The organism is Streptomyces polyrhachis, assembly GCF_042663125.1.
Lineage (GTDB): Bacteria > Actinomycetota > Actinomycetes > Streptomycetales > Streptomycetaceae > Streptomyces > Streptomyces polyrhachii.
The window spans coordinates 1-44,824 of record NZ_JBHSZO010000043.1; the positions used below are offsets into that span (position 1 = coordinate 1).

General features: G+C 72.3%; 43 protein-coding genes and 1 pseudogene. 32 read left to right on the top strand and 12 right to left on the bottom strand.

What is annotated here, in order from left to right; translation table 11 throughout:
• On the bottom strand, positions 1 to 923 hold a 923-nt coding region (locus ACFQLX_RS22115; protein WP_386417788.1), incomplete at its 3' end, for a PucR family transcriptional regulator ligand-binding domain-containing protein.
• Between the two features lie 244 nt (positions 924 to 1,167).
• Here ACFQLX_RS22115 and ACFQLX_RS22120 point away from each other — a divergent pair.
• The 5 genes from ACFQLX_RS22120 to ACFQLX_RS22140 all read left to right on the top strand — a co-directional run bounded on the left by ACFQLX_RS22120 (position 1,168) and on the right by ACFQLX_RS22140 (position 6,979).
• Positions 1,168 to 2,061, top strand: coding sequence for an FAD binding domain-containing protein (locus ACFQLX_RS22120; protein WP_386417790.1), 894 nt, complete (start codon positions 1,168 to 1,170; stop codon positions 2,059 to 2,061).
• Positions 2,061 to 2,621 (top strand): (2Fe-2S)-binding protein, encoded by a 561-nt coding sequence (locus ACFQLX_RS22125; protein WP_386417792.1) that lies wholly within the window; start codon positions 2,061 to 2,063, stop codon positions 2,619 to 2,621. The genes ACFQLX_RS22120 and ACFQLX_RS22125 overlap by 1 nt, the downstream gene beginning before the upstream one ends.
• Positions 2,618 to 5,062 (top strand): xanthine dehydrogenase family protein molybdopterin-binding subunit, encoded by a 2,445-nt coding sequence (locus tag ACFQLX_RS22130; protein ID WP_386417793.1) that lies wholly within the window; start codon positions 2,618 to 2,620, stop codon positions 5,060 to 5,062. Before ACFQLX_RS22125 ends, ACFQLX_RS22130 begins: the two co-directional genes overlap by 4 nt.
• Before the next feature lie 4 nt (positions 5,063 to 5,066).
• Positions 5,067 to 6,185, top strand: a complete 1,119-nt coding sequence (locus ACFQLX_RS22135) for an XdhC family protein (RefSeq protein WP_386417795.1) — start codon at positions 5,067 to 5,069, stop codon at positions 6,183 to 6,185.
• A 302-nt stretch (positions 6,186 to 6,487) separates the two neighbouring features.
• The gene (locus tag ACFQLX_RS22140; protein WP_386417797.1) at positions 6,488 to 6,979 is read left to right on the top strand and encodes a transglycosylase SLT domain-containing protein; all 492 of its coding nucleotides are present in this window, start codon (positions 6,488 to 6,490) and stop codon (positions 6,977 to 6,979) included.
• Between the two features lie 98 nt (positions 6,980 to 7,077).
• Here the strand turns inward: ACFQLX_RS22140 and ACFQLX_RS22145 are convergent, their stop codons facing one another.
• Complete coding sequence (locus ACFQLX_RS22145) at positions 7,078 to 7,806, bottom strand: hypothetical protein (protein WP_386417798.1); 729 nt, start codon at positions 7,804 to 7,806, stop codon at positions 7,078 to 7,080.
• Positions 7,807 to 8,016: 210 nt separating this feature from the next.
• Here ACFQLX_RS22145 and uraD point away from each other — a divergent pair, with 210 nt between their 5' ends.
• The 4 genes from uraD to ACFQLX_RS22165 all read left to right on the top strand — a co-directional run bounded on the left by uraD (position 8,017) and on the right by ACFQLX_RS22165 (position 11,322).
• A complete protein-coding gene (uraD, locus tag ACFQLX_RS22150; RefSeq protein WP_386417800.1) occupies positions 8,017 to 8,577 on the top strand; it encodes a 2-oxo-4-hydroxy-4-carboxy-5-ureidoimidazoline decarboxylase in 561 nt (186 codons plus the stop codon).
• The gene (gene uraH / locus ACFQLX_RS22155; protein ID WP_386417801.1) at positions 8,574 to 8,948 is read left to right on the top strand and encodes a hydroxyisourate hydrolase; all 375 of its coding nucleotides are present in this window, start codon (positions 8,574 to 8,576) and stop codon (positions 8,946 to 8,948) included. The genes uraD and uraH overlap by 4 nt, the downstream gene beginning before the upstream one ends.
• A gap of 8 nt (positions 8,949 to 8,956) precedes the next feature.
• A complete protein-coding gene (gene pucL, locus ACFQLX_RS22160; protein WP_386417802.1) occupies positions 8,957 to 9,868 on the top strand; it encodes a factor-independent urate hydroxylase in 912 nt (303 codons plus the stop codon).
• Between the two features lie 74 nt (positions 9,869 to 9,942).
• Positions 9,943 to 11,322 (top strand): 8-oxoguanine deaminase, encoded by a 1,380-nt coding sequence (locus tag ACFQLX_RS22165; protein WP_386417804.1) that lies wholly within the window; start codon positions 9,943 to 9,945, stop codon positions 11,320 to 11,322.
• Positions 11,323 to 11,394: 72 nt separating this feature from the next.
• Here the strand turns inward: ACFQLX_RS22165 and ACFQLX_RS22170 are convergent, their stop codons facing one another.
• Positions 11,395 to 11,778: a hypothetical protein gene (locus tag ACFQLX_RS22170; RefSeq protein WP_386417806.1), complete on the bottom strand. Its 384-nt coding sequence runs from the start codon at positions 11,776 to 11,778 to the stop codon at positions 11,395 to 11,397.
• Between the two features lie 160 nt (positions 11,779 to 11,938).
• Between ACFQLX_RS22170 and ACFQLX_RS22175 the strand changes: the two genes are divergently transcribed.
• Positions 11,939 to 12,925: a hydroxyacid dehydrogenase gene (locus ACFQLX_RS22175; RefSeq protein WP_386417854.1), complete on the top strand. Its 987-nt coding sequence runs from the start codon at positions 11,939 to 11,941 to the stop codon at positions 12,923 to 12,925.
• 44 nt (positions 12,926 to 12,969) lie between these two features.
• Here the strand turns inward: ACFQLX_RS22175 and aceB are convergent, their stop codons facing one another.
• A complete protein-coding gene (gene aceB / locus ACFQLX_RS22180) occupies positions 12,970 to 14,604 on the bottom strand; it encodes a malate synthase A (protein WP_386417807.1) in 1,635 nt (544 codons plus the stop codon).
• 124 nt (positions 14,605 to 14,728) lie between these two features.
• The gene (locus tag ACFQLX_RS22185) at positions 14,729 to 15,364 is read right to left on the bottom strand and encodes a nucleotidyltransferase family protein (RefSeq protein WP_386417809.1); all 636 of its coding nucleotides are present in this window, start codon (positions 15,362 to 15,364) and stop codon (positions 14,729 to 14,731) included.
• Between the two features lie 204 nt (positions 15,365 to 15,568).
• Here ACFQLX_RS22185 and ACFQLX_RS22190 point away from each other — a divergent pair, with 204 nt between their 5' ends.
• The 13 genes from ACFQLX_RS22190 (at position 15,569) to ACFQLX_RS22250 (ending at position 27,333) form a co-directional block, all read left to right on the top strand.
• On the top strand, positions 15,569 to 15,898 hold the full coding sequence (locus tag ACFQLX_RS22190) for a DUF5955 family protein (RefSeq protein ID WP_386417810.1): 330 nt from the start codon (positions 15,569 to 15,571) through the stop codon (positions 15,896 to 15,898).
• 82 nt (positions 15,899 to 15,980) lie between these two features.
• Entirely contained in the window at positions 15,981 to 16,379 is a 399-nt protein-coding gene (locus ACFQLX_RS22195; RefSeq protein ID WP_386417812.1) for a nuclear transport factor 2 family protein, read from the top strand.
• Between the two features lie 20 nt (positions 16,380 to 16,399).
• Complete coding sequence (gene allB, locus ACFQLX_RS22200; protein ID WP_386417814.1) at positions 16,400 to 17,734, top strand: allantoinase AllB; 1,335 nt, start codon at positions 16,400 to 16,402, stop codon at positions 17,732 to 17,734.
• A 42-nt stretch (positions 17,735 to 17,776) separates the two neighbouring features.
• Complete coding sequence (gene alc / locus ACFQLX_RS22205; RefSeq protein ID WP_386417815.1) at positions 17,777 to 18,898, top strand: allantoicase; 1,122 nt, start codon at positions 17,777 to 17,779, stop codon at positions 18,896 to 18,898.
• 199 nt (positions 18,899 to 19,097) lie between these two features.
• Complete coding sequence (locus tag ACFQLX_RS22210; RefSeq protein ID WP_386417816.1) at positions 19,098 to 20,021, top strand: SGNH/GDSL hydrolase family protein; 924 nt, start codon at positions 19,098 to 19,100, stop codon at positions 20,019 to 20,021.
• Positions 20,022 to 20,274: 253 nt separating this feature from the next.
• Complete coding sequence (locus ACFQLX_RS22215) at positions 20,275 to 21,264, top strand: substrate-binding domain-containing protein (RefSeq protein WP_386417817.1); 990 nt, start codon at positions 20,275 to 20,277, stop codon at positions 21,262 to 21,264.
• A 282-nt stretch (positions 21,265 to 21,546) separates the two neighbouring features.
• Entirely contained in the window at positions 21,547 to 22,584 is a 1,038-nt protein-coding gene (locus ACFQLX_RS22220; RefSeq protein ID WP_386417819.1) for an ABC transporter permease, read from the top strand.
• Positions 22,581 to 23,447, top strand: coding sequence for an ATP-binding cassette domain-containing protein (locus ACFQLX_RS22225; RefSeq protein ID WP_386417820.1), 867 nt, complete (start codon positions 22,581 to 22,583; stop codon positions 23,445 to 23,447). Before ACFQLX_RS22220 ends, ACFQLX_RS22225 begins: the two co-directional genes overlap by 4 nt.
• 57 nt (positions 23,448 to 23,504) lie before the next feature.
• Positions 23,505 to 24,662 (top strand): ROK family glucokinase, encoded by a 1,158-nt coding sequence (locus ACFQLX_RS22230; protein ID WP_386417822.1) that lies wholly within the window; start codon positions 23,505 to 23,507, stop codon positions 24,660 to 24,662.
• The gene (locus tag ACFQLX_RS22235) at positions 24,659 to 25,240 is read left to right on the top strand and encodes a hypothetical protein (protein ID WP_386417824.1); all 582 of its coding nucleotides are present in this window, start codon (positions 24,659 to 24,661) and stop codon (positions 25,238 to 25,240) included. Before ACFQLX_RS22230 ends, ACFQLX_RS22235 begins: the two co-directional genes overlap by 4 nt.
• 28 nt (positions 25,241 to 25,268) lie before the next feature.
• On the top strand, positions 25,269 to 25,913 hold the full coding sequence (locus tag ACFQLX_RS22240; protein ID WP_386417826.1) for an MBL fold metallo-hydrolase: 645 nt from the start codon (positions 25,269 to 25,271) through the stop codon (positions 25,911 to 25,913).
• 68 nt (positions 25,914 to 25,981) lie between these two features.
• Positions 25,982 to 26,791, top strand: a complete 810-nt coding sequence (locus ACFQLX_RS22245; protein WP_386417828.1) for an exodeoxyribonuclease III — start codon at positions 25,982 to 25,984, stop codon at positions 26,789 to 26,791.
• A gap of 101 nt (positions 26,792 to 26,892) precedes the next feature.
• On the top strand, positions 26,893 to 27,333 hold the full coding sequence (locus tag ACFQLX_RS22250; protein ID WP_386417830.1) for a DUF6278 family protein: 441 nt from the start codon (positions 26,893 to 26,895) through the stop codon (positions 27,331 to 27,333).
• A gap of 48 nt (positions 27,334 to 27,381) precedes the next feature.
• Here ACFQLX_RS22250 and ACFQLX_RS22255 read toward each other — a convergent pair whose 3' ends face one another.
• Complete coding sequence (locus ACFQLX_RS22255) at positions 27,382 to 28,128, bottom strand: GntR family transcriptional regulator (RefSeq protein WP_386417832.1); 747 nt, start codon at positions 28,126 to 28,128, stop codon at positions 27,382 to 27,384.
• Between the two features lie 256 nt (positions 28,129 to 28,384).
• A complete protein-coding gene (locus ACFQLX_RS22260) occupies positions 28,385 to 29,116 on the bottom strand; it encodes a hypothetical protein (RefSeq protein WP_386417833.1) in 732 nt (243 codons plus the stop codon).
• 234 nt (positions 29,117 to 29,350) lie between these two features.
• On the opposite strand from ACFQLX_RS22260, the gene ACFQLX_RS22265 reads away from it, so the two are divergent.
• The 9 genes and pseudogenes from ACFQLX_RS22265 to ACFQLX_RS22305 all read left to right on the top strand — a co-directional run bounded on the left by ACFQLX_RS22265 (position 29,351) and on the right by ACFQLX_RS22305 (position 38,730).
• On the top strand, positions 29,351 to 30,193 hold the full coding sequence (locus ACFQLX_RS22265) for a nitrilase-related carbon-nitrogen hydrolase (protein ID WP_386417835.1): 843 nt from the start codon (positions 29,351 to 29,353) through the stop codon (positions 30,191 to 30,193).
• Positions 30,190 to 31,470 carry an aspartate aminotransferase family protein gene (locus ACFQLX_RS22270; RefSeq protein WP_386417836.1) on the top strand — a complete coding sequence of 427 codons (1,281 nt, stop codon included), beginning with the start codon at positions 30,190 to 30,192 and terminating at the stop codon, positions 31,468 to 31,470. The genes ACFQLX_RS22265 and ACFQLX_RS22270 overlap by 4 nt, the downstream gene beginning before the upstream one ends.
• Before the next feature lie 347 nt (positions 31,471 to 31,817).
• The gene (locus ACFQLX_RS22275; protein ID WP_386417837.1) at positions 31,818 to 34,079 is read left to right on the top strand and encodes a sensor histidine kinase; all 2,262 of its coding nucleotides are present in this window, start codon (positions 31,818 to 31,820) and stop codon (positions 34,077 to 34,079) included.
• Positions 34,076 to 34,519: a roadblock/LC7 domain-containing protein gene (locus ACFQLX_RS22280; RefSeq protein WP_386417838.1), complete on the top strand. Its 444-nt coding sequence runs from the start codon at positions 34,076 to 34,078 to the stop codon at positions 34,517 to 34,519. The genes ACFQLX_RS22275 and ACFQLX_RS22280 overlap by 4 nt, the downstream gene beginning before the upstream one ends.
• 44 nt (positions 34,520 to 34,563) lie before the next feature.
• On the top strand, positions 34,564 to 34,884 hold the full coding sequence (locus ACFQLX_RS22285; RefSeq protein ID WP_386417840.1) for a DUF742 domain-containing protein: 321 nt from the start codon (positions 34,564 to 34,566) through the stop codon (positions 34,882 to 34,884).
• Positions 34,871 to 35,491: a GTP-binding protein gene (locus tag ACFQLX_RS22290; protein WP_386417842.1), complete on the top strand. Its 621-nt coding sequence runs from the start codon at positions 34,871 to 34,873 to the stop codon at positions 35,489 to 35,491. The genes ACFQLX_RS22285 and ACFQLX_RS22290 overlap by 14 nt, the downstream gene beginning before the upstream one ends.
• A gap of 157 nt (positions 35,492 to 35,648) precedes the next feature.
• Positions 35,649 to 36,131 (top strand): annotated as a pseudogene (locus tag ACFQLX_RS22295) (amidohydrolase family protein); the annotation flags it as partial.
• 145 nt (positions 36,132 to 36,276) lie between these two features.
• The gene (gene hydA, locus ACFQLX_RS22300; RefSeq protein ID WP_386417844.1) at positions 36,277 to 37,668 is read left to right on the top strand and encodes a dihydropyrimidinase; all 1,392 of its coding nucleotides are present in this window, start codon (positions 36,277 to 36,279) and stop codon (positions 37,666 to 37,668) included.
• Positions 37,669 to 37,713: 45 nt separating this feature from the next.
• Positions 37,714 to 38,730, top strand: a complete 1,017-nt coding sequence (locus tag ACFQLX_RS22305; protein ID WP_386417846.1) for a TIGR03842 family LLM class F420-dependent oxidoreductase — start codon at positions 37,714 to 37,716, stop codon at positions 38,728 to 38,730.
• A gap of 458 nt (positions 38,731 to 39,188) precedes the next feature.
• Here the strand turns inward: ACFQLX_RS22305 and ACFQLX_RS22310 are convergent, their stop codons facing one another.
• The 5 genes from ACFQLX_RS22310 to ACFQLX_RS22330 form a co-directional block, all read right to left on the bottom strand.
• On the bottom strand, positions 39,189 to 39,803 hold the full coding sequence (locus ACFQLX_RS22310; RefSeq protein ID WP_386417848.1) for a hypothetical protein: 615 nt from the start codon (positions 39,801 to 39,803) through the stop codon (positions 39,189 to 39,191).
• Between the two features lie 74 nt (positions 39,804 to 39,877).
• Positions 39,878 to 41,902, bottom strand: coding sequence for a hypothetical protein (locus ACFQLX_RS22315; RefSeq protein ID WP_386417850.1), 2,025 nt, complete (start codon positions 41,900 to 41,902; stop codon positions 39,878 to 39,880).
• Positions 41,903 to 42,210: 308 nt separating this feature from the next.
• On the bottom strand, positions 42,211 to 42,963 hold the full coding sequence (locus tag ACFQLX_RS22320) for a hypothetical protein (protein WP_386417855.1): 753 nt from the start codon (positions 42,961 to 42,963) through the stop codon (positions 42,211 to 42,213).
• 202 nt (positions 42,964 to 43,165) lie between these two features.
• Positions 43,166 to 43,825, bottom strand: coding sequence for a Crp/Fnr family transcriptional regulator (locus ACFQLX_RS22325; RefSeq protein WP_386417851.1), 660 nt, complete (start codon positions 43,823 to 43,825; stop codon positions 43,166 to 43,168).
• Positions 43,826 to 43,865: 40 nt separating this feature from the next.
• Entirely contained in the window at positions 43,866 to 44,309 is a 444-nt protein-coding gene (locus ACFQLX_RS22330) for a Pycsar system effector family protein (protein WP_386417853.1), read from the bottom strand.
• Positions 44,310 to 44,824 lie beyond the last annotated feature (515 nt).

The following is a 44,824-nucleotide window of genomic DNA, read 5'->3' on the forward strand; positions in this document are numbered from 1 at the left end:
ACGGGCGCCGCGTCCCGCAGCCGGGCGGCGGCGTCGGCCGGCGGCGCGCCCGCCTGCACCAGCTCCAGCACCTCCTGCGCCAGCCGGCGCCGCACCCCGCGCCCCGCCTCCCGGCGTTCGCGCTCCACGGCGATCAGCTGCGTCACCCCCCGCAGCAGGTCGAGGCGCTCCTCCGGCCACTCGGCGGCGTCCGCCTCCACCGCCAGCACCCAGTCCGCGAGGTGCCCGGCGGTACGGGCGGCGGCGTTGTCGTCGCGGACGGGGAAGAGCGAGAACACCGCCCCGCCGACCGTCGTGCGGTACGGGCGGCCGCTCCCGGCCCGCCCCTCCCGGACGGCACCGAGGTGCTCGCCGGCCAGCCGGGCCCGTACCCGGGCGGGCAACTCCCCCTCGCCGCCCGCGACCTGGCGTCCGGTGGGGGAGAGGACCCAGGCCCGCAGGTCCAGATCGGAGCCGAGCAGGTCGAGCACCGCCTCCGGGCCGCCGCCCGCCGGCCCCGCGGACATCAGCCGCCGGTGCCGGTCGACCACGGCGGCCAGGTCCCCGGCGCGCTCGCCGCTGACCTGCCGTACGACGTGCTCGGTGATCGCGGCGAAGGCGACCCGCTCGTCCACCGCGAAGAGCGGCAGCCGGTGCTGGGCGCAGGCCGCCACCAGGTCGTCCGGGATGCCCGCCAACTCCGCCTCCCCGGCGGCCAGGGCGGCGACCCCGGCGGCGGCGAGGATGCGGACGAACGGCTCGGAGTCCTGCGGGCCGTGCCGCCAGGCCAGACCGGTGAGCACCAGCTCGCCGCCGCTCAGATAGCGGCCGGGGTCGCGCAGGTCGGTCGTCATCACGCCGCGCACCGGGCGGTCCAGCTCCGCCGCCCCGCCCAGCAGGCGCAGACCGAGGGAGTCCGTCTCCAGCAGCGCGCGCAGCCTCATGATCTTGCCTGCCGTTCCTGTTGCGGTGGTCGTCCGGGGTCGTGCGGGACGGAAGCACTCCGCCTTTCGTTCGAATCTACAAGGCGGCACCCGTGACCAGCCAATCGCTTCGGGGCATCGGTGACTGTCCCCGCCCGCCCCGGGCCGGTCTACTGGGCGCACCCAAGACGTGCTCGGGCGCCAGGTCGATATGCCGGAGCGACAAGCTGACAGAACGAGAAGTCGACACGTCGAGAGGAACACGATGGAGTTCCTGCGCCCCGCCACCTGGCGGGAGGCGCTCGCCGCGAAGGCCGAGCACCCGGAGGCGGTGCCCCTCGCGGGCGGCACCGATGTGATGGTCGAGATCAACTTCGACCACCGCCGCCCCACGCACCTGCTGGACCTCACCCGCATCGGTGAGCTGTACGAGTGGGAGGAGGACGGGGGCGCCATCCGGCTCGGCGCCTCCGTCCCGTACACCCGTGTCATGGAGGAGCTGCGCGGCCCCCTCCCCGCGCTCGCCCTCGCCGCGCACACCGTCGCCTCCCCGCAGATCCGCAACCGGGGCTGCGTCGGCGGCAACCTCGGCACCGCCTCCCCAGCCGGCGACGCGCACCCGGCGCTGCTGGCGGCCGGCGCGGAGGTGGAGGCGGAGTCGGTGCGCGGGGTGCGCCGGATCCCGATCGACGACTTCTACACCGGCGTGAAGCGCAACGCCCTCGCGCCGGACGAGCTGATCCGGGCCGTGCACGTGCGCGGGGCGGACGGCCCGCAGCAGTTCGCCAAGGTCGGCACGCGCAACGCCATGGTCATCGCGGTCTGCGCCTTCTCGATCGCCCTGCACCCCGCCACCCGCACGGTCCGCACCGGCATCGGCTCCGCCGCGCCCACTCCCGTACGGGCCAAGGCGGCGGAGGAGTTCCTCGCGGCCGTGCTGGCGGAGGAGGGATCGTGGGACGGCGGCGGGGCGCTACCGCCGTCCGCCGTACGGGAGTTCGGCGGGCTGTGCGCCGCCGCCTGCAACCCGATCGACGACGTACGCGGCAGCGCGGCCTACCGCCGCCACGCGATCGGCGTGCTGGCCCGGCGCACTCTCGGCTGGACCTGGGAGTCGTACCTCGGTGGATCCGTCCAACCCGGTGAAGGAGCCGCGTGATGCGCGTGACATTCACGGTCAACGGCCGCGAGCAGCGGGCCGACGACGTCTGGGAGGGCGAGAGCCTGCTCTACGTCCTGCGCGAGCGCCTCGGCTTCCCCGGCGCGAAGAACGCCTGCGAGCAGGGCGAGTGCGGTTCGTGCACGGTCCGCCTCGACGGGGTGCCGGTCTGCGCCTGCCTGGTCGCGGCGGGGCAGGTGGAGGGCCGCGAGGTGCTGACCGTCGAGGGACTGCCGGCCTACGCCGGCCACCGCGCGGCGGAGCACCCGGGCGCGGCCTGCGGGGGGCGGGGCTGCGGCCCGTGCGGGGAGCGGCCGGCCGGGGAGCGCCAACTCGCCCCCGTCCAGCAGGCGTTCCTCGACGCCGGCGCCGTCCAGTGCGGATTCTGCACGCCGGGGCTGCTGGTCGCCGCCGACGAACTCCTGGAGCGCGACCCCGCGCCGACGGACGCCGACATCCGCGAGGCGCTCTCCGGCAACCTCTGCCGCTGCACCGGCTACGAGACGATCATGAACGCGGTCCGGCTCGCGGCGGCCCGCCAGCGGGAGGCACGGGGATGAGCGAAGGCACCGGGACGACGAGCACCCCGACCCGTACGGCAGGAGACGACACGCGCCGCGCCTCCGGCGGCATCGGCGAGTCCGCCGACCGCCCCGACGGCACGCTGAAGGTCACCGGCGAGTTCGCGTACTCCTCCGACCTCTGGCACGAGGACATGCTCTGGGGCCACACCCTGCGCAGCCCGCACGCCCACGCCGAGCTCGTCTCGATCGACATCTCCCGCGCCCTCGCCCAGCCCGGCGTCCACGCCGTCCTCACGTACGAGGACCTGCCGGCCGAAGTGACCCACTACGGACTGGAGTTCAAGGACACCCCCGCCCTCGCCCACGGCGTCGTCCGCCACCACGGCGAGCCCGTCGCCCTGGTCGCCGCCGACCATCCGGAGACCGCCCGGCGCGCGGCGGCGAAGATCCGCGTCGAGTACCGCGAACTCCCCCTCGTCACCGACGAGTCCACCGCCACCGCCCCGGGCGCGCCCGTCCTGCACCCGGGCCGCACCGACCACCACGCCGCCCACGTCCCGCACCCCAACATCGTCCACCGCCAGCCCGTCGTGCGCGGCGACGTGGCGCGGGCGGCCCGCGAGGCGGCCCATATCGTCACCGGGGACTACGAGTTCGCCATGCAGGACCAGGCGTTCCTGGGCCCTGAGTCCGGCCTCGCGATCCCCGCCGAGGACGGCGGCGTCGACCTGTACGTGGCCACCCAGTGGCTGCACTCCGACCTCTGGCAGATCGCCCCCGTGCTCGGCCTGCCCCCCGGGAAGGTGCGGATGACGCTCTCCGGCGTCGGCGGCGCCTTCGGCGGCCGCGAGGACCTGTCGATGCAGATCCACGCCTGCCTGCTCGCCCTGCGCACCGGCCGCCCGGTGAAGATGGTCTACGACCGCTTCGAGTCCTTCTTCGGCCACGTCCACCGCCACCCGGCCCGCCTGCACTACGAGCACGGCGCCACCGCCGACGGCCGCCTCACCCACATGAGGTGCCGGATCGTCCTGGACGGCGGCGCCTACGCCTCCTCCACCCCGGCCGTCGTCGGCAACGCCGCCTCGCTCGCCGCCGGCCCGTACGTCATCGAGCACGTCGACATCGAGGCCCTCGGCCTCTACACCAACAACCCGCCCTGCGGCGCCATGCGCGGCTTCGGCGCCGTCCAGGCCTGCTTCGCCTACGAGTCGCAGATGGACAAACTGGCGGCGGCGGTCGGCATGGACCCGGTGGAGTTCCGCCGGCGCAACGCCATGTCCCAGGGCGCCGTCATGCCCACCGGCCAGGTGGTCGACTCGCCCGCGCCGGTCGCGGAGCTGCTGCGCCGCGTCAAGGCGCTGCCCCTGCCGCCCGAGCGCCCCTGGGAGGGCGCGGACGGCGCGGCGGACGTACGGGAGCTGCCGGGCGGGCTGTCCAACACCACGCACGGCGAGGACGTGGTGCGCGGGGTCGGCTACGCGGTCGGCATCAAGAACGTCGGCTTCTCCGAGGGCTTCGACGACTACTCCACCGCCCGGGTGCGCCTGGAGGCCGTGGGCGGCGAGGCGGTGGCCACCGTGCACACCGCGATGGCCGAGGTCGGCCAGGGCGGCGTCACCGTGCAGGCGCAGATCGCCCGCAGCGAGCTGGGCGTGCGCCGGGTCGTCCTGCAGCCCGCCGACACCCGCGTCGGCTCGGCGGGCTCCACCTCCGCCTCCCGGCAGACCTATATGACGGGCGGCGCGGTCCGCGACGCCTGCGCGGCCGTACGCGAGGAGGTGCTGGCCGCCGGACGCCGCGAGCGCGGCACGTACCACCCGGCCTGGGAGAGTGCGGAGCTGCTGCTGGAGGACGGCAAGGTGGTCACCGACGGCGGCGAGGTGCTGGCGGACCTCGCCGGGCTGCTGGAGCTGACGGGGCCCGTCGAGGTCGAGCTGGAGTTCCGCCACCGGCCCACCGAGCCCTTCGGCCGGCGCGACGGGCAGGGGCAGGGGCACGTGCAGTACTCCTTCGCGGCGCACCGCGCGGTGGTCGAGGTCGACACCGCCCTCGGCCTGGTGAAGGTCGTCGAGCTGGCCTGCGCCCAGGACGTCGGCAGGGCGCTCAACCCGCTCGCCGTCGTCGGCCAGATCCAGGGCGGTACGACCCAGGGGCTCGGCATCGCGGTGATGGAGGAGATCGTGGTCGACCCGGCCACCGCCCGGGTGCGCAACCCCTCCTTCACCGACTACCTCATCCCCACCATCCTCGACACCCCGCCCATCCCCGTGGACGTCCTGGAGCTGGCCGATCCGCACGCCCCGTACGGGCTGCGCGGCATGGGCGAGGCGCCGACGCTCTCCTCCACCCCGGCCGTGGTCGCCGCGATCCGGCAGGCGACGGGGCTGGCGCTGACCCGGGTGCCGGTGCGGCCGGAGGCGCTGACGGGGACGGGCGCGGGAGCTGAGCCGGTCTCGCAGCAGGGGAAGGACTGACACCGTGCTGGACCTCGCCGCCGGACTGGCCGGCTGGATCGCCCAGGGCCGCGACTTCGCGGTGGCCACCGTGACCGCCGTCGACGGCTCCGCGCCCCGCGGCCCCGGCGCCGCGCTGGCCGTGGATGCCGACGGCACCGCACTGGGCAGCGTCTCGGGCGGCTGCGTGGAGGCCGAGGTCTACGAGCTGTGCCGCACGGCGCTGGCGAGCGGCGCCGGCGCCCGCGCGAGCTTCGGCTACTCCGACGAGGACGCCTTCGCCGTCGGCCTGAGCTGCGGCGGCGTGCTCGACGTCCTCGTCACGCCCGTGCGGGCCCAGGACCCGGTGCGCCCGCTGGCCGCCACCGCCCTGCGCGCCGCCGCCCAGGAGCGGGCGGCGGCGCTGGTACGGGTCGTGGCGGGCCCGGCGGAGCTGCTGGAGGCGGCGCTGCTCGTACGCCCCGACGGCTCGTACGAGGGGAGCCTGGGCGGCGAACCCGGGCTGGAGCGGGCGGTCGCGGGGGAGGCGCGGGCGCTGCTGGCGGCGGGGCGCACGGCGCTGGTGGAGCTGGGCGCGGACGGCGGCCGCTGCGGGCAGCCGGTGCGGGTGCTGGTGGAGGTCAGCGGACCGCCGCCCCGCATGATCGTCTTCGGGGCGGTGGACTTCGCGGACGCGCTGGTGCGGATGGGCCGCTTCCTCGGCTACCGGGTGACCGTCTGCGACGCACGTCCCGTCTTCGCCACCCCGCAGCGCTTCCCCGAGGCGGACGAGGTGGTGGTGGCCTGGCCGCACGAGTACCTCGCCGGCACGGCCGTGGACGCGCGCACGGTGCTGTGCGTGCTCACGCACGACGCGAAGTTCGACGTACCGCTGCTGGAGCTGGCGCTGCGGCTGCCGGTCGCCTACGTGGGCGCGCTGGGCTCGCGCCGTACCCACGAGGACCGCGGGCGCCGCCTGCGCGAGCGGGGCGTCACGGACGCGGAGCTGGCCCGGCTGCGCTCTCCGATCGGCCTGGACCTGGGCGCGCGCACCCCGCAGGAGGTGGCGGTGTCGATCGCGGCGGAACTGGTGGCCGCCCGCCACGGCGGCACGGGCGCGCCGCTGACGGGGGCGGTCGGGCCGATCCATCGCGAACAGGTATGAAATGTCCGTTTTGATCTATATCTGAGTTTGGGTGGAGTTCGGGACCTTTGGCGCCTGTGACCCAGGCCATATCGGCTTCCTCACATACGAAGCGCCATCGTTGGATGAATACCCCATTGCGTGTCAGGCGGGGGCGAAGCGCCGTATCGCTGACTAAGCACCGTAGTAGGAAGGAGCGTGCATTTCGGATTTTCGTGGGTTAAACATTCTCAAGTCGCTTCCGCACCTCCGGGCAACCGGGGGTGCTTTCGCTCAGGGACAGGCGGAGGGCGACCCCCATGCCCCCGAGGACAGGAACACCCATGCCCGGCACCTCCATCCGCAAGCGCATCGCCACCGCAGCCGCCCTCGCCGGCGCGACCGCCGCCCTGTGCGTGCCGCTCGCGACGAGCGCGCAGGCCGCGACCCCGCAGGCGGCCCCGCAGGCCGCCACCCCGCAGGCCGGCACCCCGAACTACGTCCCGGCCGGCGTCACCGCGCAGCTGGACGGCTGGATCGACGAGGCGCTCGCCGTGATGAAGCGGCACGGCATCCCCGGCTCGTACTGGGGCATCTACCGCAACATCATGCGTGAGTCCTCCGGCAACCCGAACGCCATCAACAACTGGGACATCAACGCCCGCAACGGCATCCCCTCGCAGGGCCTGCTCCAGGTGATCCCGCCGACCTTCAACGCCTACCACGTGGCCGGCACCCCGAAGGTCATCACCCACCCGGTCTCCAACATCGTCGCCGCGTGCAACTACGCCGCCGACCGCTACGGCTCGATCGACAACGTCTTCAGCGCGTACTGACATCCCGCGGGCTGCGTGCCCGCGCCGTCCGCCGCGTTCCGCACCCTCCGGCAGTCCGCCGGGGGGTGCGAGGCGTTCGGGCCGGCCGGCACGCGGGGTCAGCTCGCGGGGGAGCCCCTGCGGATCAGCTCGTCCGCCGGGTCGTTCACCGGCTGCGGGGTGCCCGTCAGGTCCATCACGTACAGGGGGATGGACAGCTCGTCCGCGCGGACGCGGGCGTCGCGGGCGTAGCCGGCGAGGGAGAAGAAGACCGCGATGGCCGACTGGTTGAGGCCGTTGAGCCAGAGGCACTCGATCTCCCGCAGCGGCGTCGGGGAGGTCGTCGGGTCCACGTGCGCCAGCACGCCGTTGCCGCGGATGTCCACACCCGAGGCCGGGCGGTCGTCGGCCTGCTTGATATCGCCGTAGCCCAGCCACTTCAGGTACTGCGCCGCCGCCGTCACCGCGTCGCGCGCGGTCCGTATCGTCACGGGGCGGAAAGGCGCGCGGTGTACGGGCGGGGTCGGCGGCGCGGGCGCGACCGGCGCGGTGGGGCCCTCGTCGGCGGACGCGTCCTGCGGCCCCTGCTGCGGAGCCACCGGCATCCGCAGCACCGTGCCGCACACGCAGGCCAGCTCCGGCTGCGGCCACTCGTCGGACCGGGCGCAGGAAGGGCAGGGGACCGTCACCCAGGAGCCGCGCCAGGTGCGGTGGCGCAGCTCCACCGGCATCCCCCCGCGCACCAGCGGCAGCGTCAGCGGCGCGCCGCAGGCGCAGGGGAACGTCGGCGGGGTGAAGGAGTGCTCGCGGCGGCAGACGGGGCAGTGCACCGGCACGCTCTCGGCCATGGATCAGCTCCCGGGGAACTGGTGGAGTCGGGCGCCAATTATCACGCCGAGCGTAGCCGTACCGCTACACAAGGTCCGTGCTGGGGGCGGGAATTGGACGACATCAGGCCACTCGCACCGCATCCGCCCACCCGACCCCGCCCGGTACGGTCCGCCGCGCCGCCGGGGCGGACCGTTGACGTGATCCGTACCCGAACCTAGCGTTCCCCCGTGACGTCCAGTGCTCCGCCGGGGCTCGCCCGGCTCAACCGCCTCGACCCCGCCGCGGCCGCCGGGCTGCTGCGCGGGGTCTGCGCCGCCGCCGACTGGAGCGCGGCGGTCGCGGCCGGGCTGCCGTACCGCGACACCGGGGCGCTCCTCGCCGCGGGCGACGCCGCCACCGCCGCCCTCAGCGAGTCCGGCCTCGACGCGGCGATGGCCGGCCACCCGCAGATCGGCCGCCCCGCGCCCGGTGAGAGCGCCTCCGCCCGCGAGCAGGCCGGGATGGCGGGGGCGCCCGAGGCGCTGCGGGCGCGGATGCTGGAGCTGAACCTGCGCTACCAGGAGCGCTTCGGCCACGTCTTCCTCGTCTGCGCCACCGGGCTGAGCGCCGCGCAGCTGCTCGCCGCGATCGAGGAGCGCCTCGGCAACACGCCGGAGGTCGAACGCGCGATCGTGCGCACGGAGCTGGGCAGGATCAACCGCATCAGGCTGGGGCGGCTGGCTGAGTCGGCGGATCCCGCAGATCCCGCAGAGCCCGCAGAGCCCGCAGAGGGAGACGCGAGCGGATGAACGCACGACCGCAGCCCCCGGCCGGACACAGCGGCGTCTCCACCCACATCCTCGACACCAGCGCCGGCCGCCCCGCCGCCGGTGTCCCCGTCACCCTCTCCGCCGCTGCGGACGGCCGCTGGGAGACCGTCGGCTCCGCCCGTACCGACGCGGACGGCCGGTGCGCCGGGCTCCCGCAGCCGCCGGCCGGGACGACACACGTCCGCCTCGTCTTCGACACGGGACCGTATCTCCAGAGTGATCGACTTCCCGCCGGGGAGCGCGCGTTCTTCCCGGAGGTGACCGTCGCCTTCGCCGTCGAACCGGGCGAGCACTACCACGTACCCCTGCTGCTCAACCCGTTCGGATACTCCGTCTACCGAGGGAGCTGACAGCCGTCGTGACCGCCTCGCCCCGCCCCTTCCTGCTGGGCCCCAACCAGTACGGCAAGGCCGAGATCCGCGTCCTGAAGACCACCCGCGACGGCGCCACCCACCACGTCCGCGACCTCAACGTCTCCGTCGCCCTCGCCGGCGACATGGACGCCGTGCACTACGACGGCTCCAACGCCGGCGTGCTGCCCACCGACACCGCCAAGAACACGGTCTTCGCCTTCGCCCGGCGCCACGGCATCGAGTCGCCCGAGCGCTTCGGCATCGAGCTGGCCCGCCACTTCACCACCACCCAGGACTCCCTGCACCGCGCCCGTATCCGGATCGAGGAGTACGCCTGGGAGCGCACCGGCGACACGGGCCACTCCTTCGTACGCGCCGGCCGGGAGACCCGCCTCGCCCAGGTCACCTGCGAGGGCGGGGACGTCGAGGTGCTCAGCGGTCTGACGGGGATGACCGTCATGAACACCACCGACTCGGAGTTCACCGGCTACGTCAAGGACGCCTACACCACGCTGCCCGAGGACCGCGACCGCATCCTCGCCACCGCCGTCACCGCCTGGTGGCGCCACCGCGAGACCAACGGCGCCGCACCCGGGCCCGGTTGGGACGACTCCTACATGGCCGCACGCACGCACCTGCTGGACGCCTTCGCCGGGACCTACTCCCTGTCCCTGCAGCAGACGCTCTACCGGATGGGCGCGCACGTCCTCGAACTCGGCGACGGGATCGACGAGATCCGCCTCTCCCTCCCCAACAAGCACCACTTCCGCCTCGACCTCACCCCCTTCGACCTGAGCAACGAGGCCGCCGAGGGCGCGGTCTACTTCGCCGCCGACCGCCCGTACGGACTCATCGAGGCCACCGTGCTGCGCGCGGGCGCCGCGGCGCTGATCCCGGCCGACCTGGCCAACCTCTGACCGCGCGCCCCCGTCGGCGCGACCCCTCCCGCCACCCCCTCCCGCGGACCCAACGAAGGGCGAGGAAGCAGCACATGAGCGACGCACCCGGCCGCACCGTCATCGAGAACTGCGCCATCGCGACCGTCGACGCGCACGGCACCGAGTACGCCCGCGGCCATCTCGTCCTGGCCGGCGACCGGATCGAGTCCCTCGGCGCGGGCGCGGCCCCCGAGGGGCTGGCGGGCGTGGTGCGCCGTATCGACGCCGAGGGGCACCTCGCCACCCCGGGGCTGGTCAACACCCACCACCACTTCTACCAGTTCCTCACCCGGGGCCTGGCCACCGACCACAACCTCTTCGACTGGCTGACCGCCCTCTACCCCACCTGGGCGCGCATCGACGAGGCCATGTGCCGGGCGGGCGCGCTGGGTTCGCTGGCGATGATGGCGCGCGGCGGCTGCACCACCGCGATGGACCACCACTACATCCACCCCCGCGGCGCCGGCGACCTCTCCGGCGCGATCATCCAGGCGGCCCGGGAGACCGGCGTGCGCTTCACGCTCGCGCGCGGCTCCATGGACCGGGGCGAGTCCGACGGCGGGCTGCCGCCCGACTTCGCGGTGGAGAGCCTGGAGGGGGCCCTCGCCGCCACCGAGGAGACCGTCGACCGCCACCACGACGCCTCCTTCGGCGCGATGACGCAGATCGCCGTCGCGCCCTGCTCGCCGTTCTCCGTCTCCACCGAACTCCTCACCCAGAGCGCCGAGTTGGCCCGTCGCAAGGGTGTGCGCATGCACACCCACGGCTCGGAGACGGTCGAGGAGGAGACGTGGTGCCGGGAGCTGTTCGGCATGGGCCCCACCGACTACTTCGAGTCCACCGGCTGGCTCGGCGCCGACGTCTGGATGGCGCACTGCGTCCACATGAACGACGCCGACCTCGCCGCCTTCGCCCGCACCGGCACGGGCGTCGCCCACTGCCCCTCCTCCAACGCCCGCCTCGCCGCCGGGATCGCCCGCGTCCCCGACATGCTGGCCGCCGGGATCCCCGTCGGCCTGGGCGTGGACGGCACCGCCTCCAACGAAGCCGGCGAGCTGCACACCGAGTTGCGGGGCGCCGTGCTCGTCAACCGCCTCGGCCCGCACCGCGAGGCTGCGCTCACCGCCCGCCAGGCGCTGCGCCTGGGCACGTACGGCGGCGCCCAGGTCCTGGGCCGCGCGGCGGAGATCGGCTCACTGGAGCCCGGCAAACTGGCCGACCTGGTGCTCTGGCGGCTCGACACCCTCGCCCACGCCTCGATCGCCGACCCGGTGGCCGCCCTGGTCCTGGGCGCCCCGGCCCCGGTCACCGCCTCCTTCGTCGGCGGCCGGCAGCTCGTGGCGGACGGCCGCCTGACGACGGTGGACGAGGACGAGATCGCCGCCTCGACCCGCAGCGAGGCGAGGCGGCTGGCGGAGATCGCGGGGGAGTAGGCACTCCTCAGACCCGCTGCTCCGTGCCGTCCGGGAAGCGTACGACCACCTCCGCGCCCTCCTCGCGTACCGCTATCCCTCGGGCAACTCCCTTGCTGCACGGCCCAGTCCGACCAGCACCGCATGCACCGTCGTGCCGCCGGGATGGGCGGTGCGCACGATGTACGGCGTGGCGCAGTGGCGGCCGAAGGCGTTGGCGCCGGTCCAGCGGACCACCGCCGCCGCCTCGTCCCAGCCGTACAGGCCGGCCAGCGTGCTCGCCAGCCCGTCCGACTCCGCGCCCGAGGCGCTCGCCCGGCCGGGCGGCCGGTACTGCGCGAAGCCCGGCGAGGCGTACGGCGCCAGCGCGTCGAGCAGCCGGCCGGCGGCGGCCTCCCCGTGCGCCCTCGTCCAGCCGGTGTACGGCGACAACGTGCGGTCAGCAGGCGGCGGCTCGATCGCACCTCCATCCGGCAAGCGCTTGCTGCCTGCGGGCGAAAGCGCGGTACGATCTGCCGCCGACCCCTCCCGGGCGGGCGCGCCGGGCCGGGAGGACCCACCGTCGAAGGGCAGCGCCGTGAACGGGACCCCCGCACCGGAGCACACCACCCCCCGGCGCCCCCGCGCCGTCCTGGCCATGGCGGCGCAGACCCGCGACGCGCTGCGCGCCGAGGGCGCCCTGGACCGCCTCGCCGAGGCCGCCGACCTCGACCCGGACCTCCTCGTCGAGGACTTCGGCTCCCTGGCGCCCCACGCGGCCGGCGAACTGGCCGCCGCGGAGGTCCTCCTCACCCACTGGGGCGCCCCGCCCCTCACCCCGGCGGCCCTGGCGACGATGCCCCGGCTGCGGGCGGTCGTGCACGCGGCCGGCTCCGTCAAGCACCACGTCACCGACGCCGTCTGGGCGCGCGGCATCGCCGTCTCCAGCGCCGCTGCCGCGAACGCCCTGCCCGTCGCGGAGTACACCGTCGCCGCGATCCTCTTCTCCGGCAAACGCGTCCTGGACAGCGCCCGCGCCTACACCGCCCACCGCGCGGCCTTCCCGCTGCTGCCCTTCCACGCCGGCGGCGGCAACTACCGCCGCACCGTCGGCGTCGTCGCCGCCTCGCACATCGGACGCCGGGTGCTGGAACTGCTGCGCCCGTACGACCTGCGCCTCCTGGTCCACGACCCCTATCTGGACGAGGCCGGGGCGAAGGAGCTGGGCGCCGAGTGGGCGGAGCTGGACGAACTCGCCCGCCGCAGCGACGTGGTGACGATCCACGCCCCCCAACTCCCCGAGACCCGCCACCTGTTCGACGCCCGCCGCCTCGCCCTGCTGCCGGACGGCGCCACGCTGGTCAACACCGCGCGCGGCTCGCTGGTCGACACCGAGGCACTCACCGCCGAGCTGCTGAGCGGCCGCATCAGCGCCGTCCTGGACGTCACGGAACCGGACGTCCCCCCGGCCGACTCCCCGCTCTACGACCTGCCCAACGTCCTCCTCACCCCGCACATCGCCGGCTCCCTCGGCAACGAACTGCTGCGGATGGCCGACCTGGCCGCCGAGGAGATCACCCGCTACGCCCGCGGCCTGCCCTTCCACCACGCGGTCGACGCGGCGGACCTGATCCGCAGTGCCTGACGGCGACCCCCGCCCCACCCGCCAGCTCCCGTATCCCGGCCGCCTCAGTCCCGCAGCTCCTCATAGGCCGGCAGCGTCAGGAAGTCCACGTACTCCTTGTCCAGCGCCACCCGCAGCAGCAGATCGTGCGCGTCCTGCCAGCGCCCCGCCGCGAACGCCTCCACACCCGACTCGGCGCGCGCCGCGTCCAACTCCTCGGCGGCCAGTCGGCGCACCAGCTCCGCCGTCACCGTCTCGCCGCTGTCCAGCACCACCCCCGCATTGATCCACTGCCAGATCTGCGAGCGGGAGATCTCCGCCGTCGCCGCGTCCTCCATCAGATTGAAGATCGCCACCGCGCCCAGCCCCCGCAGCCACGCCTCGATGTAGCGGATACCGACCGCGACGGCGTTGCGCAGCCCCTCGTACGTCGGGCTCGCGTCGAGGGAGTCGACGGCGATCAGCTCGGCCGCCGTGACCGAGACATCCTCACGCAGCCGGTCCTTCTGGTGGGGGCGCTCACCCAGCACCGCGTCGAAGGACTCCAGCGCGATGGGCACCAGGTCCGGATGCGCGACCCAGGAGCCGTCGAAGCCGTCGGCCGCCTCCCGGTCCTTGTCGGCGCGCACCTTCTCGAAGGCGGTCTTGTTGACCTCGGCATCGCGGCGCGAGGGGATGAAGGCCGCCATCCCGCCGATCGCGTGGGCGCCGCGCTTGTGGCAGGTGCGCACCAGCAGCTCGGTGTACGCGCGCATGAACGGCGCCGTCATCGTCACCGCGTTGCGGTCGGGCAGCACGAACCGCTCCCCGCCGTCCCGGAAGTTCTTCACGATCGAGAACAGGTAGTCCCACCGCCCCGCGTTCAACCCGGAGGCGTGCTCGCGCAGTTCGTAGAGGATCTCCTCCATCTCGTACGCGGCGGTGATCGTCTCGATCAGCACCGTCGCACGGATGGTGCCCCGCTCGATGCCCAGGCGCTCCTGGGCGAAGACGAAGACGTCGTTCCACAGCCGAGCCTCGCGGTGCGACTCCGTCTTGGGCAGGTAGAAGTACGGACCCCGGCCCAGCTCCAGCAGCCGGCGCGCGTTGTGGAAGAAGTACAGCCCGAAGTCCACCAGCGCGCCCGGGACCGGCCGCCCGTCCACCGTGAGGTGCCGCTCGTCCAGATGCCAGCCGCGCGGGCGCACCACGACCGTCGCCAGCTCCCCGGCCGGCTTCAGCGCGTAACCCTTGCCGGAGCGGGGGTCGGTGAAGTCGATGCGGCGCTCGAAGGCATCGATGAGATTGAGCTGCCCGCCGACGACGTTGTGCCAGGTCGGCGCGGAGGCGTCCTCGAAGTCCGCGAGCCAGACCCGGGCACCGGAGTTGAGGGCGTTGACCGTCATCCTGCGGTCGGTGGGCCCGGTGATCTCCACCCGGCGGTCCTGCAGCGCCTCCGGCGCCGGGGCGACCCGCCAGCTGTCGTCCGCGCGGACGGCGGCCGTCTCCGGCAGGAAGTCCAGCGTGCCGGTACGGGCGATGTCGGCCCGGCGCTCGGCCCGGCGCACCAGCAGCTCGTCGCGGCACGGGGTGAAGCGGCGGTGCAGCTCGGCGAGGAAGGCCAGCGCCTCCTCGGTCAGCACCTCCTCCTGGCGGTCGACGGGCGGCGCCGCGACGACGGCGCCCGGCCCCGGCGGCGGGGTCGGAGATGCTGCGGACATGGCTGTCACTCCCTTGGCTGCGGGCACGGTGCGCCCGATGCGAAGGACAGTAGTTTTCCGCCCAGGCGACAGCAACGCCCTGTGGATAACGCGCGGCGAGCGTGCGCCAACGGTGTGCCAGGGGCTAACCGCCGTAGTCGCGGTCCAGCAGACGCAGGTCGGCCGGGGTGTCGATATCGGCCGGGTCCGCCACGTCGCCGCACTCCACCAGCGTCAGTTCACCCGTGTGCTCCCGCAGATACGCGCGCGCCCCCCGATCCCCGCGCGCGGAGTCGGCGACGCCGGCCCAGTGGCGCCGCCCCAGCAGCACCGGATGGCCGCGCTCCCCGCCGTAGGCGGCCGCGGCCAGCTCCGTGCCGTCGCGCCCGCAGTGCGTGACCAGCCGGGCCACCGCCCGCGCCCCGATCCCCGGCTGGTCGACGAGCAGGACGACGACCGCCGCGGCGTCCGTACCGGCCAGCGAGTCGAGCCCCGCGCGCAGGGACGAGCCCATCCCCTGCGCCCAGTCCCGGTGGGCGACCACCCGGCAGCCGTCAAGGCGCGTACGGGCGTACACCTCTTCGAGGTCCGCCCCCAGCACCACGTGCACGGGATCGCAGCCGGCGGCCCGCAGCGCCTCCGCCGCCCGCTCGACCAGCGGCCGCCCGCCCGCGCTGAGCAGCGCCTTCGCCCGGCCCCCGAGGCGCCGCCCACCGCCGGCGGCGAGCAGCAGCCCCGCGACACGCCTGGCCGGTGTGATCGTTCCGATTGGCGGATTCATCTGAATATCCCGAGGTCTGTGGCGAGTCGTGCACAAGTGGCGTTAACTGATCCGCGGTTCGCCGTGTCCGACCAACACGGGCGGCCAACGGCTGGAGTGTTGTCGGCTGGCGCAAGGGGGACGTCGATGGGCAAGCATGCTATGGGCGCGATGTCGAGGAAGGGCGCACCGAGGAAGGGCGCACCAGGGGAGGGTGCCTACGTCGTGGAAGAGGGACTGGCGCGGGCCGCCGAGGCCCTGCGTGTCGAGACTCTGCGGGTGGAGGCGCTGCGGACGGCCGTCTCGCGCCTGAGCCGCGAGCTGGCCGGGCATCCGGCGCAGTTGAGCGACCGCTCGGTCGCCGAGGACGCCCTCGCGGAGCTGGCCGCGATGGCGCAGTCCGGGGCGCCGGAGGTCGTGCGGCTGCGGCGCGCGCTGCTCGCGGTGGCCGGCGCGGTGGGCTCCGTCAGCGCCCTGGCCCCCTCGGTCGGCGAATTACGCAAGGCTGTCGACCTCTTCGGCGGCGAGATCCCCGGTCCGCGGGGCGGGGACTAGGGCCCGTCCAGGGCCTGTCCAGGGCCTGCTCTGAGGCTGCCGCGGCCTTCCGCCGCCCGGGAGGGGGTGCTACGTTCGCCCGATGTCCAAGATCGAGATAGACCGGCTGACCGCTGACTTCTTCGGCGCGTTCGACAACCGGGACGGCAAGGCCGCCGACGTGGCGCGGATCCGCCGGCTCATGCTGCCCACGGGTGTCATCGTGTGCGTGAGTCCGACGTTCGCCGCCTACACGGTGGAGGAGTTCATCGGGCCCCGCGAGCGGCTGCTGGCCGAGGGCCGGCTGGTCGGCTTCTCCGAGTGGGAGACCTCCGAGCGCACCGAGATCGCCGGCGACATCGCCTCCCGGTTCGGTGAGTACCGCAAGTCCGGGATCCTGGACGGCGAGCCGCTCGAGGGCGGCGGCGGCAAGACGATCCAGTTCGTCCGCACCCCGGAGGGCTGGCGCATCTCCGCCTTCGCCTGGTACGACCACCCCTGACCCCCTCCGGAAGGCGTGCGATGCCGCCCCTCGACCTGGCCCTGCGCTCGCGCCGCGCCCTCACCCCCGAGGGCGAGCGCCCCGCCGTCGTCACGGTCGCCGGCGGCCGCATCGAGGCCGTGCTGTCGTACGACGCGGTGCTCCCGCCCGGCGTCCCCGTCGAGGACGTGGGCGAACAGGCGCTGCTCCCCGGCCTGGTGGACACCCACGTCCACGTCAACGACCCCGGTCGCAGCCAGTGGGAGGGCTTCGCCACCGCCACCCGCGCCGCGGCGGCCGGCGGGATCACGACGATCGTCGACATGCCGCTCAACAGCCTGCCCCCCACCACCACCCCCGCCGCACTGGACGTCAAACGCGACACCGCCCGCCCCCGGGTGCACACCGACACCGGCTTCTGGGGCGGCGCGATCCCCGGCAACCTCGACGACCTCGCCCCCCTGCACGAAGCCGGGGTGCTGGGCTTCAAGTGCTTCCTCTCCCCGTCGGGCGTCGAGGAGTTCCCCCACCTGACCGGCCGGGACCTGGCGGCGGCCGTCGCCACCGCCGCCCGGCTCGGCGCGCTGCTCGTCGTCCACGCCGAGGACCCGGCCGTGCTCGACGCCGCCCCCCAGCGCCCCGGCGCCCGTTACGCCGACTTCCTCGCCTCGCGCCCCCACGAGGCGGAGGTCAGGGCCGTCGAGCGGCTGACCGCCCTGGCCGCGCGATACGGCGCCCGCGTGCACGTCCTGCACCTCTCCTCCGCCGCGGCGCTCGCCCCCGTGGCGGCGGCGAAGGCGGCCGGGGTCCAGGTCACCGCCGAGAGCTGCCCGCACTTCCTCACCCTGACCGCCGAGGAAGTCCCCGACGGGGCCAGCGAGTTCAAGTGCTGCCCACCGATCCGCGAGGCCGCCAACCAGGACGCGCTCTGGGCCGCCCTCCTGGACGGCACCCTCGACTGCGTGGTCTCCGACCACTCCCCGTCCACCGCCGACCTCAAGACCCCCGACTTCGCCGCCGCCTGGGGCGGCATCTCCTCCCTCCAACTCGGCCTCCCGGCGGTCTGGACCGAGGCCCGGCGCCGGGGCGTGCCCCTGGAGCGGGTGGCCCGCTGGATGTCCACCGCCCCCGCCGCACTGGCCGGCCTCCCCGCCAAGGGCGCCCTCGCCCCCGGCCGCGACGCCGACTTCGCCGTCCTGGCCCCCGAGGAGACCTTCACCGTCGACGCGGCACGCCTCCACCACCGCAACCCCGTCACCGCCTACGCGGGCCGCACCCTGTACGGAGTCGTCACCTCGACCTGGCTGCGCGGCGTCCGCATCGCCGACCGCGGCGCCTGCGGCGCACCGCGCGGCCGGCTCCTGCGCCGCGGCTGAGAAGCGTCCGCCCCACGACCGCGCCCCCGAAAGGCAGCACGCATGACGGAGATCCCCCGCTTCACCGGCGACGCCGCCCCGTACACCGGCGGGGACCCCTACGCGGACTACCGCACCGCCGACCTCCCCTTCACCCACCACCCGGACCTCGCCGACCGGCGCCTGGGCGCCGCCGTCATCGCCGCCAACGACGAGTTCTTCGCCCCCCGCGAGAGCCTCCTCACCCCCGCCCCTGCCCACTTCGACCCCGAACTCTTCGGCCCCAAGGGCAAGATCATGGACGGCTGGGAGACCCGCCGCCGCCGCGGCGCCTCCGCCACCGGGCCCCATCCCGCCGACGGCGACCACGACTGGGCGCTGATCCGCCTCGGCGCGCCCGGCGTCATCCGCGGACTCGTCGTGGACACCGCGCACTTCCGGGGCAACTACGGCAAGTACGCCTCGGTGGAAGCCACGTCACTCCCCGCCACCCCGTCCGCACAGGAGCTGCTCGCCCCCTCCGTCCGCTGGACGACCCTCGTCGCGCGCACCGAGCTCGGCGGCCACGCGGCCCACGGCTTCGCGGTCTCCCGGCCCCGCCGCTTCACCCACCTGCGGCTGCGCCAGTACCCGGACGGCGGCATCGCACGGCTGCGGGCGTACGGGCAGGTGGTCCCGGACCCGGACTGGCTGGCCGCGCTGGGCACCTTCGACCTGGTGGCCCTGGAGCACGGCGGCCGGGTCGAGGACGCCTCCGACCGCTTCTACTCCCCGCCGGCCAACACCCTGCGCCCCGGCCCCGCGCGCGGCATGGACGAGTGCTGGGAGACCCGCCGCCGCCGCGACCACGGCCACGACTGGATCCGCTACACCCTCACCGCGCAGGCGCGCATCCGCGCGGTGGAGATCGACACCACCTGCCTGAAGGGCAACGCGGCCGGCTGGGCGGCGCTCTCGGTCACGGACGAGGTCGGCGAGGACGCGACCTGGACGCAGCTCCTGCCCCCCGTCCGCCTCCAGCCCGACAGCGGCCACCGCTTCGTCCTGGCCGCCCCGGCGACCGCCCGCCGCGCCCGACTGGACATCCTCCCCGACGGCGGCATCGCCCGCCTGCGCCTGCACGGCAGCCTCACCCAGGCCGGCACGGACGAACTGACCGCCCGGTACGCGCAGTCCACCGGCTGAGGGAAACCCCGGGGCAATGCTCCGGCGCCCCCTTCCGTACGCATCGAACTGAGCGCCGCCCGCGTGCCGCGTACCCCCGCGGCCACCGCTTTCGACAGAGCGGACGATTGTGTCGAGCAGACGGATTGACACCGCGCCCCGGCGCCCTGAATGTACTCAGCAATCAACGAGAGCCGCGGGGCGGGGACTGGAGACGCACGTGTCCGAATACAGAGGCATCACCACAGGCGGGGGCAGCGGGCCGGAGCGCAGAGGACGGCGCGCCGCAGTGACCGCGCTCGCCGCCGCCGGAGCCGCCGGGCTGGTCCTGGCCGCCACCGCCGCGCCCGCCCAGGCCGCGCCCGCCGAGCACTACGTCGCCCTCGGCGACTCCTACACCTCCGGCCCCGGCATCCCCACCCAGGTCGACCCGGCCTGCGGGCGCTCCGACCGCAACTACCCCTCCGTCACGGCCGCGCGGCTGAACGTCGCCGACTTCAAGGACGCCAGCTGCGGCGGCGCGGTGACCGCCCACATGTGGCAGGCGCAGGGCGCCAACCCGCCCCAGCTCGACGCGCTCGCCAAGCGGACCACCCTGGTCACCCTCGGCATCAGCGGCAACGACATCGGCTTCGGCGAGATCATCGGCACCTGCACGCTGCTGAGCTTCACCGACCCCACCGGCAACCCCTGCGAGCGCCGCTACCACGCGAGCGGCACCGACGAGCTGGCCGCCCGCATCGACCAGGTCTCCGCCCGGGTCGACACGGTGCTCGACGCGATCCACGAACGCGCCCCGCGCGCCCGCGTCCTGCTCGTCGGCTACCCGGTCATCGCGCCCGACGACGGCGTGGGCTGCCGCCCCTCGGTGCAGTTCGCCGACGGCGACTTCGCCTACGTCCGCGACACCGAGAAGCGCCTCAACGCCATGCTGGGCCAGGTCGCCGCCGCCAACCGCGCCCAGTACGTCGACACCTACACCCCGACCGTCGGCCACGACGTCTGCAAGCCCCCCGCGGACCGCTGGGTCGAGCCGCTGACCCCCGCCAGCCCCGCCGCGCCCTTCCACCCCAACGAGCGCGGCGAGGCCGCGATGGCCGAGGCGGTCCTGACGCAGCTCGCCGCCCCGGGCCGCGGACGCTGAGGCGGTCGGGGCCGAGCTGGGGCCGATGGAGCCGATCGTCGACCTGGGGAGATCCGCGAGGAGTTCCGCCGCGACCCGTACCCCTGGCCCTCCGGGTCCGCCCACCCCGCGCGACGGCCGCCCACCCCGCCCGGCCCATAATGTTATGACCATGGCATTGACGCGGCATGAGCTTCCGGTTACATACTCCGATCAGCCGCACCAAGCGGCCGCGTAACGAAGAAGGCGGGGAAAGATCATGGCGTACGGCCGGATGGCTCGTACCACGGCACTGCTCGCGACGGCCGCTCTCGCGGGGGCCGCGCTGGCCGGCTGCAGCTCCTCCGGGGGCAAGGGGTCGGAGGACAAGGCCGAGGAGACCGGCGGCGGCAAGGCGAACACCGCCCGGATGACCATCGCGATGGTCACGCACTCGGGTCAGGGCGACACCTTCTGGGACATCGTCAAGAACGGCGCCGAGGTGGCGGCCGGCAAGGACAACGTCAAGCTCCTCTACACCAACGACGACAAGGCCGACGGCCAGGCGCAGCTCGTGGAGCAGGCCGTCAACCAGAAGGTCGACGGCATCATCGTCACCCTCGCCAAGCCCGACGCCATGAAGGCCGCCGTGGAGAAGGCCGTCGCCGCGGGCATCCCGGTGATGACGATCAACTCCGGCAGCCAGTTCTCCAAGGAGTTCGGCGCCCTCGCCCACTTCGGCCAGGAGGAGTCCGTGGCCGGCGAGGCGGTCGGCGAGCAGCTCAACGAGGACGGCCGCAAGAAGGCGATCTGCCTCATCCACGAGCAGGGCAACGTCTCCCTTGAGGAGCGCTGCGCCGGCGTGAAGAAGACCTTCAAGGGCGAGGTGGAGAACGTCCAGGTCGAGGGCACCAACCGGCCCGGCGTCGAGGCCGCCGTCGAGGCGAAGCTCACAGCCGCCAAGGACACCGACGCCATCGTCGCCCTCAACGCCGACATCGCCTCCGCCGCCGCCAAGGCCAAGGAGGGCGCCGGCAGCGAGGCCGAGATCGCCACCTTCGACCTCAACAGCGACGTGGTGGCGCGCCTGGCCTCCGACGAGGTCGCCTTCGCCGTCGACCAGCAGCCCTACCTCCAGGGCTACCTGGCCGTCGACGGACTGTGGCTCCACAAGCAGAACCTCAACGTGATCGGCGGTGGACGCCCGGTGCTCACCGGCCCGGCGATCGTCACCGGCGACGACGCCGAGGCGCTGAAGAAGTTCACGGACCGCGCCACCCGGTAGGAAGACCCGGACAGACCCGGTGAAAAGTCGCTACCGCCCGGTAATTCATACTGGTGCGGTCGGCGCGTCCCGGCGCCGGAGTGCTCACCGCCAGGGGAGCGTCCCGGCGCCGGAGTGCGGGAGGCGGGGTCGTACGGACCCCGCCTCCCGCGCGCTCGCACGGCACCGGAGAGCACTGAGCAAGGGAAGAGCGACTGTGGCACGGCGAGGCGCACGGGCTGGGGCGACCAGGATGACCAGGGTGGCGAGGGCGACGAGAGCACGGAGCGAGGCGGGCGGGCGATGAGCACCACACTCACCAAAGCGGCGGGGGACGAGCGGCTCGTCCACCGCCCACTCGCCGGCCGCCTGCTGAGCCGGCCCGAGCTGGGCTCGGTGATCGGCGCGATAGCCGTCCTGGTGTTCTTCTCCGCCACCGCGGACAGCTTCCTCTCCAGCATGGACACCGTCCTGTACGCGGCGTCCACCATCGGCATCATGGCGGTCCCCGTCGCGCTGCTGATGATCGGCGGCGAGTTCGACCTCTCCGCCGGCGTGCTCGTCACCGCCTCCGCGCTGGTGTCGTCGATGGTCTCGTACCAGCTGACCGCCAACGTCTGGACCGGCGTGCTGGTCTCGCTGCTGGTCACCCTGGCCATCGGCTTCTTCAACGGCTACCTGCTGGTCCGTACCGGACTGCCCAGCTTCATCGTCACGCTGGGCACCTTCCTGATGCTGCAGGGCGCCAACGTCGGCGTCACCAAACTCGTCGATGACACCGTCTCCACCAAGTCGATCACCGACATGCAGGGCTTCTCCTCCGCCCGCAGCGTCTTCGCCTCCACCCTCGGCATCGGCTCCTGGGACCTGAAGGTGACGATCCTGTGGTGGATCGGCCTGGTCGCCCTCGCCACCTGGATCCTGCTGCGCACCCGCGCCGGCAACTGGATCCTCGCCGTCGGCGGCGGCGAGGACGCGGCCCGCGCGGTCGGCGTCCCCGTCCACCGCACCAAGATCGGCCTCTACCTCGGCGTCGCCGTCGGCGCCTGGATCTCCGGGCAGCACCTGCTCTTCTCCTTCGGCGTCATCCAGTCCGGCGAGGGCCGCGGCCTGGAGCTGCACTACATCGCGGCGGCCGTGATCGGCGGCTGCCTGCTCACCGGCGGCTACGGCTCGGCGGTCGGCGCCGCCGTCGGCGCGATGATCTTCGGGATGACCAAGCAGGGCATCGTCTACGCCCAGTGGGACGCCGACTGGTTCTGGTTCTTCCTCGGGGCGATGCTGCTGCTCGCCACGCTGCTCAACGCCTGGGTCCGAAAGCGTGCGGAGGCCGCCAAATGACGTCTCGTCCCACGCCTGCCGCGGCAGGCGCCGCCACCGCACAGCCCGCGCCGCTGGCCGAACTGCGCGGCATCAGCAAGTTCTACGGCAGCATCCGCGCCCTGGAGGGCGTCTCGCTGCGCGTGGACGCCGGCCAGGTCACCTGCGTACTGGGCGACAACGGAGCCGGCAAGTCCACCCTCATCAAGATCATCGCCGGGCTGCACCGGCACGACGCCGGCGACCTCCTCATCGAGGGCGAGCCCACCCGCCTGGCCTCCCCCCGCGACGCCCTGGCCCGCGGCATCGCCACCGTCTACCAGGACCTGGCGGTCGTCCCCCTGATGCCGGTCTGGCGGAACTTCTTCCTCGGCTCCGAGCCCACGAAGGGCGCCGGCCCGCTGCGCCGCATGGACGTCGGCCTCATGCGCGCCACCACCCACCGCGAACTGCTGCGCATGGGCATCGACCTGCGCGACGTGGACCAGCCCATCGGCACCCTCTCCGGCGGCGAACGCCAGTGCGTCGCCATCGCCCGCGCGATGTACTTCGGCGCGAAGGTCCTCGTCCTGGACGAGCCCACGGCGGCCCTCGGCGTCAAGCAGTCCGGGGTGGTGCTGAAGTACGTGGCCGCCGCCCGCGACGCGGGCCTGGGCGTCGTCCTCATCACCCACAACCCGCACCACGCCTACCTCGTCGGCGACCGGTTCGTGCTGCTCAAGCGCGGCGTCATGGCCGGCAGCCACGCCCGCTCCGAGATCGCCCTGGACGACCTCATCCGCGACATGGCCGGCGGCGGCGAACTGGAGCAGCTCTCCCACGAGCTGGAACGCATCCCGCCGACCGAGGCCCCGGCCGTCCCCGCGGCCCGCACCGAGGGCTGACCCGGAACACGCCCTGACGGACGTCGGCCCCCCTCCCGTAAGGCAGAATCACCCCCGATGACCGCGAACAGCGAAAGAGTCCCCGCCGCCGGACCCCTGAGCGGACCCCTGGGCGGCGGGGCCGCAGCCCGTTCGATCGTGCTGCGCAGTGTCAGCAGCCGCGAGCGCCGCTCGCACCTCACCGCGCCCCGGGTGCCCACCGTCGGCATCGACATCGGCGGCACCAAGGTCGCCGCCGGGGTCGTGGACGCCGACGGCAACATCCTGGAGCGGCTGCGGGCCGAGACCCCCGACAAGTCCAAGAGCCCCAAGGTCGTCGAGGACACCATCGTCGAGCTGGTCCTGGACCTCTCCGAGCGCCACGACGTGCACGCCGTCGGCGTCGGCGCGGCCGGCTGGGTCGACGCCAACCGCTCCCGCGTGCTGTTCGCCCCGCACCTGTCCTGGCGCGACGAGCCGCTGCGCGACGCGCTCTCCTCCCGGCTGCGGGTGCCGGTGATGGTCGACAACGACGCCAACACCGCCGCCTGGGCGGAGTGGCGCTTCGGCGCCGGCCGCGGCGAGGACTACCTCGTCATGATCACGCTGGGTACGGGCATCGGCGGCGCCATCCTGGAGGACGGCCAGGTCAAGCGCGGCAAGTTCGGGGTGGCCGGCGAGTTCGGCCACATGCAGGTCGTCCCCGGCGGACACCGCTGCCCCTGCGGCAACCGGGGCTGCTGGGAGCAGTACAGCTCCGGCAACGCCCTGGTGCGCGAGGCCCGCGAGCTGGCCGCCGCCGAGTCGCCCGTCGCGTACGGGATCATCGACCGCGTCCAGGGCCGCATCCCCGACATCACCGGCCCCCTCGTCACCGAGCTGGCCCGCGAGGGCGACGCGATGTGCGTCGAACTGCTGGGGGACATCGGCCAGTGGCTGGGCGTGGGCCTGGCCAACCTGGCCGCCGCCCTGGACCCCGGCTGCTTCGTCATCGGCGGCGGCGTCAGCTCCGCCGACGACCTGCTCATCGGCCCCGCCCGCGACGCCTTCCGCCGCAGCCTCACCGGCCGCGGCTACCGGCCGGAGGCCCGTATCGTCAAGGCGCAGCTCGGCAACGACGCCGGACTGGTCGGCGCCGCCGACCTCGCCCGGCTGGTGGCGCGCCGCTTCCGCCGCACCAACCGGCGCCGCGTGGAGCGCTACGAGCGCTTCGCCCAGGTGGTGGGCAAGCAGTGACCCGGCCGACCACCCCCCGCCCGCGCCGCCCGCACGACGACACCCTCCCGCCCCCGCAGCCGCCCCGCCGGCTGCCCAGCGGCTGGAAGGGCGGCGCGATCATCGCCCTGCTGGTCCTCGTGCCGCTGGCCTACCTGGGCATCTCCCTCCTGCAGAGCCGCGAGGCCGGCCGCGACAAGGAGCAGCGCGCGGAGGCGACCGAGCTGACCCCCGGCTGGCCGAGCCGGCTGCAGCGGCGCATCTACGACGTCAAGCCGCCGATGAACGTCGATCCCATCGCGTTCTACGAGACCAACTCCTGGGAGACCAGCAGCCTGTACGTCGAGTTCACGACGGACGCCGCCGGCCTCACCGCCTTCATGAAGTGGTCCGACGGCGACCGCTCGGACCTGGTCGAGGGCTACAACCCGATCACCCGCAAGCAGGCCGCGGCCGTCGGCTGGGACTTCGGCGACGGCTCGGGCTGGTGGGGCTGGAAACGCGACCGCCCCGGAGCGGAACCGGACCTGGCGGTCGCGGTGGACCTGAGCGACCCGACCCGGCCCGAGGTGCGCACGGTGTCGACGACGGACCTCTGAACGGGATCCCTGAGGGAAGCGGAGTCTGATGAAGCTCACGAAGAAGGGCCACGCCTGCGTCCGCCTGGAGAAGGCGGGCCGCGTCCTCGTCGTGGACCCGGGCGGCTTCTCGGAGCCGGACGCGGCGGCCGGCGCGGACGCGCTGCTCGTCACGCACGAGCACCCCGACCACTTCGACGAGGGGCGGCTGCGCGCCGCCCTGGACGCCGACGGGGCCTGCGAGCTGTGGACGCTGCGCAGCGTCGCCGAGCGGCTCGCCGCCGCCTACCCGGGGCGCGTCCACACCGTCGGCCACGGTGACACCTTCACCGCCGCCGGCTGGGAGGTGGAGGTGCACGGCGAACTGCACGCCGTCATCCACCCCGACATCCCGCGCGTCACCAACGTCGGCTACGTGCTGGACGGTTCGGTCTTCCACCCCGGCGACGCGCTCACCCTCCCCGGCCGCCCGGTCGAGACGCTGCTGCTGCCCGTGCACGCCCCGTGGAACAAGCTGGCCGAGGTCATCGACTACGTTCGCGAGGTGGCCCCCGCCCGGGCCGTCGACATCCACAACGCGCTGCTATCGGACGTGGCCCCGCTGGTCTACGACCGCATGCTCGGCCCCGCGGGCCCGGGGATCGGGGGAGCGGAGCACATCCGGCTGGCGGCGGGGGAGAGCCTCGCGCTCTGAGGGGCTGTTGCCGAACCCCCGTCCGGCGCCGCCCCGGGGTTGTCACAGGCCCGCGATAGGTTGGCCGCATGGCTCTCCGTATCGCGACGTGGAACGTCAACTCGATCAACTCCCGGCTGGACCGCATCACCGGCTGGCTGCGGTCGGCGGCGCCCGACGTCGTCTGCCTGCAGGAGCTGAAGTGCACCGAAGAGGCGTTCCCCGCCGAGCGGCTGCGTGAGCTGGGGTACGAGGCGGCGGTCGCCGCCGACGGCCGGTGGAACGGCGTGGCGGTGCTCTCCAGACTCGGCGTCCAGGACGTGGCCACCCGGCTGCCCGGTCAGCCGCCGTACGAGGGGGTGGTCGAGCCCCGCGCCGTCGCGGCGACCTGCGGCCCGCTCCGCGTCTGGTCGCTCTACGTGCCCAACGGCCGCGAGCTGGGCCACCCGCACTACGCGTACAAGCTGGAGTGGCTGCGGGCCCTGCGCGCCGCCGTCGCCCAGGACGCCGTGGGCGAGCGGCCCTTCGCCGTCCTGGGCGACTTCAACATCGCGCCCAAGGACGAGGACGTCTGGGACATCGCCCGCTTCGAGGGCGCGACGCACGTCTCCGAGCCCGAGCGCGCTGAGCTGGCCGAGCTGCTGAAGACCGGCCTGACGGAGGCGTACCCCCGGGCGCTGAAGTACGACATCCCCTTCACCTTCTGGGACTACCGGATGCTGGGCTTCCCGAAGAACAAGGGCATGCGCATCGACCACGTCTACGGCAACGCCCCCTTCACGGCCGCCGTCAGCGACGCCTACGTGGACCGCGACGCCCGCCGCCCCGGCAAGAAGGACCAGCCCGCGTCGCTGGCACCCTCCGACCACGCGCCGGTGGTGGTCGACCTGGACCTCTGATCCTGTGCGCGGCCCCCCGGGATACCACGTCGGGGAAGCCCCCCGGTCCGCTTTGCGCGTGCCTGTAGCCTGCCGGTCGGTCCGGGTGCGACGGTAGGGAAATGAACATCCCCTTCCTGGACAACTGGCGCAAGAAGCACGGTCCGGCGCGCGGAACGGCCGTGCTCTCCGCCGGCCCCCAGGACGCGGCCGGGATCGCCGGACTGCTCGCCGAGTGCGATCTGCTGCGCGCCCAGGCCGAGGGGCACGGCGTCGAACTCGACGACACCGCCGCCTCGTTGGAGGCGCTGGACCAGCTGCTGCCGCGCTGGCGCGACGACCCGGAGGTGACGCCCTGGCTCGGCAACGACGCCGGCCTCTACCTCGGCACGGTGGTCGTGCGCACGGTGCCGGGCGCCCGCTGGGTCCTCTGGCCGAACGGCCACCCGACGGTGGAGCTGCGCTCCGGCCGGGAGATCGACGTGGTGGAGACGGGCCACGCCTGGGCGGAGACGGGCACCCCGGAGCTGTCGCAGGTCTACGCGGAGGTCTCGGAGCCCTGAGCCGCGGGTCGCCCTCGGGCGCGGTCCGGACCGCCTCCGACGCCCCGCTCAGGCCGTGTAGTCGATGACGTACTCAAGCTGCCAGCGATCGGCCCGCACCACCACGTCGGAGGTCTCCACCGGCCGGTTGTCCTCGTCGTAGTGGGTGCGCTCCAGCACCGTCAGGCACTGGCCCGGCGAGCAGCCCAGCGTCTCCGCCTCCGCGCTCGTCGCCGTCCGCGAGCCGACCAGCTCGGCGGCGCGCACCACCCGTACGCCGATCGCCGCCATCCGGCCGCGCACCCCGCGCCGGGCGTACGGACCGCGCTCGGGGAAGACCACGTCCGTGCCCTCGGTGATGGCCAGCGGCTCCCAACTGGTCGCGAACTGCAGCGGCTTGCGGTCGGCCATGTACTCGTACCGGGTGCACATCACCCGGTCGCCGGCCTCGATGCCCAGCCGCCGCGCGACGGCGCGCGGAGCCGGGACGGCCACGGAGGTGGCCTCCCAGTCCAGGGAGGTGCCGGGCGGGGAGAGCTGCGAGGCGAAGGGGGAGTCGACCGCGCCGGTGGTGCGCAGCAGCGTCCCCAGCGGCGTGCGGTCGGCGACGAACACCCCGCGCCCGAACTGCCCCTGGGCGTAGCCGGCGGCCTTCAGCACCCGCACCGCGCGGTCCACGGTCTGGTCGCTCGCCTCGTAGGCGCGCTTCAGCTCGGAACGGGACGGCAGCTGCGCACCGACCCGGAGGTCGCCGCTGTCGATCCGCCCCCGCAGCTCGTCGGCGATACGCTGGTAGACCGGCTTCGTGTCGCCCACCCCGGGCTCCTTTCCCCAACAGACCTGCCAGGCTAGGTACTCAGGGATTTTCTGGGTACCTAGGCAGCAAGGTGGAGTCCGGTGCCCCGCGCGCCCGTCCCGCCCCCGCGTCGAGCCGCCGACCAGCCGCGCAGCCGCCGCGACCGGCCGCCCCGCCCCCGCCTCGCGGAGATCGCCCCCGCGCCGGGATTCCCCCGAGTGGGGGAACGCGCGGGTCGGCGCCACGCCGCGGCGACCTGCGGGAGCCTCCGGGGGCCTACTTCTCGGCCACCGCCGGCAGCGGCGTCCTGGCCGCCTTCGTGACGTCCGCGACCAGTTCCACCACGTCCGGGCCGTAGGACTGGGAGTTGACGACCTTCAGGAGGAGGACGAAGGGGTTGTTGCCGTACTTGCGGGAGAGTTTCGCCTCGTTGCGGGCGAGGTAGCGCATCGCGGCCTGGTTGGTGATCGAGCGCTGGCCGCAGGAGACGAAGACCGGACGGGCGTCCTGGCCGGCGGTGAGGCGGGCCAGGACGACGTGCTCGGTGACGCCGTTCTCCAGCCGGTAGCGCTCCGTGCCGACGGCGAAGGCGCCGCGGTCCGGGCCCGGCTCCGGGTCGGTGTTGATACGGACGCCGGGCAGCAGGGAGTGCATGTGGGCGGCCATCCGCCGGTTCGACAGCGGGGTGCCCACACAGAACTCCGTGCGGTCGCCGAAGCCCTGCGCGGCGGTGTCGTGCGCGACGATCTGCAGATGCGCCCGGCAGCCCTTGATCACCGCCGCCAGCTCCACCAGCGCGAGCGCGTCGTGCTTGGCGACGCTCCAGTCGCCGCCGCCCGCGTCGCGGTTCACCACGACCAGGCACTCGGAGTTCTCGGGCAGCCCGAAGAACCGCTCCCGGCGGCGCAGCGTGCGGGCCGAGGCGGACGTGTGCCCGTACCAGCCGAGCCCAGCGCCCAGCAGCAGGGCCGCGGCGGCTATGGCGATGAGGAGGATGCCGTCATTCATGGGGCGGCATGCTACGGGGCTCCGCAGAGATGTTCGAGAGCGGGAGCGGGACGTGGGGCATACCGCCCCCGATGCGCCCTGCGCCCGCTTCCGGGTGCTTACGGGCGATGCCCCCCGCCCGTACCGGCCGCCCCGCGCGGTGCCCTTGCGGGGCGCCCGAGCGGGTCGTACGTTCTTCCCCTGCGTCCGCTACGTGCGTAGACGGGCGTGCCCGCGCCGAAGGAGTCAGAGCCCATGGCCAACGTCGTCCGCGCCGCACTCGTCCAGGCCGCCTGGACCGGTGACACCGACTCGATGATCGCGAAACACGAGGAGCACGCCCGGTCGGCCGCCGCCCAGGGCGCGCAGATCATCGGCTTCCAGGAGGTCTTCAACGCCCCCTACTTCTGCCAGGTCCAGGACCCCGAGCACTACCGCTGGGCCGAGCCCGTCCCCGACGGCCCGACCGTGCAGCGGATGCGGGCGCTGGCCCGGGAGACCGGCATGGTCATCGTCGTCCCCGTCTTCGAGGTCGAGCAGTCCGGCTTCTACTACAACACCGCCGTCGTCATCGACCCCGACGGCACGGTCCTGGGCAAGTACCGCAAGCACCACATCCCGCAGGTCAAGGGCTTCTGGGAGAAGTTCTACTTCAAGCCCGGCAACCTGGGCTGGCCGGTCTTCGACACGGCCGTCGGCAGGGTGGGCGTCTACATCTGCTACGACCGCCACTTCCCCGAAGGCTGGCGCCAACTCGGCCTCAACGGCGCCCAGTTGGTCTACAACCCCTCCGCCACCTCGCGCGGCCTCTCCGCCTACCTGTGGCAGCTGGAGCAGCCCGCCGCCGCCGTCGCCAACGAGTACTTCATCGCCGCGATCAACCGCGTCGGCCAGGAGGAGTACGGCGACAACGACTTCTACGGCACCAGCTACTTCGTCGACCCGCGCGGCCAGTTCGTCGGCGAGCCCGCCTCCGACAAGGAGGAGGAACTCCTCGTCCGCGACCTCGACTTCGGCCTCATCGACGAGGTCCGCCGGCAGTGGGCCTTCTACCGCGACCGCCGCCCCGACGCGTACGAGGGACTGGTGCGGCCGTGAGCGACGCCGCCCCGCTCCACCGCCGCCACCGCTCCGTACTCCCCGACTGGCTGGCCCTCTACTACGCCGACCCCATCGAGCTGACCCACGGCGAGGGCCGCCACGTCTGGGACAGCGAGGGCCGGCGCTACCTCGACTTCTTCGGCGGCATCCTCACCACGATGACCGCCCACGCCCTCCCCGAGGTCACCAAGGCGGTCGCCGAGCAGGCCGGCCGGATCCTGCACACCTCCACCCTCTACCTCAACCGCTCCATGGTCGAGCTGGCGGAGCGCATCGCCAGGCTCTCCCACATCCCCGACGCCCGGGTCTTCTTCACCACCTCGGGCACGGAGGCCAACGACACCGCGCTGCTGCTGGCGACCACGTACCGCCGCTCCAACCAGATCCTGGCGATGCGCAACAGCTACCACGGCCGCTCCTTCTCCACCGTCGGCATCACCGGCAACCGCTCCTGGTCGCCGACCAGCCTCTCCCCGCTGCAGACGCTGTACGTCCACGGCGGCGTCCGTACCAAGGGGCCCTTCGCGCAGCTGGACGACCAGGAGTTCACCGACGCCTGCGTGGCCGACCTCAGGGACCTGCTCGGCCAGACCCGCGGCCAGGTCGCGGCCCTGATCGCCGAGCCCGTCCAGGGCGTCGGCGGCTTCACCTCCCCGCCGGACGGCCTCTACGCCGCCTTCCGCGAGGTCCTCGCCGCCGAGGGGATCCTCTGGATCGCCGACGAGGTGCAGACCGGCTGGGGCAGGACCGGCGAGCACTTCTGGGGCTGGCAGGCCCACGCGCAGCACGGGCCGCCCGACATCGTCACCTTCGCCAAGGGCATCGGCAACGGCGCCTCGATCGGCGGCGTGATCGCCCGCGCCGAGGTGATGAACTGCCTGGACGCCAACTCCATCTCCACCTTCGGCGGCAGCCCCGTCACCATGGCGGCGGGCCTGGCCAACCTCTCCTACCTGCTGGAGAACGACCTGCAGGGCAACGCCCGCCGCGTCGGCGGCCTGCTGCTGGAGCGGCTGCGGGCCGTCGCCGCCCCCCTGGCGGGCGTGGTGGAGGTACGCGGCCGGGGGCTGATGATCGGCGTCGAGCTGGAGTCGCCCCAGGCCGCCACCGCCGTCCTGGAGGCCGCCCGCGCCCGCGGGCTGCTGATCGGCAAGGGCGGCCTGCGGGGCGATGTGTTGCGCATCGCACCGCCGCTCTCGCTCAGCGTCACCGAAGCGGAAGAGGGGGCAACCATTCTGGCCGAGGCCCTACGCGAAGTGCTCAATTGTGATTAGAATCGCCCCTTGTTCGCACAGGAGCGCAAGTTAAACCTGGGGTCGCCTCCCCAATTCCGGTCAACTTGCCCGCTGTGTGGGCGGGTTCATGGCAAGTGAGGCGCATTTCGCATGTTTTGAGGTCCTGATGCACAGCGAGACAGGTAACGGACCGGGGGCCGCCCCCGGTCCGCCGTCCTGCCGGACCTCCCGCCCGCCCCCACGCCGCCATGCCGGCACCCACCTGCGCACTTCATCCAGAGTTCACCGAAACAACACCCCAACTTCCGCGCAGTGCCACCGCATGCCATTGAGGGCGCGTTGAAGTCACGGTGGCCGTCCGCCCGTTCACCGCACCATGAGGCCCCATGCCGATATCCGCCAAGCTGTCCCTGCGCACCCTGCTGCGCACCATCGCCGCCGTCGTCACGGCCGGCCTGGCCGTCCTGGTGATAGCCGGCACGGTCCCCACCTTCGGGTACGCGGCTGACCTGCGCGACCAGGCCCGTACCCTGCGCCGCGACCTGCCGGCGCTGCACACCCTCGCTGTCGAACTCCAGGCCGAACGCACCCTCACCGGCCGGTTCATAGCCCGACGCGGACCCGGCCGCGCCGAGCTCATGGCCCAGCGCACCCGTACCAACAACGCCCTGCGCCGCACCCTCGTCAACCCCGGTGAGCTCTCCCAGGCCCGCGCCGCCACCGACCTTCCCGAACCCTCCGTGCGGGTGGCCTTCGACCACTACGGCCTGGCGGTCGCCACCACCCTGGACACCATGGAGAGCGCCGCCGCCCACAGCGACGCCGACCAGACCGACGACGTCCGCCCCCTCCTGGGCCTGCTGCGCGCCACCGAGGCCCTCGCCCAGGAGGACGCCCTGCTGGCCGCGGCCCCGAACGGCCGACTGGACCGCGGCTCGCAGGCCGCCTTCGCGGGGACGGTCGCCCTCATGCACCACCACCTCGGTGTCGTCGCGGCCAACATCCCGGAGCCGGACGCCGACACCTACCGCGGACTGACCCTCTCCCACACCTGGTACGCCGTGGACCGCGCCCAGGATGTCCTCCTCGCCGGCCGCCCGCTGCCCTCCGAGGTGCAGTGGCAGGCCGCCCAGCAGGACGTCTACACACGGCTCGACGCCCTTGCCGGACGCCGCCTGACCGAGCTGACCGCCCAGGTGGCCGCCGGCTCCAAGGCGATGAGCGACCGCGCCTGGACGCTCGCCGGCGCCGGTCTGCTGGGCGCCGCCGTCGTCGCCGGCACGGTCCTGGCCGTCGCGCGCCACCTGATGCGCCGCGCCCGCTCCGTGCGCAGCTCCGCCCTCGACGTCGCCAACCACCAGCTGCCCCGCCTCCTCGCCCGCGTCCAGCAGGGCCGGCCCGTCGGCCCGGCCGACCTGCCCCCGCAGGGCGACCCCTACGACGAGTTCGCCCAACTGTCCAACGTGGTGGCCCTGCTCAGCGAGAAGGTCGTCGACTCCGCACGCGGCGCCCACGCCGAACGGCGCGGCTTCGAGAGGTTCGCCGAGGGTGTCAGCCTGCGCTCCGCCACCCTGATCATGGCGATCCTGCGCTCCCTGGACGACCTCCAGCACCGCTACGGCGACACCGACCGCGCGCTCCTGGAGGACCTCTACCACCTCGACCACCTGATCATCCGGATGCGCCGCCAGCTGGAGAACCTCCTGGTGCTCTCCGGCGGCACCCTCGCCCACCCGCACACCGCGCCCGTCCACATCGCCAACCTGATCGTGGACGCCGCCGGCGAGGCCCGCGGCTACGCCGCCGTCGTCAAGGAGTTCCACGCCCAGGCGTGGGTCGTCCCCGAGGCGGCGAGCGAGCTGACCCACCTGATCGCCGAACTGATCGAGAACGCCACCACCTACTCGCCCAGCGGCTACCAGGTCCACGTCCGCGCCTACGAGGCCGGCGGCCACGTGGTCATCGAGGTCGAGGACAAGGGCCGCGCGCCGGAGGCGGCCGACCTCGCCACCCTCAACGAGCGGCTGAGCGACGCCCCGCCGTACTCCCTCCTGGGCGAATCGGCCGACCAGCTCGGGCTGTTCGTCGCCGGCCGGCTCGCCCAGCGCCACGGCGTGCGCGTCCTCCTGGACGAGGGCCGCTTCGGCGGCGTCCGCGCCCAGGTGCTCGTCCCGCCGGCCCTGCTCACCGACCGGCCCGCCGCGCCCCGCGACCCCGACACCCCGGCCCGCCCCACCCCCGGCCGCGGCCCCCAGCCCGCCGCGGCGGGCACGCCGGTGAAGACCCCGGCGGGTCTGGTCCGCAGGCAGCCGCGCCCGGCGGCCGAGGCACCAGCCCGGACACCAGCCCGGACACCGGCCCGGACGCCCGCCCAGGCGCAGGCCGGCGGACCGCCGCCCGCGCTCCTCCCGCGCCGGGTCCCCGGCAGCAACTTCACCGACCCCTCGGGGCAGTCGCCGGCGGAAGCCACCGGCCGGGCTCCCGTACCGGCACAGGAGTACACCGCCCTCGACGACAGCCCGCTGGATACGATCGAGACCACCTTCACGCAACTCCAGTACGCCCTGGCGGACCCCCACGGCCAGGACCCCGAGCACACCCAGCACGCCGAGCACACCGAAACCCCCGAGAAAGACGCCCACCGATGAGCCTCCCCAACCGCTGGCAGAACGTCATACCCGCCGACACCCACGACGGCGCGGTCTTCGACAACCTCCGCGACAACCTCTCCCTCGTCCCCGACCTGACCGGCTTCGTCCTGCTCGCCGACGACGGGCTGGCACTGTGCGGCTACGGGGAGGGCTGGACGACCGCCGGGGCCCAGACCATCGCCGCCGCCTGCTCCGCCGTGGCCAGCCTCGCCGACGGCCTCTCCCGCCCGGTCGACGGCGGCCCGGTCCGCCACCTCAACATCACCATGGAGCGCAGCCACCTGATCCTCACCGGCTGCGGCGACGGCAGCACCCTGGTCGTCTACACCTCCAGCCCCGAGTCGCTGGGGCTGGCCATGCGCGAAGTGGTGCGCGTCGCCCGGGCGTTCAAGCCCCAGCTCGGCGTGGGGGGCCGCGTCGCCGGCCTCCCGGTGTGATGGCCGGCGAACGGGACGCACGCCGCACCCGGACCTTCGCGCTGATGGCGCGGACCGCACCGGCCGACGGCGCGTGGGACCGGGAGCCGATCACCATGCACTCCATCGTCAGCACCGTGGCGGACCCCCGGGCCACCGGGGCCATCCCCGCGGAGTGGCAGGAGATCCTCTCGATGTGCGCCGGCCCGGGACTGGCCGTCGCCGAGGTCGCCGCGCGCATCCACCTGCGTCTGACACCCACCGTCGAGCTGCTGCGCCAGCTCCTGACACACGGACTGATCGAGCACTCGGCCCCGCTCAACGACGCGGAGGCGGCCAGTGTCGAGTTCCTGAGGCGACTGAGGAGGGGCCTTGCACGAGGCTGACCACACCGAGCCGGGCGGGCGGCGCACGCCGCCCTCCGTCAAGCTGCTGATCGCCGGCGGCTTCGGCGTCGGCAAGACGACCGCGGTGGGCGCGGTCAGCGAGATCACCCCGCTGCGCACCGAGGAGCGGCTGAGCGAGGTCGGCGCGGTCATCGACGACCTCACCGGCGTCGAGCAGAAGACCGCCACCACCGTGGCCATGGACTTCGGCCGCATCACCGTCCCCGACGCGGTGCTGATGCTCTTCGGCACGCCGGGGCAGGAGCGCTTCTGGTTCATGTGGGACGACCTGCTGCGCGGGGCGCTCGGCGCGGTCGTGCTGGTCGACACCCGCCGGCTGGAGCGCTCCTTCGCCGCCGTGGACTTCTTCGAGCACCGCGGCCTGCCCTTCGTGGTGGCCGCCAACTCCTTCTTCGGCCAGCAGCGCTACACCCCCGACCAGATCCGCGAAGCCCTGGAGCTGAAGCACCCCGACACCCCCATCGTCCTGTTCGACGCCCGCGAGGAGGAGTCCGTACGCGGTGTCCTGCTCGCCCTGATGGACCACCTGATCGAGGTGGCCGAACGCCGCGAGGCGCTCTCGGCGCCCGATCCGGCGCGGCGGTGAGGGCAGGCCGCGGCTCCGGGAGCACAACCGTTCCGGTGGATTGGCAGACGCGGTATTGCGCAGTGGGTGACACGCTTCTACGGTTCCTGCACGGCGCCGCTCTACGGGTGTAGACCCGGGGTGACGCACTGTCAGTCCAGCAGGCAGGAGCAGGACCGTGAGCCGTACCGTCATCCGTGGTGGGCTGGTCATCACCGCCGCCGACGAGATCCACGCCGACGTCCTCGTGGAGGACGGCCGGGTGGCCGCCCTGGCGGCCTCGGAGAGCCGGACCGCGGCCGACTGGGCGCAGTCCCCGGGCACCCGGGCGATCGACGCCACCGGGAGGTACGTGATCCCGGGCGGCGTCGACGCCCACACGCACATGGAGCTGCCCTTCGGCGGCACCTTCGCCTCGGACACCTTCGAGTCGGGCACGCGGGCGGCGGCCTGGGGCGGCACCACGACGATCATCGACTTCGCGGTGCAGTCCGTGGGCCGCTCCCTGCGCGAGGGCCTGGACCTGTGGCACGCGAAGGCGGACGCCCAGTGCGCGATCGACTACGCCTTCCACATGATCCTCTCCGACGTCGACGAACGCTCGCTCAAGGAGATGGACCACCTCGTCGCCGAGGGCGTGACCTCGTTCAAGGGTTTCGTTCGGCCGCGTGACCAGGGGTTTTCTAGCGGAGCAGGCCGTGTGCCGTGCGAGGTGGCGGCGTGAGGGGGCCGGCAGGCCGGGGTGGGGCCCCGGCCCGTGCAGGTGGTGGAGTGGTTGGTGACCTGTGTGAAGGGATGGCTGGGAGATGACCCGGACTCTGATTACTGGTGGTCTTGTGATCACGGCCGCGGACGAGGTGCACGCGGATGTGCTGATCGAGCACGGCCGGGTGGTGGCGCTGGCGGCTCCGGGGACGCAGGAGTGGACGGCGGACCGGGTGATCGACGCGTCGCAGAAGTACGTGATCCCGGGCGGTGTCGACGCGCACACGCACATGGAGCTGCCCTTCGGCGGCACGTTCGCCTCGGACACGTTCGAGACGGGGACACAGGCGGCCGCGTGGGGCGGCACTACGACGATCGTGGATTTCGCGGTGCAGTCGAGGGGCGAGTCGCTGCGGGCCGGCCTGGACGCCTGGCACGAGAAGGCGGACGGGAAGTGCGCGATCGACTACGCGTTCCACATGATCATGTCGGACGTGAACGAGTCCACGCTGAAGGAGATGCCGAAACTCATTCAACATGGCATTTCCTCGTTCAAATTGTTTATGGCCTATCCGGGTGTCTTTTATTCGGATGACGGCCAGATCCTGCGGGCGATGCAGGTTGCGGGCGATACGGGCGGGCTGATCATGATGCATGCGGAGAACGGCATCGCGATCGACGTCCTGGTGGAGCAGGCCCTGGCCCGCGGCGAGACCGACCCCCGCTACCATGGCGAGGTCCGCAAGGCCCTCCTGGAGGCCGAGGCCACCCACCGGGCCATCCAGCTGGCCCGGGTCGCGGGCTCCCCGCTGTACGTCGTGCACGTGTCGGCCCAGGAGGCGGTCGCCGAACTGGCGGTGGCCCGCGACATGGGCCTGCCGGTCTTCGGCGAGACCTGCCCGCAGTACCTGTTCCTGTCGACGGACAACCTCGCGGAGACGGACTTCGAGGGCGCCAAGTACGTGTGCAGCACGCCCTTGAGGCCGAAGGAGCACCAGGCGGCGCTGTGGCAGGGCCTGCGGACGAACGACCTCCAGGTGGTGTCGACGGACCACTGCCCGTTCTGCTTCGTCGGGCAGAAGGAGCTGGGCCGGGGCGACTTCTCGAAGATCCCCAACGGTCTGCCCGGGGTGGAGAACCGCATGGACCTGCTCCACCAGGCCGTCGTGGACGGACACATCAGCCGCCGCCGCTGGATCGAGACCGCCTGCGCAACCCCGGCCCGGATGTTCGGCCTCTACCCGCAGAAGGGGACGATCGCGCCGGGCGCGGACGCGGACGTTGTCATCTACGACCCGCGCGCCACCCAGACCCTGTCGGCCGAGACGCACCACATGAACGTCGACTACTCGGCGTACGAGGGGAAGACGGTCACCGGCCAGGTCGAGACGGTCCTGTCCCGGGGCGAGGTGATCATCGACCAGCGCAAGTACGTGGGCCACGCCGGCCACGGCACGTTCGTGCCGCGTTCCATCTGTCAGTACCTGGGCTGAAGCACCCCAGGACCTCACCGCACCGACTGAACTTGAAGGTCCCGCGTGGACTTCGGACTCGTCCTGCAGACCGACTCGCCCGCCTCACAGGTCGTCGGGCTGATGCGCCGGGCGGAGCGCAACGGTTTCCGCTACGGCTGGACCTTCGACTCCGCCGTGCTGTGGCAGGAGCCCTTCGTCATCTACAGCCAGATCCTCGCCAACACCACCAAGCTGCACGTGGGCCCGATGGTGACGAATCCGGGGACGCGGACGTGGGAGGTGACGGCCTCCACCTTCGCCACCCTCAACGACATGTACGGCAACCGGACCGTTTGCGGCATCGGCCGCGGCGACTCCGCCATGCGGGTCGCTGGCCGCAGGCCCAACACCCTGGCCCGGCTCGGTGAGGCCATCGAGGTCATCCGCGACCTGGCGGAGGGCCGCGAGGCGCAGGTCGACGGCAACCCGATCCGCATCCCGTGGATCAAGAACGGGAAGCTGCCGGTGTGGATGGCGGCGTACGGGCCGAAGGCGCTGGCCCTGGCCGGGCAGAAGGCGGACGGCTTCATCCTCCAGCTCGCCGACCCGTTCCTGACCGAGTGGATGGTCAAGGCGGTACGGGAGGCGGCACGGGAGGCCGGCCGCGACCCCGATGCCCTGACGATCTGCGTCGCCGCCCCGGCGTACGTGACGGCGGACGACTCCCCGGCGGCGCTGGCGCACGCCCGTGACCAGTGCCGCTGGTTCGGCGGCATGGTCGGCAACCACGTCGCCGACCTGGTCGCCAAGTACGGCGAACACTCCTCGATGGTCCCCGAGGAACTCACCGCGTACATCAAGGACCGCCAAGGCTACGACTACTCCCACCACGGCCGTGCCGACAACCCCGACACGACCTTCGTCCCCGACGAGATCGTCGACCGCTTCTGCCTCATCGGCCCCGCCGAGGCCCACATCGAGAAGCTGCGGCACCTGAAGGACCTCGGCGTCGACCAGTTCGCCGTCTACGACATGCACGACAACCGCGAGGGCACCATCGACGACTACGGCGCCGACATCATCCCCGTGCTCAACGCCTGAACCGGCCCCTCCTGCACGGCCCTTCCGAACCATCCCTGCCGACCGAAATTGGGAAGGGTTTCGCCAGCCATGGCCGGCACCCTCAGCAGTAGGCCCGAGGGACCCGGCATAACCGACGGCCGTGTCGAGTTCACGCCCGGCACGGCCCCCGCTTCGTCAATAACAATCTGCTGACCAGTTCGGGTCACCCGGTGTTGCTGGGCCACCGCCGCTTCACCAGGCCGCTCCCGAGGAACTGGGGGCCTATCACCTCTCCTCCGCCGGCCTATCACTGCACGTGAGTGGGGGCATGGTGTGGCCGTGTAACCGGTAGACCATCTCGTCTGGCGCCGACAGCATGCGTGAACTGCGCCAGGCTGCGTCGAAAGATGTACCGGGGCGCGCACGTTGCAGACGACGTGCGCGCCAGCTGGTGACGGGGTCGAGTATCAGTCGCCACAGCGTCAGTTTCACTTCGCTCACCCTGCGCTGCGCAGGTGCGTTTGTCCGGTCCGCTGACTTGCTTCTGCTGGCTCTGTTGCCTCCTGAGTGAGGGTGGCGAGGGCGTCATGCAGCACCAGGAGTGCTCGGTTCTGCATCTCGGCGCTGGTGAACCCGCGGCCTACGAGTTCCCATTGCTCCAGGAGCGGGTGCCACCACTTTTCCGACGCGGCCACTGATCGGGCCACGCGTTGCCAGTCTGCTACCTGCTGGGGGGCCAGGGGGTCGGTGCTTCGCTCGATGCGGTCCAGGAGCAGCAGGGAGGGGTGTTCGTACAGTTCGTCCCTGAGGAAGCGCAGTCGGCGCACCCGTTCCTGGTCTTCCCGGCGTTGTGTCAGGATCTGGTGGGAAGCCGCAGTCAGGCGCAGGGTGGCGCGGACATGCATGAGGCGGTAATGGGCCGTGCGGAATCGCTGCGGCTCGCCCAGCATGGCGTTCACCGTGTCCTGCGCGGTCTGCACGTCGGTGGCCGGCAGGCGTAGTAGGACGTTCGCCGCGTCGGTGATGGTGCGTTCTCGTACTAAATCCTCGAGGTTCGGTCGGCCGCGCCAAGTCGGCCTCCAGGCGATGGTGAAGGTTGCCTCGAAGGGCACCCCATCAGTGGCGCTCGGCAGCTGCCTCGGCACGGGGCAGCGAGTGGTTCGCGTGGTCGGGCGCCAGAACCACTTCACGCCGGGTCCTCCGTTCCCTCGATGCTGATCAAGGGACGGAGCCGCTTGTCCACGAGATGCTGGTAGAAGTCCGCTCCGGCGCTCTCCCCGGTGGCCGTACGAACATCCTTGAGCGCCTGCATCAGATCCATGGATGCCTGGAACATCCGATGTCCGCGCAGTAGGGGAACGAGTCGGGCGACTACCTCGTCGTAGGCGCTCTCATCGGTGGCAGACGTCGCGATCCACGACGAGAGGCGGGGGATGACGTCCGGCGCGGTGTTCATGTCGCCGAGGAGATCCCCAAGAGCGCGGTCCACATCGATGCCGAGGCTTTCGCCATGCGTCAGCAGGTGAGGGAGCGGTTCCTGCGGGGTCGACATCAGGGCCAGGAAAGCGAGGGCGCCGGCTCGGCTGCTTGTCTTTGCGTCCTGCCAAGCCTGTACCTCCTCAGCCAGTCGTTCGATGCCGTCAGGACGTGCGGACAGTTCGGTGAACACCTTCAGGACAGCGTTCCTGGTGTCGTCCGCAGGCGAAGCGTGAACAACGCGGCGCAGTCGAACCATGGCCATCTTGGCCATCGAGGCGTTTGCCGTCTGGTCGTTTAGGACGCGTTGGCAGATCGAGACGACCGAACCGGCGAACTCCTGGGTGCCCGCCCATCGGTACAGAGTGCCCCATGCCCTCCGCCCGATGTGCTCGTCACGCACGGCTCGGAGCATCACGGCTGGCAGCAGGTCGCTCTTCGCTCCGCGCGTTACGCTGCCGAGCAGGCTGAAGTGCTCGGCTCCCCCGTGACGGAGGATGAGAGTGGAGACGGCGTCGACGGAGTATTCCGCGGCGGAAGACCCCCCGTCCCTGACCAGCCACTGCAGGAGAGGCCGGCGCATGACCTCGTAGTTGTCCCAGACGTAGGTGAGCACCGCCTGCCCGTAACCGGGCCGGTCGAAGGCGACTGCGTCGTGGGAGTCGACGGATCCGCCCACGTCGATGACGCGGCGGCGCAGTCCGCGGCCGGCGAAGACGGTCTGGGCGCCGGAACCGAGAGCGGTGTGCCCGGGGTCAGCCGAGGTGACGGTCTCCTGCAGCGTGCGTGCTGACTGCGCGATGTCCGGGAGAGGCGAGGACTGGCGGGCTGCTAGGGACAACAGTAGACAGCGGTCGTCGAAGGTGAGCGACATGTCCTTCCCGCCGTGAACGGTCGCCGTCTCGCCGAAGAGATTATCGAGCTTGTCGCGCCAGTCGGACAGGGCATCCGTCACCCGTCCCGCGAGCTCATGGTCGGATGCCACCATGTGCGGGTCGGTCACGGCGATGGTGGTGAGAGTGGTGCGCTCGTACTCTTGCCATGCGGTGATGACGGTGCCTGCGGCGCGCACTGCCTCGACTGCGTCGAGTCCGTCGAGCGACACCCTCGCCGGATCCAGGACGTCCAGGTAGGGGATTAGCCCCACACAGTCACGTGCGCGCAGATGAGCCTCGACGACCTGACGCGCGGGCGGCGGGGCATGCAGGCGTACGACCTCCACGTTCGGTCCGGGCAGGAGCAGCTTGTGGTCGTAGAGTTCCTCCGCCACGGTGATGACGAGGTAGGAGTCGCATGCTTTGAGATCCTGGGAGTGCCGGTCCAGGGCGGAGACGAAGTCGGCCGACGGGCGATCTCGGTCGGGATCCTTGAGGTCGAGCTGGAAGGCCCGCCGGTCCACCAGCGGCAGCCGTCCGACCTTGGGGGCGGTCCAGTCGGCATCCAGTTTGACCAGGTCGATGTGGGTGCCGGTATGGCGTGCCAAGAGCTGGAGAGCGAAGGTGGTGGAACCGTAGGAGCTTGGTGCGACGACCAGGAGGACGCGCTGGTCCAGGCGTGATGTCGCCGGGTTGACCACCTTGTTCCAGGCGTAGCTCCATTCGGCGTCACGCACGAACGGCTGCTGGCGGATGTCGTTCCGGTCGAGGTTGACACCGTCCAGGACGTCACGCGTGCGTTTCTCAATGTGGAGATTTTCGACGGTGTTGGCCACGACGTCGGCCTGCTGGATCGCCACCGGCACGGTGGGGGAGGGCACTACCACCTCCGGTGGCACTGGCGTGGGTTGCCGCGCAGCAGTCCCGATCAGAGGCGGAGGTGGGGGTGGCGGTGTGGGGTCGGCTGTGCCAGGACCACCGGTAGAAGTAGAGGTCGGCGTTCCTTCCCGCCGAGGGAACCAAGAGAGGTTCTCAGGCGGAGGTGCGGGCGGAGCCGTCTTCGGTGTCGGGAGCTCGTCCGGACCGAAAGCGGGGCGCGCGGGATCGTCGGACATGCGGGTGAAGGTCCTTGTCTCTTCAGGGCTGATGGAGGTGACGACGGGTGAGGTCAGCGGCCGCGGCGGTCGATGCGCAGGTACTGGATGTCCTGCGCCACCGTCGTGTCATGCATCTCCCCGTTGAACTGGAACGCCGGAGCGGGCCCGTGAGCCGCGTGAACCGGCGCGGCGACCGATCCGGACGGCTGTGTGGAACCGGGTCCGGAAGTGGTGATGGGATCTGCGGCCGGTGCTGCTGGCGGAGAAGGGATGGTCGAGAGGTAGGGCGCAAGCAGTTGTGGGACCAGACGCGGCACGTAGAGGTGGCAGGGCTCGGCGAAGTCGGGCTTGTCCTGGATGCGAGCCGTGGTCGCCAGGAACTGGTTCTCCGGAAGTTCCGGGGTTCGGCCGGCGCCTACCGTCCGCCGGAACGCGGCGTCCGACACGGCAGCCGCGAGGAAACCGTCGTGCTCACGGGCGGCGGACAGGGCGGTGCGCAGGGCTGTGCTGTTCAGAAGTCGGCATACGTCGTTGATGGCGTCCCCGCGGTGATCGGGCTGGGACAGAGGGCCGACGTGGATGGCGACTCGCAGCCTCAGCGGCGGAGACGCCGCGAGGCGCTCGCGGTCGTAGCGGGTGAGGGCGGAGTGCAGATGCCCGAGCAGCGGGTCGACCAGAAGGGCCACGTCTCCCGCGGGCAGTACGAAGATGGCACCGTCTCCCGTGTCCTTGAAGGCGGGGTCGTCGGCACGCGGCGGCTTGAGCCCGCTCTGGACCAGGACGGTGGTGAGCACGAGGTCCAGGTCGGAGCGCACCGACGCCATCCGAGCTTCCGGGATCCGGCTGTAACCCTGCATGTCTACTGCCAGCAGGGCCTGCTCCGGCGGGACAGCGGATGGTGGAACGACGGGAGAGACCATGGTGGGGCCTGCCTTTCGGGCGTAGGCGGCGATCGGGAAGGCCCCATGCTGAAGCGGCGGCGGCCTCGCCGGTGCCCAGCAGTGGGCACCGGGGCCGTAAGGTCGATCACGTCGCATGGCGTGCGTCCTGTTCGATGGCCTGAATGTCGTGGATGACCAGCCCCCCGCCAGCTTCCGTTTCCAGCCATCCACTCTCTCGCCACGGCTTGATGGCTGAGCCCACGGCGTTCCGGGATGCCCCGATCATCTGAGAAAGCTCTGCCTGGGTGAGCCGAACAATCAGCTCGCCAGAGGTCTGTGACCCTGCCCGTACCAGCCGGCCGAGGGCCCCGGCGAGACGGAGCGGGACATCGGCGGTGGCGAACTCCAGTCGTACTGCCTCGGACTCCCTGACTCGGGTGATCGCATGGCGCAGGAGGGGGGCGAGTAGACCGTGCTCTTCGACGAAGAGGAGGAAGTCGGAGGCAGGAATGAGATGAACGCGGCAGCTCTCGGCTGCGATCACTGTGGCTGAGCGGGGCTTCTCGTCCAGTACGGCGAGTTCGCCGAGGAGTTCACCCGGTCCCCGGACCGCGAGCAACGTACGCTCCCCGTCCGAGCCCGACAACGTCACGAGAGTCGACCCGGATTCCAAGAGGATCACGTGGGTTGCCGGATCTCCTTGACGCAGGAGCACACTGCGGGCGGGGCGGAGATGGTCCGGAGCGAGAGCGCGCATCTGGATCCAGAGCTGTTCTCCGATGAGTGCACGGTGCGGCTGGTACATGTCCCCCCATGACGACGTGACCAAAAGTCACACAACTGTGTCAGAGCGTGAATGGCACGATCAATAGCGTCGATCCAGCCACACCATGGGCTGTCATGATGAGGTCCACGGACAGTCTGACCAGCCGGTACTTGCGTCGCGCCAAGGCTCGAAGCATGGCTAAACGCTCCACCTCGGCCAGAAGTTGCCTCCGCTCCCCCAGGGACTCGAGCCACTGGGAGTGAATCGTGCTGCCGTCGAAGCACCCCTCTCCTCGAAGTGGAAAGTCGCACCGCCAACCGAGTGCCGGGCGTAAAGCCGTCAACGCCACAACGACCGCAGCCAGCAGCGGCAAGGAAAGCGCCCCTAGTGGAACGAGCAGCGTCCACCCCATCCGACGGGCGCTGTCTGACAGCGCACAGGCCACCACGGCCGCGAGGAGACCACCAGCCACCCCGAAGAGTGCGGCCGCCTTGGTGTCCGCCCGCTGCACCTCGACGAACATCTCTGCCGAGCGGAGCCTGAGAGTATCCAAAGCCCCTGCCGGCAACGGCATGGTGACGCTCTGGTCCGAATGCACAGTGCCTCCATTAGCAGAAGTCGATTTGATGCAGCCATTGTCCTGCCGGCATGGGACTCATGGTGCACAGCACATGGCCAAGCGCATGCGTAGAGGGCCATATCGGAGTTGAACACCTTGCGGGCTGGGAACGGTTTCCAGAAGGCCGCATCCGGGTTGGTCGGAGCCGCGTGTGCAGCCCGCTCTGGTGATCGCGAGGTGGTGCCGGCTCACCGAAGTAAGAGGGCAGAGGTCCACCACTTTCCCCTACCGCAGGCTCGTTCTGCGCAGCTGTCAGTGGCAAGTGCCATGCTGTGTGGGAGGGGTCCGTTGGGAAGTAGGGGGTGCCGTGGCGTTCGAGTGGGATCGGATCGACCAGCCGCATTTTGACCGAGTCGTTGATGTGTTAGAGGATGTCTCATGTGGTCGTTCGCTGATGCGGCATGATGTTGGACTGTGGG

Coding starts and splice junctions, on each gene's coding strand:
- ACFQLX_RS22260 (WP_386417833.1), bottom strand. CDS start 29,116: ATGAATGACGGCATCCTCCTCATCGCCATAGCCGCCGCGGCCCTGCTG.
- ACFQLX_RS22125 (WP_386417792.1), top strand. CDS start 2,061: ATGCGCGTGACATTCACGGTCAACGGCCGCGAGCAGCGGGCCGACGAC.
- ACFQLX_RS22175 (WP_386417854.1), top strand. CDS start 11,939: ATGGCGGCGCAGACCCGCGACGCGCTGCGCGCCGAGGGCGCCCTGGAC.
- ACFQLX_RS22320 (WP_386417855.1), bottom strand. CDS start 42,963: ATGGCGTCGGTGCGCTCCGACCTGGACCTCGTGCTCACCACCGTCCTG.
- uraH (WP_386417801.1), top strand. CDS start 8,574: ATGAACGCACGACCGCAGCCCCCGGCCGGACACAGCGGCGTCTCCACC.
- ACFQLX_RS22140 (WP_386417797.1), top strand. CDS start 6,488: ATGCCCGGCACCTCCATCCGCAAGCGCATCGCCACCGCAGCCGCCCTC.
- ACFQLX_RS22130 (WP_386417793.1), top strand. CDS start 2,618: ATGAGCGAAGGCACCGGGACGACGAGCACCCCGACCCGTACGGCAGGA.
- ACFQLX_RS22280 (WP_386417838.1), top strand. CDS start 34,076: ATGAGCCTCCCCAACCGCTGGCAGAACGTCATACCCGCCGACACCCAC.
- ACFQLX_RS22240 (WP_386417826.1), top strand. CDS start 25,269: ATGAAGCTCACGAAGAAGGGCCACGCCTGCGTCCGCCTGGAGAAGGCG.
- ACFQLX_RS22195 (WP_386417812.1), top strand. CDS start 15,981: ATGTCCAAGATCGAGATAGACCGGCTGACCGCTGACTTCTTCGGCGCG.
- ACFQLX_RS22325 (WP_386417851.1), bottom strand. CDS start 43,825: ATGTACCAGCCGCACCGTGCACTCATCGGAGAACAGCTCTGGATCCAG.
- allB (WP_386417814.1), top strand. CDS start 16,400: ATGCCGCCCCTCGACCTGGCCCTGCGCTCGCGCCGCGCCCTCACCCCC.
- hydA (WP_386417844.1), top strand. CDS start 36,277: ATGACCCGGACTCTGATTACTGGTGGTCTTGTGATCACGGCCGCGGAC.
- ACFQLX_RS22220 (WP_386417819.1), top strand. CDS start 21,547: ATGAGCACCACACTCACCAAAGCGGCGGGGGACGAGCGGCTCGTCCAC.
- ACFQLX_RS22285 (WP_386417840.1), top strand. CDS start 34,564: ATGGCGCGGACCGCACCGGCCGACGGCGCGTGGGACCGGGAGCCGATC.
- ACFQLX_RS22145 (WP_386417798.1), bottom strand. CDS start 7,806: ATGGCCGAGAGCGTGCCGGTGCACTGCCCCGTCTGCCGCCGCGAGCAC.
- alc (WP_386417815.1), top strand. CDS start 17,777: ATGACGGAGATCCCCCGCTTCACCGGCGACGCCGCCCCGTACACCGGC.
- ACFQLX_RS22215 (WP_386417817.1), top strand. CDS start 20,275: ATGGCTCGTACCACGGCACTGCTCGCGACGGCCGCTCTCGCGGGGGCC.
- ACFQLX_RS22230 (WP_386417822.1), top strand. CDS start 23,505: ATGACCGCGAACAGCGAAAGAGTCCCCGCCGCCGGACCCCTGAGCGGA.
- ACFQLX_RS22330 (WP_386417853.1), bottom strand. CDS start 44,309: ATGTTCGTCGAGGTGCAGCGGGCGGACACCAAGGCGGCCGCACTCTTC.
- ACFQLX_RS22250 (WP_386417830.1), top strand. CDS start 26,893: ATGAACATCCCCTTCCTGGACAACTGGCGCAAGAAGCACGGTCCGGCG.
- ACFQLX_RS22120 (WP_386417790.1), top strand. CDS start 1,168: ATGGAGTTCCTGCGCCCCGCCACCTGGCGGGAGGCGCTCGCCGCGAAG.
- ACFQLX_RS22225 (WP_386417820.1), top strand. CDS start 22,581: ATGACGTCTCGTCCCACGCCTGCCGCGGCAGGCGCCGCCACCGCACAG.
- ACFQLX_RS22275 (WP_386417837.1), top strand. CDS start 31,818: ATGCCGATATCCGCCAAGCTGTCCCTGCGCACCCTGCTGCGCACCATC.
- ACFQLX_RS22265 (WP_386417835.1), top strand. CDS start 29,351: ATGGCCAACGTCGTCCGCGCCGCACTCGTCCAGGCCGCCTGGACCGGT.
- ACFQLX_RS22245 (WP_386417828.1), top strand. CDS start 25,982: ATGGCTCTCCGTATCGCGACGTGGAACGTCAACTCGATCAACTCCCGG.
- aceB (WP_386417807.1), bottom strand. CDS start 14,604: ATGTCCGCAGCATCTCCGACCCCGCCGCCGGGGCCGGGCGCCGTCGTC.
- ACFQLX_RS22185 (WP_386417809.1), bottom strand. CDS start 15,364: ATGAATCCGCCAATCGGAACGATCACACCGGCCAGGCGTGTCGCGGGG.
- ACFQLX_RS22165 (WP_386417804.1), top strand. CDS start 9,943: ATGAGCGACGCACCCGGCCGCACCGTCATCGAGAACTGCGCCATCGCG.